Source organism: Nonomuraea sp. NPDC049624 (genome assembly GCF_040675255.1).
In the GTDB taxonomy this organism is placed as follows: Bacteria; Actinomycetota; Actinomycetes; order Streptosporangiales; family Streptosporangiaceae; genus Nonomuraea.
Map to the genome: position 1 here is coordinate 223,342 of NZ_JBFAOR010000008.1, position 53,335 is coordinate 276,676.

The 53,335-nt window shown below is 71.5% G+C and carries 63 protein-coding genes, 3 tRNA genes and 1 riboswitch (2 of these 67 running past the window's edge); of the genes, 39 read left to right on the forward strand and 27 right to left on the reverse strand.

The annotated features are described in order from the left end of the window. Both AB0J76_RS32035 and AB0J76_RS32040 read left to right on the forward strand, forming a co-directional pair. A protein-coding gene (locus tag AB0J76_RS32035; protein ID WP_352319008.1) for a histidine kinase crosses the window boundary here: on the forward strand, positions 1–396 show its end. Its footprint begins 732 nt before the window's first position; only the last 396 of its 1,128 coding nucleotides appear in the window; its start codon lies beyond the left edge, outside the window; it ends in the stop codon at positions 394–396. 40 nt (positions 397–436) lie between these two features. Continuing rightward, entirely contained in the window at positions 437–1,138 is a 702-nt protein-coding gene (locus AB0J76_RS32040; RefSeq protein WP_352319010.1) for a response regulator transcription factor, read from the forward strand. On the opposite strand, the gene AB0J76_RS32045 is transcribed toward AB0J76_RS32040, so the two are convergent. Beyond that, the gene (locus AB0J76_RS32045) at positions 1,111–1,773 is read right to left on the reverse strand and encodes a DUF2306 domain-containing protein (protein ID WP_352319012.1); all 663 of its coding nucleotides are present in this window, start codon (positions 1,771–1,773) and stop codon (positions 1,111–1,113) included. The genes AB0J76_RS32040 and AB0J76_RS32045 overlap by 28 nt on opposite strands. Before the next feature lie 192 nt (positions 1,774–1,965). Here AB0J76_RS32045 and AB0J76_RS32050 point away from each other — a divergent pair, with 192 nt between their 5' ends. After that, on the forward strand, positions 1,966–2,958 hold the full coding sequence (locus AB0J76_RS32050) for an NAD(P)-dependent alcohol dehydrogenase (protein ID WP_352319014.1): 993 nt from the start codon (positions 1,966–1,968) through the stop codon (positions 2,956–2,958). Here AB0J76_RS32050 and AB0J76_RS32055 read toward each other — a convergent pair. Beyond that, positions 2,942–3,514 carry a C40 family peptidase gene (locus AB0J76_RS32055; protein ID WP_352319016.1) on the reverse strand — a complete coding sequence of 191 codons (573 nt, stop codon included), beginning with the start codon at positions 3,512–3,514 and terminating at the stop codon, positions 2,942–2,944. The two genes, AB0J76_RS32050 and AB0J76_RS32055, sit on opposite strands and share 17 nt — an antisense overlap. 30 nt (positions 3,515–3,544) lie before the next feature. Beyond that, positions 3,545–3,705: riboswitch (cyclic di-AMP (ydaO/yuaA leader) on the reverse strand. A 99-nt stretch (positions 3,706–3,804) separates the two neighbouring features. On the opposite strand from AB0J76_RS32055, the gene AB0J76_RS32060 reads away from it, so the two are divergent. Both AB0J76_RS32060 and AB0J76_RS32065 read left to right on the forward strand, forming a co-directional pair. Then, entirely contained in the window at positions 3,805–4,851 is a 1,047-nt protein-coding gene (locus tag AB0J76_RS32060) for a 3-isopropylmalate dehydrogenase (RefSeq protein WP_352319018.1), read from the forward strand. A 199-nt stretch (positions 4,852–5,050) separates the two neighbouring features. Then, positions 5,051–6,148: a branched-chain amino acid aminotransferase gene (locus tag AB0J76_RS32065; protein WP_352319020.1), complete on the forward strand. Its 1,098-nt coding sequence runs from the start codon at positions 5,051–5,053 to the stop codon at positions 6,146–6,148. Positions 6,149–6,167: 19 nt separating this feature from the next. On the opposite strand, the gene AB0J76_RS32070 is transcribed toward AB0J76_RS32065, so the two are convergent. Beyond that, complete coding sequence (locus AB0J76_RS32070) at positions 6,168–6,719, reverse strand: Uma2 family endonuclease (RefSeq protein WP_352319022.1); 552 nt, start codon at positions 6,717–6,719, stop codon at positions 6,168–6,170. A 72-nt stretch (positions 6,720–6,791) separates the two neighbouring features. Then, complete coding sequence (locus AB0J76_RS32075) at positions 6,792–7,439, reverse strand: O-methyltransferase (protein WP_352319024.1); 648 nt, start codon at positions 7,437–7,439, stop codon at positions 6,792–6,794. 133 nt (positions 7,440–7,572) lie between these two features. Here AB0J76_RS32075 and AB0J76_RS32080 point away from each other — a divergent pair, with 133 nt between their 5' ends. Continuing rightward, positions 7,573–8,217 (forward strand): thioredoxin domain-containing protein, encoded by a 645-nt coding sequence (locus tag AB0J76_RS32080; RefSeq protein ID WP_352319026.1) that lies wholly within the window; start codon positions 7,573–7,575, stop codon positions 8,215–8,217. Between the two features lie 196 nt (positions 8,218–8,413). Continuing rightward, the gene (gene cimA, locus AB0J76_RS32085) at positions 8,414–9,991 is read left to right on the forward strand and encodes a citramalate synthase (RefSeq protein WP_352319028.1); all 1,578 of its coding nucleotides are present in this window, start codon (positions 8,414–8,416) and stop codon (positions 9,989–9,991) included. Positions 9,992–10,022: 31 nt separating this feature from the next. On the opposite strand, the gene AB0J76_RS32090 is transcribed toward cimA, so the two are convergent. From AB0J76_RS32090 to AB0J76_RS32105, 4 genes are read right to left on the reverse strand one after another with little or no spacing between them, the layout of a single operon-like run. After that, positions 10,023–10,430 carry a PIN domain-containing protein gene (locus tag AB0J76_RS32090; RefSeq protein WP_352319030.1) on the reverse strand — a complete coding sequence of 136 codons (408 nt, stop codon included), beginning with the start codon at positions 10,428–10,430 and terminating at the stop codon, positions 10,023–10,025. Next, entirely contained in the window at positions 10,415–10,675 is a 261-nt protein-coding gene (locus tag AB0J76_RS32095; RefSeq protein WP_352319032.1) for a type II toxin-antitoxin system prevent-host-death family antitoxin, read from the reverse strand. Before AB0J76_RS32095 ends, AB0J76_RS32090 begins: the two co-directional genes overlap by 16 nt. Further along, positions 10,672–11,412 carry a response regulator transcription factor gene (locus AB0J76_RS32100; protein WP_352319034.1) on the reverse strand — a complete coding sequence of 247 codons (741 nt, stop codon included), beginning with the start codon at positions 11,410–11,412 and terminating at the stop codon, positions 10,672–10,674. Before AB0J76_RS32100 ends, AB0J76_RS32095 begins: the two co-directional genes overlap by 4 nt. Next, on the reverse strand, positions 11,409–12,539 hold the full coding sequence (locus tag AB0J76_RS32105) for a sensor histidine kinase (protein WP_352319036.1): 1,131 nt from the start codon (positions 12,537–12,539) through the stop codon (positions 11,409–11,411). Before AB0J76_RS32105 ends, AB0J76_RS32100 begins: the two co-directional genes overlap by 4 nt. 237 nt (positions 12,540–12,776) lie before the next feature. Between AB0J76_RS32105 and AB0J76_RS32110 the strand changes: the two genes are divergently transcribed. Then, the gene (locus AB0J76_RS32110; protein WP_352319038.1) at positions 12,777–13,427 is read left to right on the forward strand and encodes a hypothetical protein; all 651 of its coding nucleotides are present in this window, start codon (positions 12,777–12,779) and stop codon (positions 13,425–13,427) included. On the opposite strand, the gene AB0J76_RS32115 is transcribed toward AB0J76_RS32110, so the two are convergent. Continuing rightward, entirely contained in the window at positions 13,424–14,281 is an 858-nt protein-coding gene (locus AB0J76_RS32115; RefSeq protein WP_352319040.1) for a phosphotransferase, read from the reverse strand. The two genes, AB0J76_RS32110 and AB0J76_RS32115, sit on opposite strands and share 4 nt — an antisense overlap. Positions 14,282–14,365: 84 nt before the next feature. Here AB0J76_RS32115 and AB0J76_RS32120 point away from each other — a divergent pair, with 84 nt between their 5' ends. Next, positions 14,366–15,097: a PIG-L family deacetylase gene (locus tag AB0J76_RS32120; RefSeq protein ID WP_352319042.1), complete on the forward strand. Its 732-nt coding sequence runs from the start codon at positions 14,366–14,368 to the stop codon at positions 15,095–15,097. A 5-nt stretch (positions 15,098–15,102) separates the two neighbouring features. Here AB0J76_RS32120 and AB0J76_RS32125 read toward each other — a convergent pair whose 3' ends face one another. Further along, the gene (locus tag AB0J76_RS32125; protein WP_352319044.1) at positions 15,103–16,734 is read right to left on the reverse strand and encodes a heparinase II/III family protein; all 1,632 of its coding nucleotides are present in this window, start codon (positions 16,732–16,734) and stop codon (positions 15,103–15,105) included. Between the two features lie 139 nt (positions 16,735–16,873). Between AB0J76_RS32125 and AB0J76_RS32130 the strand changes: the two genes are divergently transcribed. Further along, positions 16,874–17,470, forward strand: coding sequence for an HD domain-containing protein (locus AB0J76_RS32130; protein ID WP_352319046.1), 597 nt, complete (start codon positions 16,874–16,876; stop codon positions 17,468–17,470). Here the strand turns inward: AB0J76_RS32130 and AB0J76_RS32135 are convergent. Genes AB0J76_RS32135 through AB0J76_RS32165 form a run of 7 tightly spaced genes read right to left on the reverse strand, consistent with a single transcriptional unit; the run spans position 17,467 to position 20,436 of the window. Beyond that, positions 17,467–17,808 carry an antibiotic biosynthesis monooxygenase gene (locus AB0J76_RS32135; protein WP_352319047.1) on the reverse strand — a complete coding sequence of 114 codons (342 nt, stop codon included), beginning with the start codon at positions 17,806–17,808 and terminating at the stop codon, positions 17,467–17,469. The two genes, AB0J76_RS32130 and AB0J76_RS32135, sit on opposite strands and share 4 nt — an antisense overlap. 25 nt (positions 17,809–17,833) lie before the next feature. Next, on the reverse strand, positions 17,834–18,400 hold the full coding sequence (locus tag AB0J76_RS32140; RefSeq protein WP_352319049.1) for an alkaline shock response membrane anchor protein AmaP: 567 nt from the start codon (positions 18,398–18,400) through the stop codon (positions 17,834–17,836). After that, positions 18,397–19,044, reverse strand: a complete 648-nt coding sequence (locus AB0J76_RS32145) for a DUF6286 domain-containing protein (protein ID WP_352319050.1) — start codon at positions 19,042–19,044, stop codon at positions 18,397–18,399. Before AB0J76_RS32145 ends, AB0J76_RS32140 begins: the two co-directional genes overlap by 4 nt. After that, positions 19,041–19,409, reverse strand: coding sequence for an Asp23/Gls24 family envelope stress response protein (locus AB0J76_RS32150; RefSeq protein WP_352319052.1), 369 nt, complete (start codon positions 19,407–19,409; stop codon positions 19,041–19,043). Before AB0J76_RS32150 ends, AB0J76_RS32145 begins: the two co-directional genes overlap by 4 nt. Then, positions 19,406–19,594 (reverse strand): hypothetical protein, encoded by a 189-nt coding sequence (locus tag AB0J76_RS32155; RefSeq protein ID WP_352319054.1) that lies wholly within the window; start codon positions 19,592–19,594, stop codon positions 19,406–19,408. Before AB0J76_RS32155 ends, AB0J76_RS32150 begins: the two co-directional genes overlap by 4 nt. 30 nt (positions 19,595–19,624) lie before the next feature. After that, positions 19,625–19,948: a hypothetical protein gene (locus AB0J76_RS32160; RefSeq protein ID WP_352319055.1), complete on the reverse strand. Its 324-nt coding sequence runs from the start codon at positions 19,946–19,948 to the stop codon at positions 19,625–19,627. Next, positions 19,945–20,436, reverse strand: a complete 492-nt coding sequence (locus tag AB0J76_RS32165) for an Asp23/Gls24 family envelope stress response protein (RefSeq protein WP_352319057.1) — start codon at positions 20,434–20,436, stop codon at positions 19,945–19,947. The genes AB0J76_RS32160 and AB0J76_RS32165 overlap by 4 nt, the downstream gene beginning before the upstream one ends. A 154-nt stretch (positions 20,437–20,590) precedes the next feature. Between AB0J76_RS32165 and AB0J76_RS32170 the strand changes: the two genes are divergently transcribed. Both AB0J76_RS32170 and gltX read left to right on the forward strand, forming a co-directional pair. Further along, positions 20,591–21,367: a fumarylacetoacetate hydrolase family protein gene (locus AB0J76_RS32170; RefSeq protein WP_352319059.1), complete on the forward strand. Its 777-nt coding sequence runs from the start codon at positions 20,591–20,593 to the stop codon at positions 21,365–21,367. Further along, entirely contained in the window at positions 21,360–22,733 is a 1,374-nt protein-coding gene (gene gltX, locus AB0J76_RS32175) for a glutamate--tRNA ligase (RefSeq protein WP_352319060.1), read from the forward strand. The genes AB0J76_RS32170 and gltX overlap by 8 nt, the downstream gene beginning before the upstream one ends. Here the strand turns inward: gltX and AB0J76_RS32180 are convergent. Next, on the reverse strand, positions 22,627–23,877 hold the full coding sequence (locus AB0J76_RS32180) for an MATE family efflux transporter (RefSeq protein WP_352319061.1): 1,251 nt from the start codon (positions 23,875–23,877) through the stop codon (positions 22,627–22,629). The two genes, gltX and AB0J76_RS32180, sit on opposite strands and share 107 nt — an antisense overlap. A 54-nt stretch (positions 23,878–23,931) precedes the next feature. On the opposite strand from AB0J76_RS32180, the gene AB0J76_RS32185 reads away from it, so the two are divergent. Next, positions 23,932–24,474 carry a PadR family transcriptional regulator gene (locus tag AB0J76_RS32185; protein WP_352319063.1) on the forward strand — a complete coding sequence of 181 codons (543 nt, stop codon included), beginning with the start codon at positions 23,932–23,934 and terminating at the stop codon, positions 24,472–24,474. A gap of 52 nt (positions 24,475–24,526) precedes the next feature. Here the strand turns inward: AB0J76_RS32185 and AB0J76_RS32190 are convergent, their stop codons facing one another. After that, positions 24,527–26,497, reverse strand: coding sequence for a M3 family metallopeptidase (locus AB0J76_RS32190; protein WP_352319065.1), 1,971 nt, complete (start codon positions 26,495–26,497; stop codon positions 24,527–24,529). A 166-nt stretch (positions 26,498–26,663) separates the two neighbouring features. Here AB0J76_RS32190 and AB0J76_RS32195 point away from each other — a divergent pair. The 4 genes from AB0J76_RS32195 to AB0J76_RS32210 all read left to right on the forward strand — a co-directional run bounded on the left by AB0J76_RS32195 (position 26,664) and on the right by AB0J76_RS32210 (position 28,165). Then, positions 26,664–26,735, forward strand: a tRNA-Gln gene (locus AB0J76_RS32195). Positions 26,736–27,336: 601 nt separating this feature from the next. Beyond that, a complete protein-coding gene (locus tag AB0J76_RS32200; RefSeq protein WP_352319067.1) occupies positions 27,337–27,915 on the forward strand; it encodes a hypothetical protein in 579 nt (192 codons plus the stop codon). An 82-nt stretch (positions 27,916–27,997) separates the two neighbouring features. Further along, positions 27,998–28,073, forward strand: a tRNA-Glu gene (locus AB0J76_RS32205). Positions 28,074–28,092: 19 nt separating this feature from the next. Next, positions 28,093–28,165: transfer RNA gene (locus AB0J76_RS32210), tRNA-Glu, on the forward strand. A gap of 132 nt (positions 28,166–28,297) precedes the next feature. Here AB0J76_RS32210 and AB0J76_RS32215 read toward each other — a convergent pair. Together AB0J76_RS32215 and AB0J76_RS32220 are read right to left on the reverse strand one after the other, a co-directional pair. After that, on the reverse strand, positions 28,298–30,013 hold the full coding sequence (locus tag AB0J76_RS32215) for a hypothetical protein (RefSeq protein WP_352319069.1): 1,716 nt from the start codon (positions 30,011–30,013) through the stop codon (positions 28,298–28,300). Between the two features lie 58 nt (positions 30,014–30,071). After that, positions 30,072–30,788, reverse strand: a complete 717-nt coding sequence (locus AB0J76_RS32220; protein ID WP_352319070.1) for an IclR family transcriptional regulator — start codon at positions 30,786–30,788, stop codon at positions 30,072–30,074. Positions 30,789–30,851: 63 nt separating this feature from the next. Between AB0J76_RS32220 and leuC the strand changes: the two genes are divergently transcribed. The 4 genes from leuC (at position 30,852) to AB0J76_RS32240 (ending at position 33,445) form a co-directional block, all read left to right on the forward strand. After that, complete coding sequence (gene leuC, locus AB0J76_RS32225; RefSeq protein ID WP_352319072.1) at positions 30,852–32,237, forward strand: 3-isopropylmalate dehydratase large subunit; 1,386 nt, start codon at positions 30,852–30,854, stop codon at positions 32,235–32,237. Positions 32,238–32,252: 15 nt separating this feature from the next. Then, positions 32,253–32,840, forward strand: coding sequence for a 3-isopropylmalate dehydratase small subunit (gene leuD, locus AB0J76_RS32230; protein ID WP_352352163.1), 588 nt, complete (start codon positions 32,253–32,255; stop codon positions 32,838–32,840). Then, positions 32,819–33,046, forward strand: coding sequence for a hypothetical protein (locus tag AB0J76_RS32235; RefSeq protein ID WP_364391513.1), 228 nt, complete (start codon positions 32,819–32,821; stop codon positions 33,044–33,046). Before leuD ends, AB0J76_RS32235 begins: the two co-directional genes overlap by 22 nt. 99 nt (positions 33,047–33,145) lie before the next feature. After that, positions 33,146–33,445 carry an HU family DNA-binding protein gene (locus AB0J76_RS32240; RefSeq protein WP_125637152.1) on the forward strand — a complete coding sequence of 100 codons (300 nt, stop codon included), beginning with the start codon at positions 33,146–33,148 and terminating at the stop codon, positions 33,443–33,445. A 65-nt stretch (positions 33,446–33,510) separates the two neighbouring features. Here AB0J76_RS32240 and AB0J76_RS32245 read toward each other — a convergent pair whose 3' ends face one another. Together AB0J76_RS32245 and cofC are read right to left on the reverse strand one after the other, a co-directional pair. Then, positions 33,511–33,720 (reverse strand): hypothetical protein, encoded by a 210-nt coding sequence (locus AB0J76_RS32245; protein ID WP_352324833.1) that lies wholly within the window; start codon positions 33,718–33,720, stop codon positions 33,511–33,513. Between the two features lie 53 nt (positions 33,721–33,773). Then, positions 33,774–34,409, reverse strand: a complete 636-nt coding sequence (gene cofC, locus AB0J76_RS32250; RefSeq protein WP_352324832.1) for a 2-phospho-L-lactate guanylyltransferase — start codon at positions 34,407–34,409, stop codon at positions 33,774–33,776. 80 nt (positions 34,410–34,489) lie between these two features. On the opposite strand from cofC, the gene AB0J76_RS32255 reads away from it, so the two are divergent. The 3 genes from AB0J76_RS32255 to AB0J76_RS32265 all read left to right on the forward strand — a co-directional run bounded on the left by AB0J76_RS32255 (position 34,490) and on the right by AB0J76_RS32265 (position 37,372). Then, positions 34,490–35,200: a lysophospholipid acyltransferase family protein gene (locus tag AB0J76_RS32255; protein WP_364391518.1), complete on the forward strand. Its 711-nt coding sequence runs from the start codon at positions 34,490–34,492 to the stop codon at positions 35,198–35,200. A gap of 4 nt (positions 35,201–35,204) precedes the next feature. Beyond that, complete coding sequence (locus tag AB0J76_RS32260; protein WP_352324830.1) at positions 35,205–36,215, forward strand: NAD(P)H-dependent glycerol-3-phosphate dehydrogenase; 1,011 nt, start codon at positions 35,205–35,207, stop codon at positions 36,213–36,215. A gap of 62 nt (positions 36,216–36,277) precedes the next feature. After that, on the forward strand, positions 36,278–37,372 hold the full coding sequence (locus AB0J76_RS32265) for a D-alanine--D-alanine ligase family protein (RefSeq protein WP_352324829.1): 1,095 nt from the start codon (positions 36,278–36,280) through the stop codon (positions 37,370–37,372). Here the strand turns inward: AB0J76_RS32265 and AB0J76_RS32270 are convergent. Together AB0J76_RS32270 and AB0J76_RS32275 are read right to left on the reverse strand one after the other, a co-directional pair. Beyond that, positions 37,355–37,789, reverse strand: coding sequence for a DUF3515 domain-containing protein (locus tag AB0J76_RS32270; RefSeq protein ID WP_352324828.1), 435 nt, complete (start codon positions 37,787–37,789; stop codon positions 37,355–37,357). The two genes, AB0J76_RS32265 and AB0J76_RS32270, sit on opposite strands and share 18 nt — an antisense overlap. 21 nt (positions 37,790–37,810) lie before the next feature. Next, on the reverse strand, positions 37,811–38,044 hold the full coding sequence (locus AB0J76_RS32275; protein ID WP_125637145.1) for an Lrp/AsnC ligand binding domain-containing protein: 234 nt from the start codon (positions 38,042–38,044) through the stop codon (positions 37,811–37,813). 47 nt (positions 38,045–38,091) lie between these two features. Between AB0J76_RS32275 and AB0J76_RS32280 the strand changes: the two genes are divergently transcribed. From AB0J76_RS32280 to thiD, 3 genes are all read left to right on the forward strand, one after another. Further along, positions 38,092–39,060 carry a thiamine-phosphate kinase gene (locus AB0J76_RS32280; RefSeq protein ID WP_352324827.1) on the forward strand — a complete coding sequence of 323 codons (969 nt, stop codon included), beginning with the start codon at positions 38,092–38,094 and terminating at the stop codon, positions 39,058–39,060. A gap of 230 nt (positions 39,061–39,290) precedes the next feature. Continuing rightward, positions 39,291–40,859: a hypothetical protein gene (locus AB0J76_RS32285; protein ID WP_364391523.1), complete on the forward strand. Its 1,569-nt coding sequence runs from the start codon at positions 39,291–39,293 to the stop codon at positions 40,857–40,859. 30 nt (positions 40,860–40,889) lie between these two features. After that, positions 40,890–41,687 carry a bifunctional hydroxymethylpyrimidine kinase/phosphomethylpyrimidine kinase gene (gene thiD, locus AB0J76_RS32290; protein ID WP_352324825.1) on the forward strand — a complete coding sequence of 266 codons (798 nt, stop codon included), beginning with the start codon at positions 40,890–40,892 and terminating at the stop codon, positions 41,685–41,687. Positions 41,688–41,786: 99 nt separating this feature from the next. Here the strand turns inward: thiD and rpmB are convergent, their stop codons facing one another. Beyond that, positions 41,787–41,972, reverse strand: coding sequence for a 50S ribosomal protein L28 (gene rpmB / locus AB0J76_RS32295; protein WP_043618345.1), 186 nt, complete (start codon positions 41,970–41,972; stop codon positions 41,787–41,789). A 199-nt stretch (positions 41,973–42,171) separates the two neighbouring features. Here rpmB and AB0J76_RS32300 point away from each other — a divergent pair, with 199 nt between their 5' ends. The 8 genes from AB0J76_RS32300 (at position 42,172) to mutM (ending at position 50,184) form a co-directional block, all read left to right on the forward strand. Then, positions 42,172–43,716, forward strand: coding sequence for a DAK2 domain-containing protein (locus AB0J76_RS32300; protein WP_352324824.1), 1,545 nt, complete (start codon positions 42,172–42,174; stop codon positions 43,714–43,716). A gap of 100 nt (positions 43,717–43,816) precedes the next feature. Beyond that, positions 43,817–45,997, forward strand: coding sequence for an ATP-dependent DNA helicase RecG (recG, locus tag AB0J76_RS32305; protein ID WP_352324823.1), 2,181 nt, complete (start codon positions 43,817–43,819; stop codon positions 45,995–45,997). A 395-nt stretch (positions 45,998–46,392) separates the two neighbouring features. Continuing rightward, on the forward strand, positions 46,393–46,959 hold the full coding sequence (gene rsmD / locus AB0J76_RS32310; protein ID WP_352324822.1) for a 16S rRNA (guanine(966)-N(2))-methyltransferase RsmD: 567 nt from the start codon (positions 46,393–46,395) through the stop codon (positions 46,957–46,959). A 14-nt stretch (positions 46,960–46,973) separates the two neighbouring features. Then, a complete protein-coding gene (coaD, locus tag AB0J76_RS32315; protein WP_352324821.1) occupies positions 46,974–47,450 on the forward strand; it encodes a pantetheine-phosphate adenylyltransferase in 477 nt (158 codons plus the stop codon). A 72-nt stretch (positions 47,451–47,522) separates the two neighbouring features. Then, positions 47,523–48,074, forward strand: coding sequence for a YceD family protein (locus AB0J76_RS32320; RefSeq protein WP_352324820.1), 552 nt, complete (start codon positions 47,523–47,525; stop codon positions 48,072–48,074). Between the two features lies 1 nt (position 48,075). Next, on the forward strand, positions 48,076–48,255 hold the full coding sequence (gene rpmF / locus AB0J76_RS32325) for a 50S ribosomal protein L32 (RefSeq protein WP_033409409.1): 180 nt from the start codon (positions 48,076–48,078) through the stop codon (positions 48,253–48,255). 255 nt (positions 48,256–48,510) lie between these two features. Further along, entirely contained in the window at positions 48,511–49,230 is a 720-nt protein-coding gene (rnc, locus tag AB0J76_RS32330) for a ribonuclease III (protein ID WP_352324836.1), read from the forward strand. 108 nt (positions 49,231–49,338) lie between these two features. After that, positions 49,339–50,184: a bifunctional DNA-formamidopyrimidine glycosylase/DNA-(apurinic or apyrimidinic site) lyase gene (mutM, locus tag AB0J76_RS32335; RefSeq protein WP_352324818.1), complete on the forward strand. Its 846-nt coding sequence runs from the start codon at positions 49,339–49,341 to the stop codon at positions 50,182–50,184. Here mutM and AB0J76_RS32340 read toward each other — a convergent pair. Beyond that, on the reverse strand, positions 50,132–51,286 hold the full coding sequence (locus AB0J76_RS32340; RefSeq protein WP_352324817.1) for an MFS transporter: 1,155 nt from the start codon (positions 51,284–51,286) through the stop codon (positions 50,132–50,134). The two genes, mutM and AB0J76_RS32340, sit on opposite strands and share 53 nt — an antisense overlap. A 94-nt stretch (positions 51,287–51,380) precedes the next feature. Here AB0J76_RS32340 and AB0J76_RS32345 point away from each other — a divergent pair, with 94 nt between their 5' ends. The 4 genes from AB0J76_RS32345 to smc all read left to right on the forward strand — a co-directional run. Continuing rightward, the gene (locus AB0J76_RS32345) at positions 51,381–52,283 is read left to right on the forward strand and encodes a LysR family transcriptional regulator (protein ID WP_352324816.1); all 903 of its coding nucleotides are present in this window, start codon (positions 51,381–51,383) and stop codon (positions 52,281–52,283) included. Further along, on the forward strand, positions 52,280–52,588 hold the full coding sequence (locus AB0J76_RS32350; RefSeq protein WP_352324815.1) for an acylphosphatase: 309 nt from the start codon (positions 52,280–52,282) through the stop codon (positions 52,586–52,588). The genes AB0J76_RS32345 and AB0J76_RS32350 overlap by 4 nt, the downstream gene beginning before the upstream one ends. Before the next feature lie 190 nt (positions 52,589–52,778). After that, positions 52,779–52,973 carry a hypothetical protein gene (locus AB0J76_RS32355; RefSeq protein ID WP_026214481.1) on the forward strand — a complete coding sequence of 65 codons (195 nt, stop codon included), beginning with the start codon at positions 52,779–52,781 and terminating at the stop codon, positions 52,971–52,973. 161 nt (positions 52,974–53,134) lie between these two features. Beyond that, positions 53,135–53,335, forward strand: the beginning of a protein-coding gene (gene smc / locus AB0J76_RS32360; protein ID WP_364391532.1) for a chromosome segregation protein SMC. Its footprint extends 3,501 nt past the window's final position; the window shows 201 of its 3,702 coding nt (coding positions 1–201); it begins with the start codon at positions 53,135–53,137; its stop codon lies beyond the right edge, outside the window.

A 53,335-nucleotide genomic window follows, 5' to 3' on the forward strand; every position in this document is an offset into this window, starting at 1 on the left:
GAGCTGACCCCGGGCCGCCACCTCGACGACCTGCGGCGGCTCGCCGGACGCCCGCGCGTCGGCCCGGCCGTCGAGGTGGAGATCGCGGACGGGCTCGGCGACCTGCCGCCCTCGGCCGGCGCGGCGCTCTACCGCATCGCCCAGGAGTCGATCACCAACGCCCGGCGGCACGCTCGCCACGCCACCCACATCACCGTCCGGGTCACCGCCGACGACGCCGCCGTACGCCTGACCGTGAGCGACGACGGCGACCGCGCCGGCGGGGTCGCCGCCCCCGGCTACGGCCTGATCGGCATGATCGAACGCGCCGCCCTGCTCGGCGGCACCTGCGAGGCGGGCCCCAACCCCAACCGCGGCTGGACGGTCACCGCCGTCCTGCCGAAAGAGACCGCATGAACGCCCGGCGGGAGGCCGCGCGCGTGCGTGAGGAGGCGGCGTGAGCAAGCGGCCGGAGGCTGCGGGAAGTGGCCCGGAGGGGGCGGCGGCCATCCGGGTGCTGGTCGCCGACGACCAGGAGATCGCCCGCACCGGGCTCAGGATGATCCTCGACGCCCAGCCCGGCATCGAGGTCGTCGGCGAGGCCGGGAACGGCAGGCGGGCCGTCGAGCTGGCCCGCCGCCTGCGCCCCGACGTGTGCCTGTTCGACATCCGCATGCCCGGCCTCGACGGCATCGCGGCCACCCGCGAGCTGGCCGGGCCCGACGTCGCCGACCCCATGGCGGTCGTCGTGATCACCACGTTCGACCTCGACGAGTACGTCTACGCCGCCCTGCGCGCCGGGGCCAGGGGTTTCCTGCTCAAGGACGCCGGCCCGGCGCTGCTCGCCCAGGCGGTGACCGCGGCGGCCGGCGGCGAGGCGCTCATCGCCCCGAGCGTGACCGCGCGCCTGCTTGCCGCGTTCGCCGGAGCCGGGCGCACGGAGGCGCCCGCGCAGCCGGTCGAGGCGCTCACCGGCCGCGAGGAGGAGATCCTGCGCGCCGTGGCCCGCGGCCGGACCAACAGCGAGATCGCCCGCGAGCTGCACATCTCGCTCAGCACGGTCAAGAGCCACGTCGCGAGCCTGATGACCAAGCTCGGCGTGCGCAACCGCGTCGAGATCGCCATGTGGGCCTACGAGACCGACCGCGTACGCACCTGATCTCCGCGACCTCTGCGACCTCTGCGACCTCTGCGGGCTCTGTGGACGGCCCACTCGGCCACCGCCAGGTTGATCACCCAGCCCGCGCCGACGAGCAGGGCCCGCCCGAGCTCGCCGGGCGGCCCGAAGGCGGCAGCGCCGAACGCCAGGGTGAACGCCTGCGTGCCCGCGCCGAGCCCGATCGCGTACCCGCGGGTCATCCAGGCGCGATGCCGGGCCACGTCACGCCGCCGGATCGCGGCCAGGCCGAGCAGGAGGCAGACGGCCATGCCCGTCCCGAACAGCAGGCGGAAGGCGGCCAGCAGCGTCCCGTCGCCGGCGGGAAGGTCGGAGAAGAGCGTCAGCCACAACCCCGACAGCGCCGCGACCAGCCCGCACGCCACCAGCACCCGCCCGGCCGCGCGGTGCCACCCCGGTCGCCCGGCCCGGAACCGGGCCTGGAACTGGAACGTGCCGAGGACGCAGAACGCCAGCGAAGCCGGGATGTGCAGCAGCACCGGCACGGGCATGGCGAAGAAACGCGCGTTGTCCGCCGTGACCGGGGCGCCGGCGGCCAGTTCGGTCAGCCGGAGTGCGCCGGCGACCAGCGGGACGACGCTGAGCGCGAGCAGCCCGGCGGGTGCGATCCATCTCATGCCTGAGAGCGTGCCGCCCGCGCCCGTGCCCGGTCATCGCGCGGACGGCCCGTCCCGGTTCGCACCATCGGCGGGCGGGCGGTCGTACTTTCGGCCATCGAGCCGTCGCCTTTCGACCGTTGAGCGTCCGCGCAGGTCACGCCCACACTGGCGGCACATCAGCGGCACATCAGCGGCACGAGGGAGAAAACGATGAAGGCGTACGTCCTGCGCTCGTTCGGCTCGCCCGACCAGCTCGTCCTGACCGACGTCGAGCGGCCCGTGCCGCGCGACGACGAGGTGCTGGTCCGGGTGCGGGCCACGTCCGTGCAGCCCTACGACTGGCACTTCATGCGGGGGCAGCCGTACCTGGCCCGGATCATGGGCGGCGGGGTCGGGCTGCGCCGGCCGCGTATCGCCGTCCTCGGGGCCGACGTGGCGGGGGAGGTCGAGGCGGCCGGCAAGGACGTCACGCTGTTCCGTCCCGGCGACGAGGTGTACGCCATGTCGCTGGGGGGCGGCTTCGGCGAGTACGTCTGCCTGCGGCAGGGCGAGGTGGCGCCCAAACCGGCGGGACTGTCGTTCGAGCAGGCGGCGGCGGTGCCGATGGCGGCCAACACCGCGCTGATCGCGCTGCGCGACGAGGGACGCCTCCAGCCGGGCCAGAAGGTGCTGGTCAACGGCGCGTCCGGCGGCGTGGGCACGTTCGCCGTGCAGCTCGCCAAGGCGCTGGGGGCGCACGTCACGGGCGTGTGCAGCGGGCGGAACGCGGACCTGGTGCGCTCGCTCGGCGCGGACGACGTCATCGACCACACCAAGGAGGACTTCGCGGCCTCGGGCCGGCGCTTCGACCTGCTGCTCGACGTGGCGGGCGGTCGCCGGCTCGCGGACTGCCGCCGGGTGCTGACCAGGAAGGGCACGTACGTGCTGGTCGGCGGGCCGGCCGGCCGCTGGGTGCAGCCGGCCGGCCACATGTTCGCCGCGCTCGCGTCGGGGCCCTTCGTCCCGCAGCGGATCGTCAGGGCGGACGTCGTCCGCTGCGGGAGCAACAGGGCGAACCTGCTGACGCTGACCGGGCTGATCGAGCGGGGCGCGGTCACCCCGGTCATCGACAGGACCTTCCCCTTCGGCGAGCTCCCGGCGGCCGTCCGCTACCAGGAGGAGGGGCACGCCCCGGGGAAGGTCGTCGTCACAGGGTCGCGGTGAGCATGGCGGGGGCGGGGGCCTTCTGGAGCTGCTTGTAGTCGGCCCAGCGCTTGACGCCCTTGGGGTCGGGGCGTACCGCGCCGACGAAGGCCTGCCTGCGCCACTGCGACAGGCGTTCCTCCTTCACCACGTCGCCGGTGTGGGGGGAGTGGACCATGTAGCCGGGTTTGGAGATCATGCCGACGTGGCCGAGGCCGCTGAAGAACACCAGGTCGCCTGGTTTGAGGTCCTTCCAGGAGATCTTCCTGGAGAAGGCGCCGTACTGCTCCGCGGCGGTTCTGGGGAGCTCGATGCCGGCGTCCTCGTAGGCCCGGAGCATGAGGCCCGAGCAGTCGTAGCCCCGTTCGCTGGCGCCGCCCCACACGTACGGGGTGCCGCGCTTGTCCATGGCGTATTCGAGGGCGACCTTCCAGGCCGGTTTCGGCACGTGCCGTTCCTGGACCTGTTTCACCTGGGGGCCGGTGAGGGTGACGGAGGGGGCGGGGGCGGCCGGAGCGGCCGGAGCGGCGGGAGCCGCGGGGGCGGCAGGCGCGAGACCTGCGGCGCCCGCTGCCACCGCCAAAAAGATGGCGATGCTAGACAGGGGACTGTCCTTCCACGTGGCCGACCGGGTTAGCTGACGGGCTCGGGCCTGGAAGTAGCCCTACGGCGACGCTCTCGGGGGAGAGGCGCAGCCGATTCGCCCCGGGGGGAAAGATGGGTCCCCGGCTCCACGCAGCGGCTGCGTGGATTAGGCTCGTCGGACTCTAACGAAACGGTCAAAAGGTCGCAATCCCCCCAAAACGGATTGTCCGGTTGTTGAGATGATGTGTTCGTCAGCCGAGACGAGCCGGTAAGGTACCGCCCATGGAGTCGCGTAACATCCGCCTGGCCGTCATCCCCGGGGATGGCATCGGCGCCGAGGTCGTAGCCGAAGGGCTCAAGGTCCTGGAGGCCGTGGGCACGAAGATCGAGCCCACCCACTACGACCTGGGCGCAGCCCGCTACCACCGCACGGGCGAGACGCTGCCCGACGCGGTGCTCGAAGAGCTGCGCGGCTACGACGCGATCCTGCTCGGCGCCGTGGGCGACCCCAGCGTGCCGCCCGGCATCCTGGAGCGCGACCTGCTGCTCAAGCTCCGGTTCGAGTTCGACCACTACGTCAACCTGCGGCCGGTCAAGCTGTTCCCCGGCGTCGAGACCGCGCTGGCCGGCGCCACCGCCGAGCACATCGACATGGTCGTCGTCCGCGAGGGCACCGAGGGCCTCTACGCGGGCACCGGCGGCGTCATGCGCCGCGGCACGCCGCACGAGATCGCCACCCAGGAGTCGCTGAACACCGCCCACGGCGTCGAGCGCGTCGTGCGTTACGCCTTCCAGAAGGCTCAGTCGCGGCCTCGCAAGAAGCTCACGCTCGTCCACAAGACGAACGTGCTCACCTTCGCCGGCGACCTGTGGCAGCGCACGGTCAACCGCGTGGCCGCGGAGTTCCCCGACGTCACCACCGACTACAGCCACATCGACGCGGCCTCGATGTTCTTCGTCACCCAGCCCGAGCGCTTCGACGTGATCGTCACCGACAACCTGTTCGGCGACATCATCACCGACCTCGGCGCCGCGATCGCCGGCGGCATCGGCCTGGCGGCCAGCGGCAACATCAACCCCGAGCGCACCTCGCCGAGCATGTTCGAGCCGGTGCACGGCAGCGCGCCCGACATCGCCGGTCAGGGCAAGGCCGACCCGACCGCCACCATCCTGTCCGTGGGCATGCTCCTCGACCACCTCGGCCTGCACGCCGAGGCCGCCAAGGTCGAGCAGGCCGTGGCCGCCGACATCGCCGAGCGGGTGACCGGCCGCGCCGGCCGCACGACCAGCGAGATCGGCGACGACATCGCCGCGCGAGTAGCCGGCTAGGACCGCCTAGCCCCGCACGCGCCTGGCGGTCCGAACGCGGACTGCCAGGCGCTTTTTCGCGTTCTTCGGGATTGAACCCCCCAAGTGCCTCTTGCCATCCCAAATCGCGAGACACTAGGAAGTACGAATACTGCTCGCGGGCAGTAGCTACCAGAATCAGCTTTCGAGTCGCAGATTCGTAGAGAGAAGGACCGTCGTCATGACCATCGCTCAGAAGCTCAGCTTCGACGTGCAGCATTCCGACCACGCTCGCACCGCGGCCGAGCGGGAGCAGGTACTGGCGAACCCCGGGTTCGGGCAGGTCTTCACCGACCACATGATCTCGATCGACTACACCGACGGCGAGGGCTGGCACGACGCCAGGCTCATGCCGTACGGGCCGCTCTCGCTCGACCCCGCGACCTCGGTCTTCCACTATGCGCAGGAGCTGTTCGAGGGCCTGAAGGCGTACCGGCAGATCTCCGGTTCGATCGCGACCTTCCGCCCGTACGCGAACGCCGCCCGCTTCAACCGCTCGGCCGAGCGCATGGCCATGCCCGAACTGCCGGAGGAGGCGTTCGTCGAGTCGCTGGAGCTGCTGGTCTCGGCCGACAAGGAGTGGGTGCCGACCACCGAGGGCCACAGCCTCTACCTGCGCCCGTTCATGTTCGCCACGCAGGCCGGGCTCGGCGTCAACTATCCGTCGAAGACCTACAAGTACATGGTGATCGCCTCGCCGGCGGCCTCGTACTTCAGCGGCGGCATCAAGCCCGTCTCGGTCTGGCTGTCCACCGAGTACACGCGCGCCGCGCCCGGCGGCACCGGCTTCGCCAAGTGCGGCGGCAACTACGCCGCCGCCTTCGTCGCCCAGCGCCAGGCCGTCGACAACGGCTGCGACCAGGTCGTCTGGCTCGACGCCCACAAGCACGAGTACGTCGAGGAGATGGGCGGGATGAACCTGTTCTTCGTCTTCGGCAACAAGCTCGTCACCCCGGCGCTCACCGGCACCCTGCTGCCCGGCATCACCCGGGAGTCGATCCTGGAGATGGCCGGCGACCTCGGCCTGGAGGCCGAGGAGCGGCTGGTCTCGGTGGACGAGTGGGAGTCCGCCTGCGCCTCCGGCGAGCTGACCGAGGTGTTCGCGTGCGGCACCGCCGCCGTGGTCACGCCGGTGGGGTCGGTCAGGGGCGACGACCGCGCCTGGACCATCGCCGACGGCACCCCCGGCCCGGTGACGATGCGGGTGCGCGAGGAGCTCGTCGGCATCCAGTACGGCGCCCGCCCCGACACCCGCAACTGGATCCACAAGATCGGCTAGACGCGCGGACGGCCGGCGTTCAGGCGCCGGCCTCCGTCAGGGCCGCGGTGTCGACGTGGAGGTTCCACGGGTCGGGCAGGAACACCGGCTCGCCCAGGGAGACGACGTTCTCGCTGCGGTAGCGCCGCCCGCCCGGCCCGCCGAACAGCGTCACCAGCCGCTGGAACGGGTCGATCACCAGGTAGAGCGGCACCCCGCCGCGCGCGTAACCGCCCGTCTTGACGAAGTGCACGTCGTACGTCGTGGCCACCGAGACGACGTCCACGAGCAGGATCGTCGAGGCGCCGTGGACGGCGTGCTCCTCGTGCAGACGCGGCCGGGGCGGGACCACGGCCAGGTCGGGCACGTAGAGGTCGTGGCCGGGGCCCAGGTAGACGGTGATGTTCGGCCAGATCTCCCAGCCCCGGACCGCCGCCGCGGTGGCGAGCTGGAACAACGTCCGGGACAGGATCGTGTTGTGCTGCCAGGTGCCCGGCTCGTTCACCACGATCCTGCCCTGGACCGTCTCGATGCGGAACTCGGGGAACAGCTCGCGCACGGTGCGGTAGCGCTCTTCCAGGGGCCTGACCATGCCGCCGTCCTCATGCTTCGCCGGGGGGTTTCCGAAGGATCACTCAGAGTAACGGCGGCGGCGTCCCGCGATCTAGTGGTTCTTCCTGATCATCGTGATCCCGTCGGCGACCGGCAGCATGACCACGCTCACCCGCGGGTCCTCGATCACCAGGTCGTTAAACTCGCGGATCTGCACCGTCGTCGTCTCCGAGTGCGCCGGGTCGGCCACGTGCCCGCTGCGCAGCGTGTTGTCGGCCAGCAGCAGGCCGCCCGGCCGCAGCCGCTCGACCAGCAACTCGTAGTAACCGGGGTAGTTGCCCTTGTCGGCGTCGAGGAAGGCCAGGTCGATCGGCTCGTCGAACGCGGCCAGCGTCTCCAGGGCGGGCCCGAGCGTCAGCGAGACGCGGTCGGTCACGCCGGCCCGCTCCCAGTAGCGCCGGGCGATCGACGTCCACTCCTCGCTCACGTCGAAGCAGTGCAGCCGCCCGCCGGACAACCCCCGCGCGATGCACACCGACGAGTAGCCGGTGAACGTGCCCACCTCGACCGCCACGGCCGGGGCCGTGAGCTGGGTCAGCATGGTGAGGAACCGGCCCTGGTCGGCGGAGATCTGCATCCTGGCGGCGTCGCCCGTCGCCTCGGCGGTCTCCCGCGCCAGCTCGTCGAGCAGGGGGTCGGGCGGGGTGGAGTGGTCGAGGATGTACCGGCCCACCGCGGGGTCGAGGAGGTTCGCCTTCATGAAGGTCATTCTCCCCTCACAGCGTTCTCTCATCGTCATCAGGTACCAATGAGGGAGCCGCCCCGGCCGGCTGTCCGGAGAGGGGTTCCGGCGTTGGTAGGGTCTGCGCGATCGGTGAGCTGGAAGTGGGCGGATGATGAAGCGGTTGGTTGCGGTCGTGGTCGCGTGTGCGGCGCTGGTGGTGCTGGGTGTGCTGGCCTTCTCGGAGCCGGGTGAGACGGCCGGGTCGGTACGCCTGACCAGGCAGCTCGACGGTTCGATGGTGCTGGCCGACAGGTCCAGCCACGCACCCGTCCTCGACGTGTACGAGGACTTCGACTGCCCGATCTGCAAGGAGATGCACGCCAAGGTCGACGGCACGATCCAGAAGCTGGCCAGGGAGGGCAGGCTCAAGGTCGTCTTCCACCCCGTGACGATCTTCCAGGACGAGCCCATGCGCTCCAACTCCATCAGGGCCGCGGCCGCCGCCCGATGCGTGCCGGAGGAGAACTGGCTGGCCTTCAGGGACGAGCTCTACGCCATGCAGCCCGCCCCGCACGGCTCGGCCTCGGGCTTCACCGTGGCGGAGCTGGTGGCCGCCGCCAGGAAGGCCGGCGCCTCGGTGGACGAGTGCGTGACCTCGCAGTCGTACGCCAAGACCCACCTGGCGGAGACCTCGAAGATCCGCATCCAGGGCACGCCGACCGTCCTGCTCGACGGGCAGCAGCTCGGCAACGAGGTGTTCGACCCGGCGGCGCTCGAACGAGCCGTCACCGGGGGCGCGGGCGTGCAAGTGTAAAGCTCGTGTCCACAAGTTGAGACCGATGTGCCAGATGGTGAATCCCTGTGGCAGACTGACAGGCACCATGTTCTACGGTCTGCTCATTATCGGCAGGCGCGCTGGCTGACAAAGGGACACCGCCAGCGCGCAGACCTCTCACGTCCGTGAGGGGTCTTTTTGTTTTCCAGAACACGGATCCGAAAGAAGAGACTTCATGGCCGACGACCGCTTCCACGTCTACGACACGACCCTGCGCGACGGCGCGCAGCAGGAAGGACTCAACCTCACCGTCGTCGACAAGCTCGCCATCGCACGGCAGCTGGACAGCCTGGGCGTCGGTTTCATCGAGGGGGGCTGGCCGGGCGCCAACCCCAAGGACACAGAGTTCTTCAGGCGCGCTCGAACAGAGCTCGACCTGAAGCACGCGCAGCTCGCCGCGTTCGGCGCGACCCGCCGGGCCGGTGTGAAGGCCGCCGACGACCCATTGGTAGCCGCATTGCGCGAATCCGGCGCGCCGGTCGTGACCCTTGTCGCCAAGAGCCACGACCGGCACGTGGAGCTGGCCCTCCGCACGACTCTCCAGGAGAACCTCGCGATGATCCGCGACACGGTCTCTCACCTTCGTGCGGAGGGACAGCGAGTCTTCCTCGACGCCGAGCACTTCTTCGACGGCTACACCTCCAACCCAGCCTACGCGCTGGAGGTACTGCGGACCGCCGCCGAAGCCGGGGCCGACGTCATCGCCCTGTGCGACACGAACGGCGGCATGCTGCCCGACGAGCTGGCCGACACCGTGCACGCGGCCGTCCAGACCGGGGCCCGCGTCGGCATCCACTGCCACGACGACACCGGCTGCGCCGTCGCCAACACCCTCGCCGCGGTCAAGGCGGGCGCCACGCACGTCCAGGGCTGCGCCAACGGCTACGGCGAGCGCTCCGGCAACGCCAACCTCTTCACCGTCGTCGCCAACCTCCAGCTCAAGCGCGGCTTCGACCTCGTGCCGCGGGAGGCGCTGGCGGACATGACGCGCATCGCCCACGCGATCACCGAGGTCACCAACGTCACCCCCAACTCGCACGCCCCCTACGTCGGCATGTCCGCCTTCGCCCACAAGGCCGGCCTGCACGCCAGCGCCATCAAGGTCGACCCCAACCTCTACCAGCACATCGACCCGGCCGCCGTGGGCAACGACATGCGCATGCTCGTCTCCGACATGGCCGGCCGCGCCTCCGTCGAGCTCAAGGGCCGCGAGCTGGGCTACGAGCTGACCCCCGAGCACACCAAGACGCTCGTCGAGCGGGTCAAGGAGCTGGAGTCGCAGGGCTTCACCTTCGAGGCCGCGGACGCGTCGTTCGAGCTGCTGCTGCGCGACACCGTCCAGGGGGCGCGCCGGCGGCACTTCGAGGTGGAGTCGTGGCGGGTCATCGTCGAACGGACCAAGGGCGGCGAGCTGGTCAGCGAGGCCACCGTCAAGCTGCACGCCAAGGGCGAGCGCATCGTCGCCACCGGCGAGGGCAACGGCCCCGTGAACGCCCTGGACAAGGCCGTACGGCAGGGGCTCGAACAGCTCTACCCCGAGCTGGCCCGGCTGGAGCTGGTGGACTACAAGGTGCGCATCCTCGAAGGCACCCACGGCACGGACGCCGTCACCCGCGTCCTCATCACCTCCAGCGACGACACCGCCGAGTGGGCGACGGTGGGGGTGGCCGAGAACATCATCGACGCCTCCTGGCAGGCGCTGGAGCAGGCGGTCACGTACGGCCTGCTGCGCGCGGGCCGCGACTGCGGCTGACCCGGGCGGACCCACTGGGCGCTGCCGGGTGTCAGTGAGGAAGGACCACAGCCCGTACGCCGGGGAGATCGTCGAACGCGGCGGAGGCGTCCATGGTGACCACGACGCGCGCGGTGGCCGCCGCCGTCGCCGCGATGAGCAGGTCGTAGGCTCCTCGCTTCTTCCCCTGCCGCCGGACATGGGCCATGAGGCGCCCATGAACTCTGGCGACGTCCGTGGTGTACTCCTCGACCGGAATCAGGGCGAGGGTCTCGTCCACGAACGCCTGCCTGTGCGGGCGTCGGGTGTCGTCGGCCAGTTCGACGCCCACGAGCAGTTCGGCCACGGTGATCGCCGCGATCGCCACATCGTCGGTGTCCCCGACCACTGCGTCGATCGCGGCCCTGCCGCGTCCGGCTGCGATGAGCACTCCTGTGTCCAGGATCAGGCGTCGGGCCACGTGTCCCTCATCTCGTCGTCGAACGCCTCGCGGGCTGCGCCGACATCGGTTTCGAAGTCGGCGTCCAAGGAGGCCGCGCTTCTCGCCAGGAACGCCTTGACCATGCGGCCCGGCGCCGTGGGAGCCGGTCCGATCACGGCTATCTGCTTCCCGCCGCGCGTAACCACGATCGTCTCTCCGTGTTCGGCCTCGTCGAGGACGGCGGCGAAGCTTCTGGACGCTTCGGTGGCGGTCATCACCTTCATGAAATCAGATTATCTGATCGATGGGACGTCGTCCGGGGGTCGCCGGGGCGGACGAGGCCGGATTCGTAGGCGTGGCGGACCATCTGGGCGCGGTCGCGGAGGGCGAGTTTGGTCAGCAGGCGGTTGATGTGGGTGCTGACGGTCGCCTCCGTGATGGACAGCGTGCCGGCGATCTCGGTGTTGGACAGGCCCTGCGCCACCAGCCGCAACACCTCCTCCTCCCGGGCGGTCACCCCCGTGGCCGACGGCGCCGGGGGCGGTGCCGTACGCCGGTAGGCCGCCACGACGCGGCCGGTGACCGCCGGGTCGAGCAGGACGTCGCCCCGCGCGGCGCTGCGGATGGCGGCGAACAGGTGCTCGGGCGGCGACACCTTGAGCAGGAAGCCGCTGACCCCGGCGTGCAGCGCGAGGTCGAGGTTCTCGTCAGTGTCGTAGGTGGTCAGCATGATCACTCGCGGGGGCGCCGGGGTCGCGAGGATGCGGCGGGCGGCCTCCAGCCCGTTCAGGCGGGGCATCGCGATGTCGAGCAGTACGACGTCGGGGCGCAGGTTGCGAGCCAGCTCCACGGCCCGCTCGCCGTCGGCCGCCTCGCCCAGCACGGACAGGTCCGGCTGGGTGCCGATCATCAGGCGCAGCCCGGCCCTGATCATCGCCTGGTCGTCGGCGATCACCACGCCGATCCCCCCGCCGCCGGGCTCGTCAGGGGTGGAGGGGGTGTTCGGGGAGGAGGGGGTCACAGGGGGAGCTCCGCCCGTACCGTGAAGCCGCCTTCGGGAAGGGGCGCCGCCGTCAGCGTGCCCTCGAAGAGGGCGGCGCGCTCGCGCATGCCGATCAGGCCGTGGCCGCCGCCCCCGCCCGACGGCGGCCGGGGGCCGCGCGGTCCCTGGTCCGTGATCTCCAGCCGGAGCTCCGCCGGCAGGTACGAGACGCGCACCGCCGCCCGCGTCGGCCCGGCGTGCTTGAGGGTGTTGGTCAGCGCCTCCTGGACGATCCGGTAGGCCGACAGATCCAGCCCGGCGGACAACGGCACCCGCTCGCCCGACACCGCCAGCGTGACGTCGAGCCCGGCCGACCTGAACTGCTCCAGCAGGTCCTCCAGCCGGTCCAGGCCGGCCTGCGGGAGCAGGTCGCCGGCCTGCGTGCCGCGCAGCAGCCCGAGCATGCGCCGCAGCTCCTCCATGGCCTCCCGGCCGGCCGCCTCCACCGTGGTGAGCGCCTGCCGCTCGGGCTCCTGGTCCGCGCGCAGGAGCAGCCGTACGGTGCCGGTGTGCATGGTCATCACGCTGACGCTGTGCGCGACGATGTCGTGCAGCTCGCGGGCGATGCGGGCACGTTCCTCCTGCACCGACTCGCGGGCCAGCAGCGCGCCGCGCTCGGCCGCCTGCACGGCCAGCACGCGGTGGCGGCGCACGGCCAGGCCGGCTCCGGCGGCGATGGCGCACATCACCAGCGCCACGGCGACGTCCCCCCATCCCGACGGAGGGGAGGTCCTGGACAGCATGGCGGCCACGAACACGCCGGTCGCCGTCAGCCCGGCCACGGCCCGCGCGCTGTCGGGACGCACCTCGGCCAGCAGCGTGCACAGCAGCACGAGCTGGGTGTAGAACTGCCACGCCGCGGGGGAGCCGGGCGTCAGCGCGAACGTCGCGATGTTGGCGGCCGAGTAGACGGCCAGGATCGCGAACGGCGCGCGCGTCCTGAACAGCATCGCGACGGCCGTGACCAGCCCGGCGGCGATCCACAGGAGCAAATGGGAGCGGGGAGAGGCCATCGAGCGCACGCTGACCTCCTCCGCGACCGCGAACAGGGCCACGACCGCCGCTACGAGCCAGTCGACGGGGGAGGGGGAACGGCGGTGGAGCATGAGGCGAGAGTAGCCCGCCCGGATTGTCGCAATGCGCAGCGAAATCCAGCGAAAGGCAGCGGAGTCCACCGAAAGGCAGCGGACTCCAGCGAAAGGCGGCGGATTCTACCGAAAGCAGCGCAATCCTGCGAAAGGCGGCGGACTCCAGCGAACGCAGTGGAATCCGCCGGAAGGGGGACGCCGAGTCCAAGCCTGCCTTGACGACGGCCCCGGCGAGTGACGCCTACCGTGCCCGGCATGTTCACCGACGCACTCTCCATCCGCCGCTTCCTGGCCGGCGCGAGCCTCGTCCTGGCCCCGGTCTGCCTGATCCTCGGCATGATCACCGACCCGTCCGAGCCAGGGGTCGAGGACCCGCTGGTCTACGCGCACAACCCGGGCGCCGTGGGCGTCAGCGCGACGCTCCTGCACTACAGCTGGGTGCTGTTCGTGCCAGGGGTGATCGGCATGGTCCTGCTCGTCCGGGGCAAGGGCAGGGCGCTGGCCACCGTCGCGGGCGCGCTCGCGGTGCTCGGCCTGACCAACTTCTCGTCGCTGATGATCTCGGACTTCTTCGACATCGTGCTCTTCGACGCCCTGCCCGCCGCGCAGGCCGAGCAGCTCATGCAGGACGCGGCGCAGCCCGCCCTCATCGCCGCCTGGCAGCTGCCCGGGATGATCGGGTCCTTCCTGGGCCTGGTCCTCGTCGCGGTCGCGTACGCGCGGGCGGGGCTGGCGGGCTGGTGGTTCCCGGCGGGCGTGCTGGTGGGCATCGTGGTGTGGCTGTTCGGCGCGAGCGCGTGGAACCTGGTCCTCGGCATCGGCGGCCCGGTCGTCCTGCTGGCCGCGTTCGGCACCGTCGGCGTGTCGATCATCCGCACGCCGGCGCGGCGCGAACGGGCGGCCTAGAGCCGGTCGGGGCCGCCGTCCTCGTCCAGCCAGGCCACGACGTGGGTGGTGAAGCTGTCCACGAGCGTCAGGGGTTCGCCGGCCAGCACGAGGAGGGCGACGAGCTGGTTGACGCCGAACGCGCGCTCCCACGTGACCGCCCGCCGGTAGGTGCCGGCGTCGACGGCGTCGCGCAGGTGCTCCCAGCCGTGCCAGCCCATGAAGGCCGCGTCGATCGCCGGGTCGAACAGGTGAGCCCGGTCCCAGTCGAGGACGCCGACCAGCTTGCCGTTCGCGTCCCAGTGGACGTTGTCGCCGACGAGGTCGCCGTGGACCAGCGTGTCGGGGACCTGTTCCAGGGCCAGGGCGTCGTCGAGGCGCCGGCGTCCCTCCTCCCGCCACCTGGCCGGGAAGCGCGGGATGACCTCTTCGGCCAGGATCGTGCTCCAGCTCGCCGGCCCGGCGTACGAGCGCGGGGCGGGCAGCAGGGCGCGCAGCTCCGGGGTGACGGGCAGCTCGCGCAGCGCGCCGAGCAGCTCGCCGATCAGCGCCGGATCGCCCTGGCCAGCGCCGAGACCGGCGCCGTCCAGCCAGGACACGGCCACGGCGGCGCGCTCGCCGAACGTCGTCACCGGCGTCAGCGGCTCGGGCACCGCGAACGGCAGCCCGGCGGCCGCGATCGCGCGCAGCAGCTCGGTCCGCCGCGGCAGCGCCGCGCTCACGCTCGGCCGCCGGCCGACCCGCACGGCCGCCACCCCGGGGAGCAGCACGACGTCGTGCATCCCGCCGGGGGCGAGCCGCGCACTGCGGAGGGGAGCGCCGGGCACGAGCGCGTCGGCGATCTCCAGCAGGTCAGGGGGCACGGGCTGGCTCATCGGCTCATCTCTTCGGAGGGGAGGGTTACGCGTAGAGCCTACGCGGGTCCCGGCCGGTGCCCGGCCTCCATACGATGGTGACCCATGAGCTTCAGTGTGCTCGGCGTGCACGCCCACCCGGACGACGAGGCGATCTGGACCGGCGGCACCCTCGCCAAATACGCCGACGAGGGCGCCACGACCGCCGTCGTCACCTGCACCTGGGCCGAGGGCACCCAGCGGGCGCGGGAGCTGGAACGGGCCCTCGACATCCTCGGCGCGGGCAAGCCCCGGCTGCTCGGCCTGGCCGACGCGGGCAAGCCCGAGTCCGCCCCCGGCCGTCCGCGCTTCCTCGACGTGCCGTTCGACGAGGCGGTGGGCCTGCTGGTCGAGCACATCAGGGCCGTCCGGCCCGACGTCGTGCTCACCTTCGACGGCTTCGGCGGCTACGGCCACCCCGACCACGTGCACGTGCACCGGGTCACCCTGGCCGCGGTCGAGGCGGCCGGCTACGACCAGCTCTACCCCGGCACGGGCGACCCCTGGCGGCCGCACGCCCTCTACCTGGCGACCGTCCCGCGCTCGGTCGTGACGGCCCACTGGCGGGCGGTCTTCGGCGCCGATCCGGAGCCGGGCCAGGCGCTGCCCGGGGTCCCCGACCACCAGGTCTCGGCCGCGATCGACGTCTCGCGCTGGTCGGAGCGCAAGTGGGCGGCCATGCTCGCCCACGAGTCCGAGGTGGAGCGCGGCGCGTCGATGACCATGCTGACCGGGCTGCCGGAGCGGGCCCGCGCCCAGATGCTCGCCAACGAGTGGTACCGGCGGATCGCCTTCTAGACCGGCTAGAGCAGGCCCGCGGAGAGGGTCTCGCCCTCGACCTTGAGCTTGCCCCCCGAGCACGACACCTCGGGCGAGCCGGTGCCCGGCACGATCACCGTCAGCAGCGACTTCGCCGCCGGCGACACCACCACGTTGGTCGCGTCCTTGGCCAGGTAGGTGGGCGACACCCAGCCCAGCCTGCCGCCGCGCTCCACCTTCTGGCCGCCGACCCGCTCGCACGAGGAGAACTGCATCAGCGTCACCTTGAAGGCGCCGTCGGCCAGCACCACCTTGCCGCCGCCGTTCGAGACGACCTTGTACGAGGGCGCGAACCGCCACACGTTCCTGACCTTCTTGCCCCCGGAGGCCGTGTCGAGCACCGCCATCAGGTCCTGGCCGTGGTTCACCAGCACCGAACGCGTCCGGCTCACGCCGTAGGCCCGGTCCGTGAGGCGGAAGGCCTGCCGGTCCTTGCCGTAGGAGGTCTTGGTCAGCTTGGACGAGGTGCGCGGCCGGAACCGGGCCCCCTCGACCGTCGGCACGTTGTGCGCCTCGGGGGAGAGCGTCCAGTAGCGGTAGGCGCTCTTCTCGTAGGAGTGGAAGCCGCCGTCCATGAGGATGTCGCGGCCCTGCGCGTAGTACGTCACGCCCAGGTGGTCCTCGTGCCCGTGGAACTTCATGCCGGGCCCGAACCTGATCGAGTAGTACGACGAGTCCGGCTTGCCCCAGGCCGTCCGGCCGTAGACGTAACCGGCCTTGTAGACCTTGACCTTCTGCTTCGGGGTGCCGGTCTCCATCTTCGGCTCGGTCTCGGCGCTGCCGTCGCCGATCGGGACCATGTAGCCGTTGGGCATCGTGGAGTGGGCGATGAAGTCCTTCAGCGCCTCGGCCCGCCGGCTGATCTCGGCCGGCACCTTGCGGTCGCACGCCTTCATGTTGGCGATGGCGACCTGGAGGCGGCCGTACACGTAGACGGCGTAGCGGGGGGCCTGCTCCATGAGCGCGCCCTGGGAGTCGACGTCGAGCTTGACCGTGCCGGTGAGCCGCCTGGAGGCCAGGTTCGACCAGTCGGAGCGGCCGTACCGGCAGCCGATGCCCATGAGGGCGATGTCCTGGTCGATGCCGTGGTTGTGGCCCTTCTTGTACAGCCGCGCGTCCGACAGCAGCTTGGCGTGGTCGGCCAGGCTGTCCTTCAGCCAGCTCTCCTTGACGTGCATGCTCAGGCACAACAACGGCTGCGTGCGCAGCGAGACCGGGTGGTCCTTCCACACGTACGGCCTGGTGGCGGGGGCCCCGCGCCGGTTGTTCGCCACCCAGTCCTTGGTGATCTCGGTGGCACGATCCAGGTAACGCCGCTCGCCGGTGTTCTCGTAGGCCACGACCAGCGTGCCCATCCAGCGCAACGACTGGAAGACGAACTCCCACGACCGGTTCCGGTACGGGCTCGCCCCCCAGTCGACGTCCTTGCCCAGCTTGTACGCCGGCAGCCCGACCAGCGAGATCTCGCCCTTCATGACGTCCTCGGCCGTCGGCGTGCCCGGCAGCCAGTCGCCTTGGCACTGCGCGGTACGGGTCACCTTGTCGGCGGCCTGCGCCGGGCTCGTCAGCCCGCCGAGCGCGAGCGTGAGGGCAAGAGGTATCGCGAGCCGGCGCACGCCAGGGTTCCTTCCGGACAAGAAAGTGAGGGCGGGACATGCTTTCGGAATCACGATCAACCGGTCAAGTCGCGTACCGGATCGTTAACGGCCCGATGCCCGCCGGTGCCTGCGGCGGCGTGAATGTCATGCTGGAGCCGTGAGATTCGACGACATCGTGCTGCCCGACACGCCCGCCTGCCGCGGCGCGCTGGAGGTGGCCACCCGCTACCAGACACCCTCGCTGCTCAACCACTCGCTGCGTGCGTACCTGTGGGCCGCCGCGTACGCCCAGAGCAGGGCGATCGACTTCGACGCCGAGCTGCTCTACGTGTCGTCCATGCTGCACGACATCGGCCTGGTCGCCGAGTTCGACAGCCACACGGTGCCGTACGAGGAGGCCGGCGGCCACGTGGCCTGGGCCTTCTGCGCGGGGGCCGGCTGGTCGCCCGAGCGCCGGCTGCGCGCCGCCGAGGTGATCATCAGGCACATGTGGGAGGAGGTGCCGGTGGAGGAGGACCCGGAGGGCCACCTGCTGGAGCTCTCCACCGGCATGGACATCTCCGGCCGGCGTACCGAGGACATCCCCGACGGCGTGCGGCGTGAGGTGCTGGAGCGCTACCCGCGGCTGGAGATCGCCAAGGAGTTCGCCGCCTGCATCGCCGACCAGGGCGCGCGCAAGCCGTCGAGCTACGCGGGCCGGTTCGTGCGCGGCGGGATCGCCGACCGCATCGCCGCCAACCCCCTCGACGCCTAGCCCTTGGGCCCGGCGCTCTGCACGACGTCGAAGCTCCACACCTGGGAGTCCGTCGCCGCCGGGCCCTGCCCGTGACCGTGCCCCTGACCCTGCCCCGCGGCGGCCTGGGCGTGGCCGCGCTGGAACGCCTGGCCCTGCTGCCAGGCCTGGAAGTCCTCCTCGCTGCGCCAGCGCGTGTAGACGAGGTACTGGTCGGTGCCCTCGACCGGCCGCAGCAGCTCGAACCACTCGAACCCGTCGGCCGACTCGACCATCCCGGCCCGGCCGGAGAACCGCCGCTCCAGCTCCTCCCGCATCTCGGCGGGCACGGTCAGGACGTTGATCTTCACGATGGACAACGGAGGACCCCTCTCGGCGAAAGCCTTAGCGCACGACCCGCTGCGTCGCAGGTGAGGGCTCCAGGCTAACGCGGGCCACCGCCGGCACGTGATCCCTGTCCAGCGCGTCCCGCAGGTTCGGCAGGGTGACCCGGGACAGGTGCTCGCTCAGCTCGCTCATCGGGGCGGCCTCGTCGGCGGCCACGCGCAGCCGCACCTCCGGGTGGCCGCGCGGGCCGACCAGGTCGGCGTCGGCGTTCAGGACGGCGGGGCTGGCCGCGACGTCGGCGGCGACCGCATGGGCCATCCCGCCCGCGGCGATCTCGGTGACGCCGTCCGGGCCGGCCTCCAGGCGCAGCCGGGTGCGGGCGTCCCTGCGGCCCTGCGCGACCAGCCAGCGCAGGGCCAGCAGCGCGACCAGGACCGACGCCGCGGCCACGGCCCACCACACGGGCGGGCTGTTGCGGGCGAAGAAACCGCGCACGCCCGCGTCCACGATCGGGGTGGACGGCCCCAGCAGCCCGCGGGCCAGCGCCAGCCCGCCGAGCACGGCCAGCACCAGCCCCACCAGGGCCAGCCCCCACCGGTTGCCGCGGCCGGTCTTCCTGTTCATCGGCGCTCCTTGACGTTGACCGCCACCCGGTACGGCTCCACCGGGTCCAGCCCGGCGAGCCTGGTGAGGACGGCTTCGCGCACCGCCCGGCCGAAGCCCTCGTCGTCCCAGCCGGACGTGGCGGGGGTGACGGCGACCGTGTGGCCGCGCAGGCTGGCGTGCGCCGAGCGCACCCCGGGCACCTCCTCGGCGGCGTGCTCCAGAGCCCTGGTGAAGCTCTTGGGACGCACGCCGATGATCAGGTCGGGGTCGCCGGTCCGCACGGGGACCATCCGCGGCCGTCCCGGCACCAGGGCCGTGACCAGCAGCGCCAGGCCCACCAGCGCCACGATCGCGGCCCCGGTCAGGAACAGCGGGTCGGACCACGGCGTCGTGGTCGCCCACGCCAGCATCCGGTCGTAGGGCAGCCATCGCAACGGGCTGCCGGCCAGCGCGGAGATCGTCTCGGCGGCGACCAGCAGCCCCAGCAGCGTGAGCAGGACGGCGACCACGATGGCGGGCACCCGGCGCTGCGGCCGGAACGCGCGCACCGCGGCCCGGTCGGCGCCCTTGTCCCGCGGCGGCGCGGCCCCCGGCTCCCCCGCTCCCACCGGGACGGCCCCCCGCGCCTCCTCGGGCTCCCCGGACGGGAGAGGGCGGGTCATGCCGGGCCTCCCGCCAGATCGGTCATGATCACGTCGAGGCGGGTGACGTCGAGGCCGGTCTGCATGGCCACCCGGTTGCGCACGTGCTCCCGCAGCCGCGCGGCCACGGCGTGCAGCGGGGCCGGGTAGGCGACGGTCACGTCCAGCTTCAGGGTGGCCCGCTCGCCGCGCACCTCGGCGCTGGACGAATGCGTCCACGGCGCCCCGCCCAGCCGCACGTCGAGCACCTCGGGCACCTCCCGCGCCGCGCAGCAGGCGATCTTGGCGACCACCCGCTCGGCAACCTCCGTACGGCCCCGCCGCTCGGGCTCGGCCGCCGGCGCGAGCCGCTGCCGGGGAACCGTGACGTGGGGAGTGGTGGTCATCGCCGCCTCGCGGTCAGGCCGGACAGGTTCACCTCGCCGGTCTCGGCGACCTTGCCGACCAGGAAGCCGACCGCGCCGAGCACGAGGACGAGCAGGAATGCGCCGAGGCCGCCGAAGGCCCCCGCGAGTCCGAGGATGATGCCGACCGCCATGCCGATGACCGGCAGCCAAGGGACGTTGCTCATGATTCCTCCACGTCGTCGATCACGTGTCGATCACGTGTCGATCACGTCGTCGATGCGTACGTTGACGGGACGCCCGCCGCCCGGCTCCCACACCGCCCGGCGGACGTCCTCGGCGGTCTCGGGCAGCGGCCGTTCCAGGGTCGCCACGATGGCGATCTCCACCGTGTCCCCGTCGGCCGAGACGCCCATCACCCGGGCCCCGGGCAGGTACGTCGCCACCGTCCCGAACGGGCCGCCGGACAGCCCCGCCACCCCCGGGCAGGCCCGTACGAGCTCGGCCAGCGTCTCGGCCTCCGCCTTGGCGTCGGCGTCGGCGTCGTCCCGCGTGTAGGCGGTGGCGCCGGGCCCGGTCATTGGACCCGGGGCTCCGGCTGCTCGGCGTCCTCGCCCCTGCCGCGGTCCCTGTCGCGGTCCTGGCCGGGCAGGTGCACGTCGTCCACCCTGATGTTGACCTCGGTCACCTCCAGGCCGCACATGCGCTCGACCGCCGCGATGACGTTCCTGCGCACGGCCGCGGCCAGGTCGGGGATGGCGGTGCCGTACTCGGCGACCAGGTCCATGTCCACGGCCGCCTGGCGCTCGCCGACCTCGACCGAGACGCCCTGAGCGACGCTGCGCTCACCGCCGACCATCCCGCGCACGTTGCCGAGCGCCCTGGCGGCGCCGCCGCCCATGGCGTACACGCCGGAGACCTCGCGTGCGGCCAGTCCGGCGATCTTGGCGACGACGACGTCGTCGATGCTCGTCGTGCCCTTGTCGGTGACCAGCGAAGTCGCCGGCCCGCCCTCCTGCGTTCTGGCCCGCGGTACGGCAGAAGTCTGGTTGACCATCGTGTCCGGCACGTTCCGTCACCCCCGTAGAAGTCTCTGATAAGCAGAGATATCCGCCCAACAACCGCCGATGCGCTACAAAACGGACTCTGGGGCCATTTATGGAGAGTTCCTGACTTTTTTGGCGGTGGGCGGACCCCTCCGGCGGCGGCGATAGCCTTGTCAGGTGCGTATAGCGAGGTTCTCCACAGGCGAAGGCGTGTCGTTCGGCGTGGTCGAAGGCGGCCCTGGAGAGGAGTTCGTCTCCACGGTCTCCGGCCATCCGTTCGGCCAGGTGCAGTTCACCGGCGAGCGCTTCCCGCTGTCCCAGGTGAAGCTGCTGGCCCCGATGCTGCCGAGCAAGGTCGTCGCCATCGGCAGGAACTACGCCGAGCACGCCCGCGAGATGGGCAACGAGGTGCCCGACGAGCCGCTCATCTTCATGAAGCCGTCCACGTCGGTGATCGGCCACGGCGAGGCCATCGCCTACCCGACCTCGCTGTCCGACCGGGTCGACTACGAGGGCGAGCTGGCCGTGGTGATCGGCAGGCTCTGTCGCGACGTGCCCGTCGACCGGGTCAAGGACGTCATCTTCGGCTACACCTGCGCCAACGACGTCACCGCCCGCGACCTGCAGAAGAAGGACGTGCAGTTCACCCGGGCCAAGAGCTTCGACACGTTCTGCCCGCTCGGGCCCTGGATCCAGACCGATCTCGACGCGAGCGACCTCGCGCTGACCACCACGGTCAACGGCGAGATCCGGCAGAGCGGCCGCACCAGCCAGCTCATCAACGACATCCCCGCGCTGGTCGCCTACGTCAGCGCCGTCATGACGCTGATCCCCGGCGACGTCATCCTGACCGGCACCCCGGCGGGCATCGGCCCGCTGGAGATCGGCGACGAGGTCAGCGTCGGCATCGAAGGCATCGGCACTCTCACGAACAAGGTGGTCTCCCGTGACTGATCTACGGGTGCGTTTCGCCCCGTCCCCGACCGGCATGTTCCACGTCGGCGGCGCCCGCACGGCGCTGTTCAACTGGGCCCTCGCCGAACAGTCCGGCGGCCGCTTCGTCCTGCGCGTCGAGGACACCGACGCCACGCGCAACCGTCCGGAGTGGACCGAGGGCATCATCTCGGCGCTCGACTGGATCGGCATCAACGGCACCAACCCGGTGTTCGAGGGCCCCTACTTCCAGTCGGCCTACGAGCCGCAGCACCGCGAGGCCGTGGCCAAGCTGCTGGCCGACGGCAGGGCGTACCACTGCGACTGCACCCGCGAGACCCTGGTGGCCCGCACCGGCTCCGAGCACAAGGGCTACGACGGGTTCTGCCGCGAGCGCGGCCTGAGCGAGGGCGCGGTACGCTTCCGCACCCCCGACGAGGGCGTCACCCTCGTCGAAGACCTGATCAGGGGCAACGTCGAGTTCCCCAACGAGGCCCAGGAAGACTTCGTGATCGCCCGCACCGACGGCTCGCCGCTCTACGTGCTGGCCAACGCCGTCGACGACATCACCCAGGGCATCACGCACGTCGTGCGCGGCGAGGAGCACCTGGGCAACGCCGCCAAGCAGGTGCTGCTGTGGCCGGCGCTCGGCGCCAACCCGCCGGTCTGGGCCCACCTGCCGGTGATCGTCAACGAGCAGCGCAAGAAGTTGTCCAAGCGCCGCGACAAGGTGGCCCTGGAGGACTACCGCGACGAGGGCTACCTCGCCGAGGCCATGGTCAACTATCTGATGCTGCTCGGCTGGGGCCCCGGCGAGGACCGCGAGATCATGCCGTGGGCGGAGATGGTCCCGCTGTTCAGGCTGGAGGACGTCAACTCCGCCAGCGCCTTCTTCGACGAGAAGAAGCTGCGGGCCTTCAACGGCGAGTACATCAGGGCCCTGCCGCTGGAGACCTTCGAGGAGCGCTGCTCGCCCTACCTCGACCCCACCTGGGACCGCGAGCTGTTCAGCAAGGTCGCGGCGCTGGCCCAGACCCGCATCGGCGTGCTGTCGGAGATCCGGCAGAACGTCGACTTCCTCTTCCTCGGCGAGCCCGTCTTCGACCAGCCGTCCTGGGACAAGGCGATGAAGAACTCCCCGGTGGAGATCCTCGACGGCTATCTCGACCGCCTCCGGACGGTCGCCTGGGACCCTGAGTCGCTCAAGGAGGCCCTGGAGGAGGTCGGCGCGCCGCTCGGGCTCAAGCTGGGCAAGACCCAGGCCCCCGTGCGCGTGGCGATCACCGGCCGGACGGTGGGCCTGCCGCTGTTCGAGTCGATCGAGGTGCTCGGGCGCGAGCGCTCCATGGAGCGGATCCGAGCGGCGCTAGCGCGCCTGCGAGGCTGAGCGACGACCCGACGGCCATCGACAGCCACACCCCCGTGACACCGAGCCACGAGCTCAGCAGATAGGCGAGGGGCAGCTGCACCGCGAAGCCCGCCAGCGTGGCGGCGAGCAGGCGGCTGCCCCTTCCGCTCGCCTGGAGCACCCCGCCGACGGCGATCAGCCCGCCGAACGGCACCAGGTAGAGCGCCATCCAGCGCAGGAAGCCCACGGCCACCGCCGGGTCGTCGGTGAACAGCCCGGCCGCGGGCACGGCCACCAGGTTGAGCACGACCGCGACCGCCGCCCCCGTCACCAGCCCGAGCCGCAGCGGTGACCCGACCGGCTCCGACCGCGCGGTACGGATCATCGCCGCCTGGCGCAGCGCGTAGAAGACCATGACCCCGGCCAGCATGATCTTCTGGCCGATGCCGTACCCGGCGACCTCGGCCGTGCCGGACCCGGCCACGATCTCCACCAGCGCCATCCCCACCAGGGAGCGGGCCAGGAAGTCGCCCGACATGGGCAGGCCCGTCCGCAGCACCTCGCCGGCGAGCAGGCCGTCGCCGCCGGCGGCGCGGAGCCGTACGAGGGAGGTCGCGGCCACCCCGAGCGTGACCAGCCGCGCCGCCACGGTGGCCAGCGCGGCCCCCTGGACGCCCAGGTCGAGGCCGTAGATGAACAGCGGGTCCAGGACGACCACCAGGGCGTTGCAGATCAGCGCGTTCCGCATGGGGGTCTTCGTGTTGCCCAGCCCCTTGAGGATGCCGTCCACGACGGTCTGGGCGAAGAACACCGGCAGCCCGGCCAGGGAGATCAGGAAGAAGCCGGCCGTCAGCCCGGGATCGTCGGTGAACAGGGCCGCCAGCGGCTCGCGCAGCAACACGCCGGGGACGGCGACGGCGACCGAGAACGCGGCCCACAACACCCAGCCCGTCCTGATCACCGGTCCGATCGGCGCGTGCCCGTCCCGCCGCCCGATCAGCACGGTCACCCCCGTCGGGACGGCCAGGAACAGCCCGTAGGCCAGGTATTCGGCCGTGGTGCCCACGGTGACGGCCGCGAGGGCGCCCTCCCCGAGCCCCGAGACCCACAGCAGGTCGATCACCCCCACCGCGACCACGGCGGTGAGCAGCTCCACGTAGATGGGGAGAGCCAGCCTGAACATGCGTACCTCGTTTCGTTGTACCTCGTTTAGAGGTATAGCGTTACGATGCACGACATGGCAAGCGGCGGGGATCTGTCCCTCACCATCCTGGGATTCCTGAACGAACGTCCGATGCACGGCTACGAGCTCAAGGCCCGCCTGACCGCGCTCACCGGCCACCTCCGCCCGGTCAGCGACGGAGCCCTCTACCCCGCCATATCGAGACTGGAGAGCAAGGGCCTGGTCGAGCGGCACGAGGAGGCGGGCGCGGCGGCGGCCCGCAGGCAGGTGCTCACGCTCACCGGCAAGGGCCGCGAGGAGCTGCTGCGGCGGCTGCGCGAGCCGAGCGAGCTCGACGTCAGCGACCAGACGCGCTTCTTCGCCCTGCTGACGTTCCTGTCGGCGCTGCCCGACCCCGCCGACCGGTCACGGGTGCTGCGCCGCCGGCTGGCCTTCCTGGAGGCCCCGGCGAGCTTCTTCTACGAGGACGGCCGGCCGGTCCGGATCAAGGACGAGCCCGACCCGTACCGGCGGGGGATGCTGGAGATCGCCCGCGCGTCGAGCCGGGCGGAGAAGGAATGGCTCCGGCAGCGCATCGAGGAGCTGCCGGAGCCGTAGGGAAAGCCTCATCGGGGGAGGCGGGGGAGTCTGGGGGGCGGGGGAGCGGCGGTCAGTCGAGGCCGCGGCGGGCCAGCAGCGGCCCGATGCCCGGCTCGCGCCCGCGGAAGTTGCGGAAGGCGGTCAGCGGGTCGATGCTGCCGCCCCTGGAGAGCAGCTCGCGGCGGAAGTGGTCGCCGTTCGCCCTGGTCAGGCCGCCGTTCTCCTTGAACCACTCCACGCTCTCCGCGTCGAGCACCTCGCTCCAGATGTAGGAGTAGTAGCCGGCGCTGTAGCCGCCCGAGAAGATGTGGGCGAAGTAGTTCGTCCGGTAACGCGGGCGCACGAGCCGCACGTCGATCCCGGCCGCCTCCAGGGCCCGCTGCTCGAACGCCTGCGCGTCGGCCACCTGCTCGCCGGGCGCCAGCCGGTGCCAGGCCCAGTCGAGCAGCGTGGCCGCCAGGTACTCCACCGTCGCGAAGCCCTGGTTGAACTTCTCGGCCGCGTTGAGCTTGTCCACCAGCTCGGCGGGCATCGGCTCGCCCGTCTCGTGGTGCTTGGCGTAGTTGGCCAGGACCTCCGGCCAGGTCACCCACATCTCGTTGACCTGCGAGGGGTACTCGACGAAGTCGCGCGGCACGCTGGTGCCCGACACGCGCGGGAAGCGCACCTGCGAGAACAGCCCGTGCAGCGCGTGGCCGAACTCGTGGAAGGCGGTGTTCACCTCGTCGTACGTCAGCAGCGTCGGCCCCGAGGCCGGCTTGGTGATGTTGAGGTTGTTCATGACCACCGGCAGCTCGCCGAACAGGTGCGACTGGTCGACCAGGTTGTTCATCCACGCCCCGCCGCGCTTGTTCGCCCTGGCGTAGGGGTCGAGCAGGAACAGGCCGAGCGCGCCGCCGTCCTCGTCGAACACCTCGAAGACGGTCACGTCGGGGTGGTAGCCGCGCAGGTCGGGCCGCTCGGTGAAGGTGATGCCGTAGAGCTTGGTGGCGGCGAAGAAGACGCCGTCCCTGATGACCCGGTTCAGCTCGAAGTAGGGGCGCATGGCGTCGGCGTCGAAGTCGTAGCGGGCCAGCCGCACCTTCTCCGAGTAGTACGACCAGTCCCACGGCTCGATCTCGAACCCGGCCTGCTCGGTCAGCGCCTCGGCCTCCTTGCCGGCGTTGCGCACCGCCGGGCCGACGAGCTGGCCGAGCATCTCCTCGACCGCCTCGACGGTCTTGGCCGTCTGGTCGGCCACCGAGTAGGCGGCGTGGTCGGGGAAGCCGAGCAGCGCGGCCCGCTCGGCCCGCAGCGTGGCCATCCTGGCGGCCCGGCCGAAGTTGCCGGGGGCGCGGCCGACGCTCCGCTCGTACAGGCGGCGGCGCACGTCCCGGTCGGTGAGCTGGGCCAGGCCGGGCTGGTTGGTGAAGTTCAGCAGCGGCAGGACGTACGTGCCGTCGTCCTGGCGCAGGGACTCGATCCTCGCCTCGTCGAAGCCGTCGAGCTCCTTGGGGTCGGTGAGGACCAGGGCCTCCTCGGTGGACGCCTTGAGCAGGGTCTGCGCGAACTCGGTCGACAGCTTCGACAGCTCGCCGTTGAGCTCGCGCAGCCGGTCCTGCTCCGGCTCCGACAGGTCGGCGCCGGCCCGGACGAAGTCCTCCCGGTACTTCTCCAGCAGCCACGCCTCCTCGGCGTCGGACGTGCCGACCTGCTTGATCCGCGCCCACAGCGCCCGGTTGAGGCGGATCGCGTCGTTGTGCGCGGTCAGCTTCGGGGAGATCTCCTTCTCGATCTCCATGATCCCGTCGCTGGAGTTGGACGCGGCCATGCTGAAGAAGACCGTGGCCGTGCGGTCGAGGATCCGCCCCGAACGCTCCAGGGCCGCGATCGTGTTGTCGAAGGTGGGCGGCTCGGTGTTGTTCGCGATCGCGTCGACCTCGGCCAGGTGCTCGGCCATGCCGCGCTCGAACGCGGGCAGGTAGTGCTCCTCGCGGACGTCCGCGAACGGCGGCAGCTGGTACGGCAGGCTACTAGGGGCGAAGAACGGGTTCTCGGCCAACGCTTGGGCTCCTCCACGTGGTGTTTTGTCCTCTTCAGCTTGGCACGTCAGAGCCCGTGCCGCAGGCGGCCGGACGCCGCTTCGGCAATCGTTTTGGTCTTACCCCCCGAGCTGGGCTATTCTTTCGGACGTCGCCAAGCGCGCTCCGAGAAGGGGTTCGCAGCGGTGGGGTATGGTGTAATTGGCAGCACGACTGATTCTGGTTCAGTTAGTCTAGGTTCGAGTCCTGGTACCCCAGCAAGTCAACGAAACGGATATCTCTCTGAGAGACATCCGTTTTTTCGTGTCGGCGGTCAGTCGGATCGCCAGGCCGTCCAGGATCTCGCTGATCCTCCGGCGGTCCGCGACCGTGTTGCCCGGGGTGGCCACGGCCGCCTTCCTGATCAGATGGTCCCGTGTGCCTGATGTGCGTCCGCGCGTCCGCGTCGGACACGCCGACGTCCCCAGGACGGCCCTGACCCTGTCGTACGCGGACGAAGTCGTCATGCTGGACATCCGTGTGACGGCGGGTGCGGTTTCGTTCCGCAGGAGGCTGTTGAGGGCTTCGGGGCGGAAGGCGTGCCCGGAGGCCGGCGGGCTGGACGGAGATCGCGGGCGAGGCGGCCGACGTCATGCCCGCGCTCGACGTGGGGCCGGCCGGTTGCACGCCCGCCGGGAGGAGCCGGCACGTGCGGTGCGGGCCACGAATGAGCGGTGCGGGTCGCGTACGAGCGGTGCGGGCCGCGTACGAGGGGAGGCCGCGCCCCCGTGGCCTTCCGTCGCGGGCTGCTCGGCGGGAGGTCGCGCCGCCGTCGTGGCCTTCCGTTGCCGGGTGCTCGGCGGGTAGCCTCCCTCGCCTCATGGAGGAATTCCGCATGCGCGAGGGCGGCCTCGCTCGTTTCGTCGCGCCGTTCGCCGCGCCGCTGGCGCTCTTCTTCGCCGTCTGCCTGCTGCTCGGGGCCGTCTTCACCGGCAGCTCGGCGCTGGGCGTCCTGGTCGGCGCGCTCGCCACGGCGGCGCTGACCGGCGTGCTCGTCGTCAAGCACCGCCGTCTGGTCGCGGGCACGGTGGTGCGCTTCTCGCCGGAGGGCGTGGAGCTGGCCGACGCCCGGGGCTTCCAGGTGCGCCTGCGCTGGCCCGACATCACCCGGATCGGCGTGGTGGACACCCAGCCGGCCGACCCGCGGCTCCTTGGCCGGTCCGGCGGCGTACGCGTACGCGTCCAGGCGCTGCGGTCGGTGGGGCTGGTCGGGTGGGGCGAACGCGCGCTCCCGCCGCAGGCGCCGCGGTGGATGCGCGAGCGCCTGGCTCGGGTGCCCGCCGACCCCGTCACCGGACGGCCCGAGGTCGCGATCCCGCTCGGCGAGATCGACCCGCTGTGGGAACGGGGGCCGATGGGCGACTGGGTCCGCCGCCACAGGCCCGATCTCATGCGCTGATAAGCGGTTTGGTTGTGGTCTGCGGGGTGCGGTAGAGTTACCTGCGTCGCCGGGGAGACCCGGCACACCAGCTTGTGGACAAGGTCCCGTCGTCTAGTGGCCCAGGACGCCGCCCTCTCAAGGCGGTAGCGCCGGTTCGAATCCGGTCGGGACTACCACGATCACAAGCTGTGCGAAGGTCCCGTCGTCTAGTGGCCCAGGACGCCGCCCTCTCAAGGCGGTAGCGCCGGTTCGAATCCGGTCGGGACTACGTTCACCCAAACGCTCCGGTGCGTCAAGCATCGGGGCGTTTTTCGCGTTCTACGGGCTGCCGCGGCCGAGAATGGCCTGCGCACGGAACAGGGCCCCGCGCGGTTCGCGCGGGGCCCTGGCCGGGGTGCGATCAGGCCGAGGAGCGGGCCTTGAACAGGGCGCGGCGGGCCGCCTTGGCGATCTGCTTGTCGGGGTGGACCTGGGAGATCAGATCCAGCAGCTCCTCGACGTGCGCGTGCGGGATCTTCCAGATCACCTCGAGAAGCCCGCTGACCATGTCGGGCCCGATGTCCTGCAAACTGCTGACGAACTCCGAACGCCCCAGCCCGGCCGAGATCGTCCACATGTCGAGGATCAGCCAGTGGGTGTCGTCCTGGGTGGGCTCGGGCGCCCCCTCGACCCCGAGCTGGCTCAGGTGCGTCGCCGCGTACGGCCGCAGGGACGGCTGCTTGAGCGCCGCCTGCCAGGCTGGGACGGCGGCCTCGCCCAGCGTGCCCACCACGCTGGCCGCCTGCACCCGGATCAGGGCGTCGCTCTCGTCCTCGGCCGCCGCTTCGAGCAGCTCCTCGGCGGCCTTGGCCGGCTCCCTGAGCCGCATCCAGGCGGCGAACTCGGCGTCGGCCTCGTCCTCGGGCAGCTCGGCGCTCAGCGCGAGCAGCTCGTGGGCGCTCATCGACTCGATCGCGGGCCGGGCGTCGACCTCGATGTCGGCGTCGTCCACCAGGTGGACGACGCCCTCGGTGCCCAGCGGGGTGAGGCGCACGGTCGTGCCCTCGACCTCGACCATGCCGTAGCCGGTCAGCCAGTCGATGGCGGGGGCCAGCGGGTCGCCGGCCGCCTCCCAGGCGTCGCCGCCCAGCTCGTCGAGGTCGGCGGCGGCCTCGGCCAGGTCGCGGGCCAGGTCGTCGCGCTCGCGCGAGCCGCCGGCCAGCAGCAGCCTGACCAGCAGGCCCCGGGTGAGGCCGGCCAGCGCCATCGTCAGGTCGTCGTCGTCGAGCTCGGGGTCGCCGTAGTCGACCGAGTGCAGGCCGAGCATCCAGGCGTCGAGGACGTCCTCGTCGTCGTCGAACGGCCACTCGGAGGTGTCGTCCTGGACGGCCACGGTGTTGCCCTCGCCCGGTTCGAGGAACTCCAGGTCGACGGCGAGGTTCCAGATGTTCCAGAGTTGCGGGACCGCCTCGGCCACCGGGCCGTCGGTCTCGGGCCTGGGCAGGCCGACGGCGGCCAGCGCCTCCTCCACCTCGGCGTCGGTGAGCAGGGTGTCCTCGCCGACGCGGCGGCCGGAGCCGACCCACAGCGCCAGGTCGCGGGCCTTGGCGACCAGCGGGGCCTGGCGGGCGGCCGCGGCCAGCTCGGAGTCGGGGCGCAGCCTGATCGTGTCGAGCTCGGCCAGCTCGTCGGCGAACGCCTCGAAGTCGCCGAGGTCGCCGGTCTCGTCCTCCTCGTCGTCACCCGCGCCGTCGTCGTCGAGCAGGTCTTCCATGAGTTCGACGAACTCGTCCTCGACGTCGTCGAGCTCGGCCTGCAGGTCGGCGAGGGAGTCGGAGCCCTTGGCGAGCCTGCCGGTCTGGGAGAGGAACGTCAGGTACGCGTCGACGGCGGGCAGCATGCCGTCGGCGGCGGCGTCGGGATCCTCCACGACCTTCGGCATGCGGTCGAGCAGCAGGTTGCGCAGGTCGGCACGCTTCCACGTGCCGAGGTCCTGCGAGAAGGCGAGACGGTGCCAGAGTGCGGCAGGCCCCACGAGCTCGGGGTCGCTGTCGGGCGCGTTGGAACGCGCCCACATGATGAACTCTTCGAGCAGGGGTCGCAGCTCAGTGGCGGCTACCTCGATGCGATCTGTCACGCACTCAGGCTAGTGCGCCCGCGAGGCAGTCGGCCCCCGAAATACGAGCTTTCGCCGATCATGACGTGCGGCGCATGGCCTCGGTGATGCGTTCGGCGGCCGCCATGACGGGCACGGCGTGCAACCGGCCGGGCGCCCGGGTGAGCCGCTCGATGGGCCCGGAGACCGAGACGGACGCGATCACCTTGCCTCCGCTGCCCCTTATGGGGGCGGACACGCTGGCCACGCCCTGCTCGCGCTCGCCGACGCTGTGGGCCCACCCGCGGCGGCGCACGGAGGCGAGGGTGGCGGCGGTGAACTTGGCGCCGCGCAGGCCCCTGTGCAGCCGGTCGGGCTCCTCCCAGGCCAGCAGGATCTGGGCCGCCGAGCCCGCCGTCATGGGCAGCGCCGAGCCAACCGGGACGGTGTCGCGCAGGCCGCTGGCCCGCTCGGCCGCCGCCACGCACACCCGTTCGTCACCCTGGCGCCGGTAGAGTTGCGCGCTCTCGCCGGTCAGGTCGCGCAGCTGCATCAGCACGGGCGAGGCCACCGCGAGCAGCCGGTCCTCGCCGGCCGCCGTGGACAACTCCGCGAGCCGCGGCCCGAGCACGAATCTGCCCTGGGTGTCGCGGCTCACGATGCGGTGGTGCTCAAGTGCGACGGCCAGCCGGTGGGCCGTGGGGCGGGCCAGGCCGGTGGCCTGGACGAGCTGAGCCAGGGAAGCGGGACCCGCTTCGAGGGCATTGAGTACAAGAACGGCCTTGTCGAGTACTCCGACTCCGCTAGAGTTGTCCATACACCGATACTGCCGTCTCGACATATGAGAAAGCAAGTCGGAGGCAATCTCAAGGAGGAGATCATGGGCCGCACACTGGCCGAGAAGGTCTGGGAGCAGCACGTCGTCCGCCGTGCGGAGGGCGAACCCGACCTGCTCTACATCGACCTGCACCTCATTCACGAGGTGACCAGTCCGCAGGCGTTCGACGGGCTCCGTCTCGCCGGCCGGAAGGTGCGCAGGCCCGATCTCACCATCGCCACCGAGGACCACAACGTCCCGACCGTGCTCGGCCCGATCTCCGACCCCGTCTCCAAGGCCCAGGTCGAGACGCTGCGCAAGAACGCCGCCGAGTTCGGCATCAGGCTGCACCCGATGGGCGACGCCGGCCAGGGCGTGGTGCACATCATCGGCCCGCAGTTCGGCCTGACCCAGCCGGGCATGACGATCGTGTGCGGCGACTCCCACACCTCCACCCACGGCGCCTTCGGCGGCATCGCGTTCGGCATCGGCACCTCCGAGGTCGAGCACGTGCTGGCCACCCAGACGCTGCCCGCCTACCGGCCGAAGACGATGGCCATCGAGGTCTCGGGCGAGCTGCCCGCCGGCGTCACGGCCAAAGACCTGATCCTGGCGATCATCGCCAAGATCGGCACCGGCGGCGGCCAGGGCTACATCGTCGAGTACCGCGGCGAGGCCGTGCGCAAGCTCTCCATGGAGGGCCGCATGACCGTCTGCAACATGTCCATCGAGGCGGGCGCCCGCGCCGGCGTGATCGCCCCGGACGAGACCACGTTCGCCTACCTCAAGGGCCGCCCGCACGCCCCCGAGGGCGAGCTGTGGGACCAGGCCGTCGAGTACTGGAAGTCGCTGCGCACCGACGACGACGCCGTGTTCGACAAGGTCGTGGAGATCGACGCCTCGACGCTGACCCCGTACGTCACGTGGGGCACCAACCCCGGCCAGGGCCTGCCGCTGGGCGAGTCCGTGCCGAGCCCCGACAGCTTCGCCGACCCGGTCGAGCGCTCGGCCGCCGAGCGCGCGCTGGAGTACATGGGCCTGACCGCGGGCACGCCGCTGCGCGAGATCGAGGTCGACACCGTGTTCGTCGGCTCGTGCACCAACGGCCGCATCGAGGACCTGCGCTCGGCCGCCGAGATCCTGCGCGGCCGCCAGGTCCGCACCCGCACGCTGATCGTGCCCGGGTCGATGCTGGTCAAGCTCCAGGCCGAGCAGGAGGGCCTGCACGAGGTGTTCAAGGCCGCCGGCGCCGAGTGGCGCGAGGCCGGCTGCTCGATGTGCCTGGGCATGAACCCCGACACGCTCAAGCCCGGCGAGCGCAGCGCCTCCACCTCCAACCGCAACTTCGAGGGCCGCCAGGGCAAGGGCGGCCGCACCCACCTGGTGTCGCCGCAGGTCGCCGCCGCGACCGCGGTCACCGGCCGCCTGACCGCCCCCGCCGACCTGTAAGGGAGAACCAGACCGATGGACGCCTTCACCACCCACACCGGTACGGCGGTGCCGCTGCGCCGCAGCAACGTCGACACCGACCAGATCATCCCGGCCGTCTGGCTCAAGCAGGTCAGCCGCACCGGCTTCGAGAAGGGCCTGTTCGCCGCCTGGCGCGAGGACCCGACGTTCGTCCTGAACGACCCCTCCTACGAGGGCGGCTCGATCCTGGTCTCCGGCCCCGACTTCGGCACCGGCTCCTCCCGCGAGCACGCCGTGTGGGCCCTGCAGCAGTACGGCTTCCGCGCCGTGATCGCCGCCCGGTTCGGCGACATCTTCCGCAACAACTCCACCAAGATGGGCCTGCTGCCGGTCGTCCTGCCCGCCGAGAAGGTGGAGGCCCTGCAGGCGGCCGTCGAGGCCGACCCGAAGCTGCAGGTGACCGTCGACCTGCTGGAACGCCAGGTCCGCTGGGCCGATGAGGTCGTGCCGTTCGAGATCGACGACTACACCCGCTGGCGCCTCACCGAGGGCCTGGACGACATCGGCCTGACCCTGCGTCACGCCGACGACGTGGCCGCGTACGAGAATGGTCGGCAGCCATGGCTGCCGACGACCGTCTAGAGGACGACGAACTGGCGCGGCGGTTGCGCGAGGCGCACCGCCGCGTCCGCCTGCTCCCCGCCGCCGACAAGGAACGGGCGGCCCGCCGATACCTGTCCATCTGCGATCTCGCCAAGCGCGATCCGGAAAGGGCGGCCGCCCGGCTCGACGCCTTTCTGGGCGCTCTCGACACGCCACGCGAGGGGGAAAACACGCAGGGTGATTGAGTTCCCCCGCGATCCCGCCTACTTTCGAGCGCGTAAGGGGTTTCTACGTCGAACTCGAGAGCTGGAACCCCGAGCCGTCACTGGGGGAGCAGGACTTTCATGAACAAGCGAGAGCTCGTCGACGCCATCACCGATCGGGTGGGCGACAAAAGGACGGCCACCGAGGCCGTCAACGCGGTCATCGAGGCCATCCAGAAGGCCGTGGCGAGCGGGGACAAGGTCTCCATCACGGGCTTCGGCGCGTTCGAGATGGTGAACAAGCCCGCCCGCACTGCCAGGAACCCGTCGACCGGCGCCGAGATCAAGGTCGCCGAGAGCTGGGCGCCCAAGTTCCGTCCCGGCTCCGAATTCAAGGACCTGGTGAACGAGGGCGGCAAGCAGGTCGGCAAGAAGAAATAGTCTCAGCGGACATCACGCCCGGGCGGCCCACGCCCGGGCGTTCGCTGTTTTCCGGGACCGCGTCGTCATTCGGGCGCGGGAATGGGGAACGTCGACAGCGTGATGTAGGTGATCTGCCCGCCGTCGGTCGCCAGGTTCACCCGCTGCCCCGTGCGCAGCAGCAGCAGCGGCCCCGCGTCGAAGGCGCGCGTGCCGAACTCCAGCACCGTCCCGTCGTCGAGGAAGACCGAGCCGGAACGGGTGACCTCGTCGAAGCTGCGTACCGTCGCCTGCACGCCCTCCAGCCTAAGCCGACCGCCGCCCGGCGGGCGAGAGGCGGCCCGCGGGGTCACGCCCCCGGCCACAGGTCGGCGACCACCGCCGCCGTGTGCCGCCCCAGGCCCAGGGCGAGCGCCGCGCGCAGGTCGTCGGGGGTGTCCACGTCCCGCCGCAGCGAGTCGATGCCCGGCACGCACAGCTCCTTCGCGCCGCCGGCCAGGTGCCTGGCCCGCGACTCGCCGCCGAACCGCGGCGTGAACGGCCGCCCGGCGAGCACGCCGTAGAACGTCGTGCCGACCTCCTGGGCGTCCGGCACGAACGACTGGTCGAACTCGGCCGCCGCGGCCAGCGCCGTCGCCAGCTCCGCCGGTCGCAGGGCCGGCAGATCGGCCTGGAGGGCGCCCACCGCCTCGCCGGGCGCGACGCGTACGGCATGGGCCGCGCCCGTGCGCAACGCGGTGTTGAGCCCGCGGTCGGGATCGTGCACCACCTGCGCGCCCAGCGCCCCCAGCGGCCCCGCCGCGGCCGGATCGGCGGTCACCACGATCACCCGCGCCACCGCCGGGCAGGCCAGCGCCGCGGCCACGGTGTCGCAGGCCACGGCCACGGCCAGCCGCGTACGGTGGGGACCCGTCGCGGCCGCCAGCCGGGTCTTCGCCGCGACCAGCGTCTTCACCGGAATGACCAGAGACCAGCGGTTGCTCATAGGCTTAAGCATCTCGCCTCGACATCCCACGCGGCCAACCGGGAGACTTGGGGCGCAAACCGTACGGGTTGGAGGAGACCATGAGCCGCCCCACGCGACCTTCGCGTTTCTGGGAGTCATTCGCCGTAGCGGTGGTGAAGCCGCTGTCGTGGCTCCTGGTCAAGAAGGACTGGCGCAACGGCGAGCGCCTTCCGCGCACCGGCGGCATCATCATCGCGGCCAACCACCTGTCCTGGAGCGATCCCGTCCTGCTGTCGCACTTCCTGTTCAACAACGGGCGCTGGCCGGTCATCCTGGCCAAGGCCGCGCTGTTCAAGGTGCCCTTCCTGGGCCGGGCGCTCAACGGCCTGCTGGTCATCCCGGTCGAGCGGGGCAGCAGCGAGGCGGCCAGGTCGCTCAGCTCGTCGGCCCAGCGGCTGCGCGACGGCGCGGCCATCCTGTTCTACCCCGAGGGCACCTGCACCCGCGATCCCGAGCTGTGGCCCATGGTGGGCAAGACCGGCGCCGCCCGGCTGGCGCTGGAGAGCGGCGCGCAGGTCATCCCCATCGCCCACTGGGGCGCCCACGAGCTGCTCCCGTACGGCGCCAAGAGACCCAGGCTGTTCCCGCGCAAGACCTTCCACGTCACCGTCGGCCCGCCGGTCGACCTGTCCAAGTACGAGGGGCAGCCCCTGCGCGCGAGCGTGCTGCGCGAGGCGACCGCCGACATCATGGCCGCCATCACCGAGCAGCTGACCGAGCTGCGCGGCGAGAAGGCCCCGGAAACTCCCTACGATCCCGCCAGGCGGTGATGGCATGACAAAGGCAGCCGTTCTCGGCACGGGCTCGTGGGGCACCACGTTCGCCATGGTCCTCGCCGAGGCGGGCAACGAGGTCACGCTGTGGGGGCGCAGGCCGGAGCTGGTCGAGGCGATCGACAAGGACCACGCCAACCCCGACTACCTGCCCGGCGTGCGGCTGCCCGAGGCGCTGCGCGCCACCACCGACCCCGTGCGCGCGCTCGACGGCGCCGACTTCGTGGTGCTGGCCGTGCCCTCGCAGATGTTGCGGCCGAACCTGACCGCCTGGCGCGAGCACATCCCGCCGGACGCGGTCCTGGTCAGCCTCATGAAGGGCGTCGAGCTGGGCACGACCAAGCGCATGAGCGAGGTGATCCGCGAGGTCGCCGAGGTGCCCGAGGAGCGGGTCGCGGTGGTGTCCGGGCCCAACCTGGCCAAGGAGATCGCCCACCGCCAGCCCGCCGCCACGGTCGTCGCCTGCACCGACGAGTCGGTCGCCGAACGCCTCCAGGCCGCCTGCCACCTGCCGCCGTGGTTCCGGCCGTACACCAACACCGACGTGGTCGGGGTCGAGCTGGGCGGCGCGGTGAAGAACGTGATCGCGCTGGCCGTGGGCGTCTCGGCGGGCATGGGCATGGGCGACAACGTCAGCGCCATGCTCATCACCAGGGGCCTGGCCGAGATCTCCCGCCTGGGCGCCGCGCTCGGGGCCGACCCCCACACCTTCGCCGGGCTGGCCGGCATGGGCGACCTGGTGGCCACCTGCACCTCGCCGCTGTCGCGCAACCGCACCTTCGGCGAGAACCTGGGCCGCGGCATGACCCTCGCCGAGGTCGTCGCCGCCACCAAGCAGACCGCCGAGGGCGTGAAGTCCTGCGAGTCCGTCCTCGAGCTGGCCAGGAAGCACGACGTCGAGATGCCGATCACCGAGGTGGTCGTCGGGGTCGTGCACGACGGCATGTCGCCGTCGGAGGCGGGCATGCTGCTCATGTCCCGCTCGCCCAAACCCGAACGGTACGGCTTGTGAATCCGGACGCCACCGCGTGCTCGACTCGCTGTCAGGGGGACACCCCGGTAGATTCGGACGTCATGAGCAAGCCACGCGTCGCCGTCGTTTTCGGAGGTCGCAATTCTGAGCATGCCGTGTCCCTCATGGGCGCGGGCAGCGTGCTGGATGTGATCGACAGGAGTAAGTACGAGGTGATCCCGGTCGGGATCGCCCAGGACGGCAGGTGGGTGCTCGCCGCGTCCGACCAGCGGTTCGCCATCGAGGGCGGGGAACTGCCCGCGGTCGACACCTCGGGAGCCGCGCTCGCGCTGCCCAGCGGCGGCGCCGGGCTGGTGGCCTACGACCCGGGCAGCATCCCGGTCGAGCTCGGCACGGTCGACGTCGTCTTCCCCGTCATGCACGGCCCGTTCGCCGAGGACGGCACCATCCAGGGCCTGCTGGAGATGGCCGGCGTCCGGTACGTCGGCTCCGGCGTGCTGGCCAGCGCGGTCGGCATGGACAAGGCCCACATGAAGACCGTGATGGCCGCCGCCGGGCTGCCGATCGGCCGTTACGTCGTCGTCCGCGACCGCGACTGGCGGCTCAACCGCGAGTGCGTGCTGAAGGAGGCCGAGGAGCTCGGCTTCCCGGTGTTCGTCAAGCCCGCCAGGGCCGGCTCCTCGCAGGGCATCTCCAAGGCCCACGACCGCGCCGAGCTGGAGGCGGCCGTCGAGTCGGCCCGGCTGCACGACCCCAAGGTGCTGATCGAGGCCGCGATCGAGGGCCGCGAGATCGAGTGCGCGGTGCTGGAGTCGCTCGGCGACGAGCCCGCCGCCGCGTCGATCCCGGGCGAGGTCAAGGTCGAGGGCGGCCAGGAGTTCTTCGACTTCGAGGCCAAGTACTATCCCGACCAGATGTCGCTCACCGTGCCCGCCGACATCCCGGCCGAGACCGCGGAGGAGCTGCGGGCGATGGCCGTGCGGGCCTTCGAGGCGCTCGACTGCGAGGGCCTGTCCAGGGTCGACTTCTTCTACACGCCCGACGGCCGGCTGGTCTTCAACGAGATCAACACGATGCCCGGGTTCACCTCGTTGTCGGTCGCGCCGCAGCTCTGGGCGGCCTCGGGACTGTCCTACCCGCAGCTTGTCGACCGGCTGATCCAGCTCGCGCTGTCGCGCTCACCCGGACTGCGTTGACACGGCCCGCCCGATCGGCCCCGACAGCTCGGCCAGCACGTCGGACGCCGTGTGGTCGCCGCCGACCGTGACCTCCACGTACGTGGGCGCGGCCACCGCGGTGAACAGGATGGGCTTGTCCGGATCGGCGAACCAGCCCACCCCGTCGATCTCCTGGAGCTGGTCGGTCGGCGCCATCCGGGCAGGCCGCGGCACGCCGCAGCGCAACGCGATGGACGCCTCCCCCCAGACCGCCACGTACGGCGAGGCCGGCTCCGAGGTGCCGCGCTCGGCGCCGTCGAGCGTCTTGGGCAGCAGGGACGCGAGCCGGTCACAGGCCGCCGCCGCCTCCCCCGCAGGCTTGGGCGGATCGACCTGCACCACGCCGCCGCAGCCGGCGAGTGCGAGAAGAAGGAGCAGGACGGCGGCGGCGCGCATGGAACCCGGACCTCGAATGTGTCAGATATGAACGATCGGACACGTAAGAGTACGCGTGATCCCCTCCACCGCCTGAATCTGCGCCACGACGAGCTTGCCGAGCTCGTCGACGTTGCGCGCCTCAGCGCGGACGATCACGTCGTAGGGCCCCGTCACGTCTTCCGCCTGGGTGACCCCCGGAATTCCGGAGATCTCCTCGGCAACGGCGGCGGCCTTGCCGACCTCGGTCTGAATAAGGATGTAGGCCTGCACCATCACGTCCTCCCGGGCGATTGGATCACGCCGAAGGGCCACCGTACCCTGTGAGCGTCAGGAGGTGCGTCATCACAGTCGGAGATCTCGGCGAATTCGGTGTCGTCAATCGTATTGCCGGACGTCTGCCCCAGGGAGAGGGGGTCATGCTCGGCCCGGGTGACGACGCCGCCATGGTCGCCGCGCCCGACGGGCGGGTGGTCGTCTCGACCGATCTGCTGGTCGAGCGCAGGCACTTCCGGCTCGACTGGTCCGGCGGGCGCGACGTGGGCCGCAAGGCCGCCGCCCAGAACCTGGCCGACATCGCCGCCATGGGGGCCGTCCCGACGTCCATCGTGGTCGGGCTCGGCATCCCCGCCGAGCTGCCGGTGGCCTGGCTCGACGCCCTGACCGACGGGTTCCGCGAGGAGTGCGCGGTGGTCGGCGCGAGCGTGGTCGGCGGCGACATCACCCGGTCCGACCTGGTGGTCATCGGGGTGACCGCGCTGGGCGACCTGCGCGGGCGGGCGCCGGTGACGCGGTCCGGGGCGCGGCCGGGGCACGTGGTGGCCGTGGCCGGGCGGCTGGGGTACGCCGCCGCGGGGCTGGCGCTGCTGGCCGCCGGGGTCGCCGCGGGTTCCGGCGTGCTGGCGGAGGCGGTGACCGCCCACCGGCGGCCGTGCCCGCCGTACGCGGAGGGGCCGCGGGCGGCCGCGCTGGGCGCGAGCGCGATGCTCGACGTCAGCGACGGCCTGGTGCAGGACCTCGGGCACGTGGCCGCGGCCAGTGGCGTACGCGTCGAGCTCGATCCCGGGTCGTTCGCCGTGGGGGAGCCGGTGGCGGCGGCGGCCGGGGAGCTGGGGCAGGATCCGCTCGAATGGGTGCTCACGGGTGGCGAGGATCACGCGCTCGCCGCGGTCTTCCCTCCTGACGTACGGCTGCCGCCGTCGTGGCAGGTCGTCGGCCGGGTGGTCGAGGGCGAGGGTGTCCTGGTGCACGGCCGCCAGGTGGGACAGGGCGGTTGGGATCACTTTCGGTGATGACTTGTCCCGATTTACGTGAAATTTTGCCGGTTTAGGGTAGGACTAGCGGGATTGTTGTGACAAGGACGTAGTAAAGGTGTTATGAAGATTGGCGGCCACTGTAACCGCGAGAAAGGGCAGCCATGGGCCGCCACGGCACCGGTGGATCCGACGATGGGGATGAACGGGGGAACGGCAGCGCTTTCTGGGGTCCCGACGAGCCGGCCGAGGCGCCGGGCTGGCCGGCGTTGCCGGACCAGGTCGAGGTGACGGGGCAGTGGGCCCCGATGCCGCGCCGCGAGGACGGCCCGCCGCAGCGCGGCAGGCAGCCCGAGCCGTTCGAGACCACGGGGGCCTTCGCCGTGCCCGCCGACGCCGCCCCGAAGGTCCCGTCGTCCGACGCCCCCTCCGGCCCCTTTCCGCCGCCGAACGGCCCCCAGTTCTCCGGGTCCCCCTACCCTGAGCCCAACGGGGCCGGGCCGTTCGAGGTGACGGGCGCGTTCGCCCGTCCGGCCGACTGGGACGCCGTCGGCCCCTCTGCCCAGCCCGACGCCACGTCCGCCTTCGGACCGCCGCCGAGCTTCGACGCCTCCGGCCGCACCACGGGCCCCTTCGACGCCCCCCGGCGCAACACCGGCCCGTTCGACGCGCAGGAACCGGGCGGCACGGCCAGGTTCGACGTGCCGGGTCCTGGTGGCACCGCCAGGTTCGACGTGCCGGAGTCCGGGAGCACCGCCAGGTTCGACGTGCCCGCCGGGTCCGACACCGCCTTCCACGGCAGGCCGCCGGAGCCCGGTGACGTGAAGGTGGCCGGGGAGCCGACCGCCGCGCACACGCCCGCCTGGGCGGAGGCCGAGACCGGCTTCCTGCGTTCGGGCTGGTCCTCCGACCAGGACCTCGACGACCTGGACGAGTCCGACGAGTCCCGTGGCCGTCGCCGCGGCGGCCGGCGCAAGTCGTCCGGTGGCGGTGGCGACGACGACGGCCTGAACGCGCCCGCCGGCGGCGGCAGCGGCAAGGGCAGGGCCCGCATGGCGCTGCTGTCGGTCGCCGCCGTGGCCGTCGTGCTCGGCGGCACGGTCGCCGGGGTGAAGCTCATGAGCTCCTCCGGCGACTCCGGCAAGTGCGCGGGCGCGAGCTGCGCCGCCGTCCACACCAGCACCAGCCCCTCGACCGCCGCGGTCTCCGACCCCGGCACGGAGGAGGAAGAGCCCTCCGAGGAGCCGACGGAGGACGAGGAGTCGAGCACGCCCTCCGGCGCCCCGACCACCACCGCCCCCACGGTCGGCAACCGCGCCCCGCGCCGCAGCACGGCCCCCACCCCCACGCCCACCAGGACGCGGACGAAGGCCTCGGCCAAGCCGACGCGGCAGCCGGAGCCGCCGCCCCAGGAGACGATCTCCGAGGCCCCGACCGACGACGGCACGCCGCTGGGCAACTCCGACACCGGCGTCGTCCCCACGGTGGGCAGCAGCCCCGCCCCCGCGGCCACCTCCACCTCCGGGAACGGCGCCAGCGGCGGCTCGGTCAACGTGCGGCAGACGGTCAAGCAGCGGCTCGCCTCCTACTCGGCCACGCTGCGCGTCACCAACCAGTCGCCGGCCCCGCTGGCGAACGCCACCTTCTCCGTCCCGGTCGAGGGCCGCGTCACGGACGTGAACGGCGGCTCCTGGACCCAGGACGGCGACCTGCTGATCATCGACCTGTCGGGCTCGCTGGCCGCCGGGGACTCGGTGGACGTGACGTACTCGGCGACGGGCAAGGCGCAGGAGCCCGGCGCGTGCGGGCTGGTCGGCGGGGAGTGCGCGATCGGCTGAGTGCCTGGCGAGTGCCGGTCGAGTGGTTGGATGGGGTTCATGACGACCCCTCCACGTGTGCTGACCGTCGCGGGCTCCGATTCCGGAGGCGGCGCGGGCATCCAGGCCGACCTGAAGACCATGATGGCGATGGGCGTGCACGGCATGAGCGTGATCGCCGCCGTCACGGCCCAGAACTCGCTGGGCGTCCAGGGCTACTGGGAGCTGCCGCCCGAGGCCGTGCGGGCGCAGCTCGACTCCGTGCTGGGCGACATCGGGGCGCAGGCCGTCAAGACCGGCATGCTGGCCTCGCCGGTGCTGGTGGAGACGGTGGCCGAGGTGCTGGCGGCCTATGACGCGCCGGTGGTGGTCGATCCCGTCGGGGTGTCCAAGCACGGCGACTCGCTGCTCGCCCCCGAGGCCGTCGACACGCTGCGCACGCGCCTGCTGCCCGTGGCCACGGTCGTGACGCCGAACCTGTGGGAGGTGGAGCAGCTCACCTCCGTCAAGGTCGAGGACGAGGACGATCTGCGCCGGGCCGCCGACGCCGTGCTCGCGCTGGGCCCGTCCTGGGCCCTCATCAAGGGCGGCCATCTGCCCGGCGCCCCCGTCGACCTCCTGACCGACGGCACGACCGAGCACCGCTTCGCCGCCGAACGCCTCGACAACCGGCACACCCACGGCACGGGCTGCACCCTCGCCTCGGCCCTGGCCTCCCGGCTCGCGCTCGGCGACGACGTCCCGACGGCCGTGGGGAGGGCCAAGGAGTACGTGACGGGCGCGATCGCCCGCGGCTTCCCCCTGGGCTCCGGCATCGGCCCGGTGGACCACGCCTGGCGCTGGCGCTGACCGCGCCTATCTGAGCCCGCCCCCCGAGCGGGGCTGCGGGCACGACGAAAGCCCGTCGCTCCCATGATCAGGAGCGACGGGCTTCGCGAAAGACGAGAACTAGCGGGTGACCTTGCCCGCCTTGATGCACGACGTGCACACGTTCAGCTTCTTCGGCGTGCCGCCGACGACCGCGCGGACCGTCTGGATGTTGGGGTTCCAACGACGACGGGTACGGCGGTGCGAGTGGGACACGTTGTTGCCGAAGGTCGGCCCCTTGCGGCAGACATCGCAGACGGAAGCCACGGTATCGCTCCTTAAAACAGTCGATGTAGCCCTGTCCGCTGATGCTTTCCGGGCGGAGGGCATGCCGGGACAACCGGCCAGCCAGACGAGAATATCTGATCCACACCATTGGGCGCGAACCAGAGCACTGGACGGTGGCCGGTGCGGGGATATTCTCCTCCAACAAGGTAGCGCATGCGGGGAGGTCGAAGGAGCGCAGATGAAGGCCCTCGACCCGCCCGCGGTGCGCCGCTGGGCCCGCCTGGCCGCCGACGCCCTCGGCCGGGCGAGACCGGAGATCGACGCACTCAACGTGTTCCCCGTGGCCGACGGCGACACCGGCACGAACCTGCACCTCACCATGCTGTCGGCGGCCGAGGCCGTCGAGTCCCTGCCCGACGACGTCGACGCGGCCGTGGTGTGGCAGACGCTCGCCTACGGGGCGCTGGTCGGGGCGCACGGCAACTCGGGGGTCATCGTCAGCCAGGCGCTGCGCGGGCTGGCCGAGGTGCTCAAGGACGGTTCCGACCTGCGGGCCGGCCTGCTCAGGGCGGCCACGCTGGCCAGGCAGGCCGTGGCCAGGCCGGTCGAGGGCACCGTGCTGACCGTGCTGGAGTCGGCCGCCCGGGCCGCCCAGGACGCCGACGGCGACGCGTGCGAGGTGGCGCGGCAGGCGGCGCGGGAGGCACGGGCGGCGGTGCGCCGCACGCCGGGGCAGCTCGACGTGCTGGCCCGCAGCGGGGTCGTGGACGCGGGCGGCGCGGGGGCGGCGATCGTGCTGGAGACCCTGGCCGCCGTGCTCACCGACTCCTACAGCGACCATTACGACGTGCCGGCGCCGACCGGACGGGTCACGCCGATGACCGAGGTGGGCGCCGGCTACGAGGTGATGTACCTGCTGGACGCCGACGAGCGCGCGGTGGCCGGGCTGCGCGACGAGCTCGACGCCATGGGCGAGTCGCTGGTCGTGGTGGGCGGCGAGGGCCTGTGGAACGTGCACGTGCACGTGGCCGACGCGGGGGCGGCCGTGGAGGCGGGGCTGCGGGCGGGGCGTCCGCACCGGGTCAGGATCACCTACCTGGCCGAGCGCACGCACCGGGGCAGGGCGGGCAGGGGCGTGGTGGCGGTGGCGGCCGGCGACGGGATCGCGGCCCTGTTCGAGGAGAGCGGCGCGGTCGTGGTGCGCCGCGATCCCGGCACCCGGCCCGCGCTGCCGGAGCTGCTGGCCGCGATCAGGCAGGCGGGCGCCGAGGTGGCCGTGCTGCCGAACGACGAGGGCGTGCTCGCGGTCGCCGTCGCGGCGGCGGAGATCGCCCGCGAGGACGGCGTGGTCGTCAGCGTCCTGCCGACCAGGGCGACCGTGCAGGGGTTGTCGGCGCTGGCCGTGCACGACCCGCTGCGCCGGTTCGACGACGACGTGGTCGCCATGACGGACGCCGCCGGCCACACCAGGTACGGACATCTGGCGGTGGCGGACAGGGAGGCGTTCACCAGCGCGGGCGTGTGCCGGCCGGGCGACGTGCTGGGCCTGATCGACGGGGACGTGGCGGTGATCGGCGGCGACCTGGAGCGCGTGGCCAGGCTGATCATCGACAGGATGGTGGCCGGCGGCGGCGAGCTGGTGACCCTGGTCACCGGCTCCGGCCTGCCCGAACGGCTGGCCGTCCGGCTGGAGGACCACCTGCGGCGCACGCGGCCGGACGTCGACCTGGTCGTCTACGACGGCGAGCAGGGCGGCTACCCGCTGCTGATCGGCGTCGAGTAGCGGCGCGGCCCCTTCCGCGGGCGGCTCGGGGCCCGGCACGGGCCCGCTCCGGGGCCCGGTGCGGGATTCCTGTCGGCCGCAGGCGGTAGAACTGGATCCCGTGAGCCGTTTCGACGAGCCCCTGACCAAAGCGCTCGACCCGAAGACCGCCAAGCTGCTGCACAGCGTGCTCGGCCTGGAGACGGTCGGCGACCTGCTGCGCCACTACCCGCGCCGCTACGCCGAGCGCGGCGAGCTGACCTCGCTCGACGCCCTGGAGGTCGACGAGCACGTCACCGTGGTCGGCGAGGTGACCAGGCTGATGCGCAAGCCCATGCGCAACCGCGGCGGCACGTGGCTGGAGGCCGAGGTCGTCGACGGCAACGGCAACCGCATCTACCTGGCGTTCTTCGGCAAGGGCTCCCATGTGGCCGAGTCGCGGCTCAAGCCGGGGCGGCGCGGCATGTTCGCCGGCAAGGTGGGCCTGTTCGGGGCGCGCTCCAAGCCGCGCTGGCAGCTCTCGCACCCCGAGTTCGAGCTGTTCGAGGAGGAGGCCGAGGCGAGCGCCGAGGAGTTCGCGTCCGCGCCGGTGCCGATCTACCCGGCGGGCAAGGACGTGACGCCGTGGGCGATCCGCCGGGCGGTCGGCGTGGTGCTCGACACGCTGGGCCCGCTCGACGACCCGCTGCCCGCCGACCTGCGGGCCAGGCACGGCCTCCAGCCGCTCGCCGACGCGCTGATGGCCATCCACCGGCCCAAAGACCTCGCCGAGGTGGGCCGGGCGCGCAAGCGGCTGAAGTTCGACGAGGCGTTCGTGCTGCAGGCGGTGCTGCTCCAGCGCCGCCAGGCGGCCACGGCCTGGCCGGCCAAGCCGCGTCCGAGGCGTTCCGACGGCATGCTGGCCGACTTCGACGGGCGGCTGCCGTTCTCGCTCACCGAGGGGCAGGCGCAGGTGGGGGAGGAGATCGCGGCCGACCTGGCGCTGGAGCACCCGATGCACCGGCTGCTGCAGGGCGAGGTGGGCGCGGGCAAGACCGTCGTGGCGCTGCGCGCGATGCTCCAGGTGGTCGACGCGGGCGGCCAGGCCGCGCTGCTGGCCCCGACGGAGGTGCTGGCCCAGCAGCACCACCGCTCGATCACCAACATGCTGGGCGAGCTGGCCCAGGGCGGCATGTTCGGCGGCACGGCCGTCACGCTGCTGACGGGCTCGATGGGCGCGGCGGCGCGGCGCGCGGCGCTGCTCGACGCGGCCTCGGGCACGGCGGGCATCGTGGTCGGCACGCACGCCCTGCTCCAGGAGCACGTGCAGTTCGCCGACCTGGGGCTGGTCGTGGTCGACGAGCAGCACCGCTTCGGCGTGGAGCAGCGTGACGCGTTGCGCGAGAAGGCGGGCGGGGGCCGTCCGCACGTGCTGGTGATGACCGCGACCCCGATCCCGCGCACGGTCGCCATGACGGTCTTCGGCGACCTTGAGGTCTCGACGCTGTCGCAGCTCCCGTCGGGGCGCGCGCCCATCACCACGCACGTCGTGCCGGCCGCCGAGAAGCCCCACTATCTGGAACGCACCTGGCAGCGGGTGCGCGAGGAGGTGGAGCTGGGCAGGCAGGCGTACATCGTGTGCCCGCGGATCGGCGACCTGGAGGGCGACGAGGGCGACCTGGCGGCGGCCGGGGGCGACGACGACCGCCGTCCGCCGCTGGCCGTGCTGGAGGTCGCCGAGCTGCTCACCCAGGGCCCGTTCCAGGACCTGCGGGTCGGCACCCTGCACGGCAAGCTCCCGCCGGAGGAGAAGGACGCGATCATGCGGTCCTTCACCAGGGGCGAGCTCGACGTGCTGATCGCCACCACCGTCATCGAGGTGGGCGTCGACGTGCCCAACTCCTCGGTGATGATCATCATGGACGCCGACCGGTTCGGCGTCTCCCAGCTCCACCAGTTGCGCGGGCGGGTGGGCCGGGGCGGCCTGCCCGGCCTGTGCCTGCTGGTCTCCGACTTCCCCGAGGGCACCCCGGCCCGCGCCCGCCTCGACGCGGTGGCCGCCACGCTCGACGGCTTCGAGCTGTCCCGCGTCGACCTGGAGCAGCGCCGCGAGGGCGACGTCCTGGGGGCGGCCCAGTCGGGCAAGCGCAGCTCGCTGAAGCTCCTGCAGCTCCTGAGAGACGAAGACGTCATCACAACAGCGCGGGACGAAGCCGCAAAGCTCCTGTCGGACGACCCCGAACTGGCCCACCATGAGGGCTTGCGCGCCGAGATAGCCCGCCTCCTGGAGGACGAGAAGGCGGAATACTTGGAGAAGACGTGAAGGCCCGGCAGAACCACGGAGCCGGTCAACGAAGGCTCGCGTGACGGCGGCGAGCCGGTGAAGGGTCAGAGGCCGTTACATGGAGGGCCATCAGCCGGAGTAAGGCGGGTGGGAAGACCACGCGAAGCCGTAAAAAAGAAGAAGTCAAAGGCCCAGCCGCGGGGACGGCCTCCCCCCGAATGCCGTCCCCGGCTGGGCCCACCCTCGGGTCAGGTGCCGAGGGAACCGGCGTGCGGAAGGGCTCACGATCACGCCGGTCGGCCTTCATGTGGGTCACCTTGAAGGCCGCAGACTCATCATGCGGGCCGATCCGGCCGATGTGAATCACCCTTGCGCAGTCGAGGCCGACACTTGTCCACTCTTGACCTGGGCGAACATGCGGAACAATGGGCCTTATGACTCGGATCATCGCGGGGAGCGCGGGTGGGCGGCGGTTGGCCGTGCCGCCGGGGCGGGGCACGAGGCCGACCAGCGACAGGGCCAGGGAAGGCATCTTCTTGACCCTCGACTCCCTGTACGGCCTGCGCGAGGCCCGCGTGCTCGACCTGTACGCCGGTTCCGGCGCCGTGGGCCTGGAGTCGCTGTCCAGGGGCGCGGCCCACGCGCTGCTCGTCGAGTCCGACGCCAAGGCGATCCGGACGATCAGGGCCAACATCCAGTCGCTCGGCCTGGAAGGCGCCGAGCTGGTGGCCGACAAGGTCGAGCGGGTCCTGGCCAGGCCGCCGGAGGAGCCGTACGACATCGTCTTCGCCGATCCGCCGTACGCGCTGGGTGACGGCGAGGTCACGCGGGTCCTGGAGCTGCTGCGCGACAACGGGTGGCTGGTGGGGGAGGGGCTTGTGGCATTCGAGCGGGAAACGAGGGGAAAGTCCTTGATGTGGCCGGAAGGTTATGTTGAGGAGAGGGTCCGTAGATACGGCGAAGCATCCGTTTGGTACGGTCGCGCCGCCGGGAACCCGTAGACCTGGGAGGCGTCTTGCGCCGCGTTGTCTGCCCGGGGTCGTTCGACCCCATCACCAATGGCCATCTCGACATCATCGGCCGGTCGGCCCGCCTGTACGACGAGGTGGTCGTGGCGGTCCTCATCAACATCGAGAAGAGCAGCCTGTTCACGGTCGACGAACGGATCGAGATCCTTCAGACCGTGACGAAGGAGTACCCCAACGTCAAGGTGCAGAAGTTCCACGGCCTGCTGGTGGACTTCTGCAAGCACAACGACATCCCCGCCATCGTCAAGGGCATCAGGGTCGTCAGCGACTTCGACTACGAGCTGCAGATGGCCCAGCTCAACTACCGTCTCTCGGGCGTCGAGACGCTCTTCATGCCCACCAATCCCGAGTACTCCTTCCTGTCCTCCAGCCGGGTCAAGGAGATCGCGCGGTATGGTGGCGACGTGTCCGGCCTGGTCCCTGACCTGGTGCACAAGCTGCTCATCGAGCGTCTCAGGGGCTGACCGCGACCTGGTATCCTTTCATTTCGGCCTTGTACGACGGCGAGCGTCTTCGCCATGCCTAGCGAGAGCAGGATGACTCAGCACCTCGACCCCCGCTCCCCTTGGGTGCTCTCCACTCATGACCTGGGGAAGCGACCGGGCACGATGCGGCAGATGACCCTGTCCCTTCCGGCACCGGCTAACCTCGGCGTCGACATGATCGGTGTCCCCAAGGACGCCGAAGTCGAGCTGGACCTCCGGCTCGAAGCAGTGATGGAAGGCGTGCTCGTCTCGGGCACGGCGCACGCCCCGCTCGCCGGGGAGTGCGCGCGGTGCCTTGACCCGATCACCTCGGACATCGAGGTCGATCTGCAGGAGCTGTTCTTCTACTCCGACGAGGACGCCTCGGAGGACGACTCACTGCTCGACGGGGAGCTGCTCGACCTCGAGCCGACGTTCCGTGACGCGGTGGTGCTCGCACTGCCGCTGAGCCCCGTGTGCCGCGAGGACTGCGAGGGGCTCTGCACGGAGTGCGGGATCAAGCTGGCCGAGGCCGGCGCCGATCACCGGCACGAGAAGATCGATGCCCGCTGGGCGTCGTTGCAAGGTCTGATTTCCGAGAACGATAACGATCAGGAGAAGTGACGTGGCCGTCCCGAAGCGAAAGATGTCGCGGAGCAACACCCGCGCCCGTCGCTCCCAGTGGAAGACGACTGCTGTCGCCCTGGTGAGCTGCCCGCAGTGCCGTTCGCCCAAGCAGCCGCACATCGCGTGCCCCACCTGCGGCACCTACAACCGTCGTCAGGTCATCGAGCCGTCCGCCTGATCACACTGACAGCAGGCCCGCCCGTCATGCCGGCGGCGGGTTTCACCGTCAGCAGTTGACGTGATGCCGACCGGGTGCCATTGTGCCTCGGTCGGCGTTAACGTCTGTAGATGCGTACGGCGGCGGTTCGCCCGCGGCCGTGGTGGACGCCGGGGCTACCCGTTACCCCGACGCCCACCACGTTTTCGGGCATCTTCCGCGGCCGCCTTGTGAAGATGTCCGAGGAGGAAACACGTGGGAGCAGGTCCTAAGCCGGTGGCCGTGGAGGTCGCCAGGGAAGAGCTGCAGCGGGTCCTGGTCGTCGGCCTCGACCCCGACATCCTCGAGCGGGCCCTGACGCACCGCTCCTACGCCTACGAGAACGGCGGCCTGCCCACCAACGAGCGCCTGGAGTTCCTCGGCGACTCGGTGCTGGGTCTCGTGGTCACCGACACCCTCTACCGCAACCACCCCGACCTGCCCGAGGGGCAGCTCGCCAAGCTGCGCGCCGCCGTGGTCAACATGCGCGCGCTGGCCGACGTCGCCCGCAACCTGGGGCTCGGCCGGTTCCTGCGGCTCGGCAGGGGCGAGGAGGGCACCGGCGGGCGCGACAAGTCCTCGATCCTGGCCGACACGCTGGAGGCGCTGATCGGCGCGATCTACGTGGACAAGGGCCTCGACGAGGCGTTCCGGGTCGTCCACCTGCTGTTCGACCCGCTGATCGTGCGCTCGGCCTCGCTGGGCGCGGGGCTCGACTGGAAGACGTCCCTGCAGGAGCTCACCGCCTCCGAGGCGCTCGGCGTGCCCGAGTACCACGTCGAGGAGAGCGGCCCCGACCACGCCAAGTCGTTCACGGCCATGGTGCGGGTGGGCGGCGAGTCCTACGGCTCGGGCAGCGGGCGCAGCAAGAAGGAGGCCGAGCAGCAGGCGGCCGAGGCGGCCTGGACGCGCATCCGGGCCCGCCGCGAGCAGCGCGAGAGCCAGCCCGCGAGCTGACCCCGGCCTACGGGAAGCCCCGGCCCGCGTCCGGCGTTGTGACTGCGGATCCGTCCCCGCCGCGGCATGCCCCGCGGCCGGGGAAGTCGAGAGGACGGTTGGTGCACGGTGCCTGAGCTGCCAGAGGTCGAGGTCGTCAGGCGCGGCCTGGCGCAATGGGTCGTCGGCCGCGAGATCGCCGCCGCGGAGGTGCTCCACCCGCGCGCGATCAGGCGGCACGTCCCCGGGGCCGACGAGTTCACCGCCCGCCTGAAGGGCCGTACGGTGTTGTCGGCCGAGCGCCGCGGCAAATACCTGTGGCTGCCCCTGTCGGGCGGCGAGGAGGCCCTGCTGGCCCATCTGGGCATGAGCGGCCAGCTGCTCGTCGTCGATCCGCAGACGCCCCCCGAGAAACATTTGCGCGTCCGCCTCCGCTTCGAGGACGGCGGCCCCGACCTGCGCTTCGTCGACCAGCGCACGTTCGGCCACGTCATGCTGACCCCGCTCGTCGGCGGTGTGCCCGCGCCGATCGCGCACATCGCGCCCGACCCGTTCGAGGCGTCGTTCGACGAGGCGGAGTTCACCCGCCGGCTCAGGGCCAGACGCACCGAGATCAAACGGGCGCTGCTGGACCAGTCGCTGATCAGCGGCGTCGGCAACATCTACGCCGACGAGGCGTTGTGGATCGCCCGGCTCCACTGGGCCCGTCCCACCGGGACGCTCACCCGTCCGAAGATCGCCGAGCTGCTGGCCGGCGTGCGCACGGTGATGGGCGCCGCCCTCCAGCAGGGCGGCACCTCCTTCGACAGCCTCTACGTCAACGTCAACGGCGAGAGCGGCTACTTCGACCGGTCGCTGGAGGTCTACGGCCGCCGCGACCTGCCGTGCTCGCGCTGCGGCACGCCCATCAGGCGGGAGGCGTTCATGAACCGGTCGTCGTACTCCTGCCCCAAATGCCAGCGAAAGCCGCGGTGAGCAGGGCCAGCGCGGCGCCCAGCCACATCACCGACGAGATCGACACGCCGTCCACCACCCGGCCGCCGACGAACGAGCCGAGCGCGATGGAGACGTTGAACGCCCCCACGAACAGCGCGGTGCCCAGCTCGCCGCCGCCCGAACGCATGATCCACAGCTGCAGCGCCACGCCGACGCCGCCGTAGCCGAGACCCCACACGACGAGCATGACCAGCGGCAGCCCGACCAGCGCCAGCGCCGCCGTGGAAGCCGCGATGAGCAGAGCCAGGACGATCAGCACCGGCTTGGGGTCCCGGGCCGCCCTGGCGCCCGCGACGAAGTTGCCGACGACGCCGGCCGCGCCGTACACCAGCAGGGCGACGCTGACCAGGCCGGGGCCGGCGTCCGCGACCTGCTCCAGGAACGGCCGGACGTAGGTGTAGGCCGCGAAGTGCCCGGTGATGATCAGCACGGTCGCCGCCAGCACGACCCGCAGCGCCCCCGGCAGCGGCGCGCGGGAGCCGCCGGAGGCGTCCTCGCCCGGCATCGGCGGCAGCACGACGGCCAGCAGCCCGAGCAGCACCAGCGCCAGCCCGCCCATGACCGCGAACGACGTGCGCCACCCCGCCGCCGAGGCGATGAGCGTGCCCGCCGGCACGCCGAGCACCGAGGCCACCGACACGCCGCCGAGGATCACCGACGTGGCCCTGCCCACCGAGCGCTCGGGCACCAGCCGCAGGCCCAGCCCGGCCGCGAAGGCCCAGAACCCGCCGATGCTGATGCCGGTCAGCACCCGCGCGCCCAGCATGACGGGGAAGCTCGTCGCGAACGCCGCCGCCAGGTTGGCCACCGCGAGCAACGCCATCAGGCCGAGCAGGGGGACGCGCCGGTCCAGCCGCCGGGTGGCCAGGGCCAGCACGGGGGCCGAGACGGCCGCGACCAGCCCCGGCAGCGACACCATCAGCCCGGCCGTGCCGTCGGACACCCCCAGACTGGCGGCGATCGAGGTCAACAGGCCGACGGGCAGCATCTCGCTGGTCACGATGGTGAAGGTGCCCACCGCGACCGCGAGGACGGCGAGCCAGCGGGCCCGCGCGACGGTGGAGGTCTCAAGAGTCGTCATGCCGTTCAGCCTCCTCATCGGCCGGGAGGGGAACAATGACGAAGCTCGAAGCCTTGCTTTAGGCAGGCTAAGTGATCGCGTCCGGGGGAGTGGCATGGAGTTCAGGGAACTGGAGTGCTTCGTCGTGCTGAGCGAGGAGCTGCACTTCGCGCGTACGGCCGAGCGCCTCTATCTGTCGCCCGGCCGGGTGAGCCAGCTCATCGGGTCGCTGGAGACCCGGATCGGCGGCCGCCTGTTCGACCGCACCAGCAGGCGGGTGGGCCTGACGCCGCTCGGCCGGCGCTTCCTGGCCGACCTGCGGCCCGCCTACGACGGCATGGCGGCGGCCGTGTCGCGGGCCACGGCCTCGGCGCGGGAGGTCGCGGGCCTGCTGCGGGTGGGGTTCCTGGCCACGCCGACCGAGATCGTCACCGGCAGCGTGGCGGCGTTCGAGCGGCGGTATCCCGGCTGCATGGTGGAGCTGGTCGAGGTGCCGCTCTCCGACCCGTTCAGCAAGCTGCGCGAGGGGCGGGTGGATCTGACGTTCACGCTGCTCCCGCTTGAGGAGCCCGACCTGGAGGGCGGCGCCGAGCTGAACCACTGCCCGGTCGAGCTGGGGCTGTCGGTACGCCATCCGCTGGCCGGCCGCGCCGTCCTCGACGCCGAGGAGCTGGCCTCGGTGGCCCTGTTCGGCCTCGACGACCCCGCGCCGCGCCGCTGGCAGGAGCACATCGCCCCCACCCTCACCCCGTCCGGACGGCCGATCGCGCGGGCCGGCTCGGTGGCCACCACCCAGGAGGGCCTGACGCAGGTCGCGCTGAACCGCGGCGGCATGCTCTTCTGCAAGCCGAGCGCCGACCACCATCGCCGTCCCGACATCGCGTTCGTGCCGGTCGACGGCCTGCCTCCGTCGATCCTGGGCCTGGCCTGGCTGCGCGCCGGACGTACGGCCTCGATCCTGGCCTTCAACGAGTTGGCCATGGAAGTCGTACGGCGGCATGAGACGGTGGCGGCATGACGGATACGAAGAGTAATGGCGACAAAGGTTCGGAAAACGTCCGAGTAACCGCCTGGGTGCGGGGGAGGGTCCAGGGGGTGGGCTTCCGGTGGTGGACGCGCGCGAGGGCGTTGGAGCTCGGCCTGACCGGCTGGGCGCGGAACACCGACGACGGCCGGGTCGAGGTCGTCGCGGAGGGCCCGCGGGAGGCGTGCGTCAAGCTGTTGGAGCTGCTCAAAGGTTGCGACACGCCGGGAAGGGTCGATGGAGTAGTGGAACGATGGAGTGAACCCCGAGGTAGTTTGGGCGGTTTTGTAGAGCGGTAGTCGCTTTTGCTAAACGGCCCAAATAGGGTATAGTTGTATGTCGGGAGTGCCTATCAGTAGGGCGTTGCGGTTGGATCGACTTGACCGCCCACACTGCCGGTGCGACTCTTGTTAAGTACCACGCGCACCCCTCCCGCGGAATAGAAGTGCGCGAACCAGTCTGGTCACTCAGCGTGGAGGACCCTTTACCATGGCGAAGGCTCTACTCGGCCACGTCGGCGGTCCTGACCCTCGGATGGTCTCGGAGATGCGCCGCTTGCAGCAGCGTATCCGGGATCTGGAGGCAGAACTCATCCGACTTCAGGCCACGAATGACGCTCTTGCGGCGCAAACCCGCGACGAAGCGCTCAGTCGCTTGCAGGAGCGCGAGCCGGCACTCACCTGAGAGTGATCGGAGCGCAAGACCCAGGGACGTCTCGAAGAGGCGTCCCTTGTTATTTTCCCTGGTGAAAAAGCGCTGGTCATCGACATGCCCACGAGCGGCGGCCGGGACCAGTAGGCTTTTCCGAAGCCCGTTCAGCCGAGGCCGGGGAGGAGGGTCGGCGTTTGTACCTGAAGAGCCTCACCCTGCGCGGCTTCAAGTCCTTCGCCTCCGCGACCGCCCTGCGCCTCGAACCCGGCATCACGTGCGTCGTCGGCCCCAACGGCTCGGGCAAGTCCAACGTCGTCGACGCCCTGGCCTGGGTCATGGGCGAGCACAGCGCCAAGTCGCTGCGCGGCGGCAAGATGGAGGACGTCATCTTCGCC

Coding starts and splice junctions, on each gene's coding strand:
- AB0J76_RS32140 (WP_352319049.1), bottom strand. CDS start 18,400: ATGAACAGGAAGACCGGCCGCGGCAACCGGTGGGGGCTGGCCCTGGTG.
- AB0J76_RS32115 (WP_352319040.1), bottom strand. CDS start 14,281: ATGAGCCAGCCCGTGCCCCCTGACCTGCTGGAGATCGCCGACGCGCTC.
- AB0J76_RS32220 (WP_352319070.1), bottom strand. CDS start 30,788: ATGGACAACTCTAGCGGAGTCGGAGTACTCGACAAGGCCGTTCTTGTA.
- AB0J76_RS32355 (WP_026214481.1), top strand. CDS start 52,779: ATGGCGAAGGCTCTACTCGGCCACGTCGGCGGTCCTGACCCTCGGATG.
- AB0J76_RS32240 (WP_125637152.1), top strand. CDS start 33,146: ATGAACAAGCGAGAGCTCGTCGACGCCATCACCGATCGGGTGGGCGAC.
- leuD (WP_352352163.1), top strand. CDS start 32,253: ATGGACGCCTTCACCACCCACACCGGTACGGCGGTGCCGCTGCGCCGC.
- AB0J76_RS32150 (WP_352319052.1), bottom strand. CDS start 19,409: ATGACCACCACTCCCCACGTCACGGTTCCCCGGCAGCGGCTCGCGCCG.
- AB0J76_RS32300 (WP_352324824.1), top strand. CDS start 42,172: ATGAAGGCCCTCGACCCGCCCGCGGTGCGCCGCTGGGCCCGCCTGGCC.
- cimA (WP_352319028.1), top strand. CDS start 8,414: ATGGCCGACGACCGCTTCCACGTCTACGACACGACCCTGCGCGACGGC.
- AB0J76_RS32345 (WP_352324816.1), top strand. CDS start 51,381: ATGGAGTTCAGGGAACTGGAGTGCTTCGTCGTGCTGAGCGAGGAGCTG.
- AB0J76_RS32120 (WP_352319042.1), top strand. CDS start 14,366: ATGAGCTTCAGTGTGCTCGGCGTGCACGCCCACCCGGACGACGAGGCG.
- AB0J76_RS32180 (WP_352319061.1), bottom strand. CDS start 23,877: ATGTTCAGGCTGGCTCTCCCCATCTACGTGGAGCTGCTCACCGCCGTG.
- AB0J76_RS32160 (WP_352319055.1), bottom strand. CDS start 19,948: ATGACCGGGCCCGGCGCCACCGCCTACACGCGGGACGACGCCGACGCC.
- AB0J76_RS32080 (WP_352319026.1), top strand. CDS start 7,573: ATGATGAAGCGGTTGGTTGCGGTCGTGGTCGCGTGTGCGGCGCTGGTG.
- AB0J76_RS32070 (WP_352319022.1), bottom strand. CDS start 6,719: ATGGTCAGGCCCCTGGAAGAGCGCTACCGCACCGTGCGCGAGCTGTTC.
- AB0J76_RS32065 (WP_352319020.1), top strand. CDS start 5,051: ATGACCATCGCTCAGAAGCTCAGCTTCGACGTGCAGCATTCCGACCAC.
- AB0J76_RS32075 (WP_352319024.1), bottom strand. CDS start 7,439: ATGAAGGCGAACCTCCTCGACCCCGCGGTGGGCCGGTACATCCTCGAC.
- AB0J76_RS32350 (WP_352324815.1), top strand. CDS start 52,280: ATGACGGATACGAAGAGTAATGGCGACAAAGGTTCGGAAAACGTCCGA.
- AB0J76_RS32095 (WP_352319032.1), bottom strand. CDS start 10,675: ATGAAGGTGATGACCGCCACCGAAGCGTCCAGAAGCTTCGCCGCCGTC.
- AB0J76_RS32185 (WP_352319063.1), top strand. CDS start 23,932: ATGGCAAGCGGCGGGGATCTGTCCCTCACCATCCTGGGATTCCTGAAC.
- AB0J76_RS32045 (WP_352319012.1), bottom strand. CDS start 1,773: ATGAGATGGATCGCACCCGCCGGGCTGCTCGCGCTCAGCGTCGTCCCG.
- AB0J76_RS32235 (WP_364391513.1), top strand. CDS start 32,819: ATGGCTGCCGACGACCGTCTAGAGGACGACGAACTGGCGCGGCGGTTG.
- AB0J76_RS32200 (WP_352319067.1), top strand. CDS start 27,337: ATGGAGGAATTCCGCATGCGCGAGGGCGGCCTCGCTCGTTTCGTCGCG.
- rsmD (WP_352324822.1), top strand. CDS start 46,393: ATGACTCGGATCATCGCGGGGAGCGCGGGTGGGCGGCGGTTGGCCGTG.
- AB0J76_RS32265 (WP_352324829.1), top strand. CDS start 36,278: ATGAGCAAGCCACGCGTCGCCGTCGTTTTCGGAGGTCGCAATTCTGAG.
- AB0J76_RS32260 (WP_352324830.1), top strand. CDS start 35,205: ATGACAAAGGCAGCCGTTCTCGGCACGGGCTCGTGGGGCACCACGTTC.
- cofC (WP_352324832.1), bottom strand. CDS start 34,409: ATGAGCAACCGCTGGTCTCTGGTCATTCCGGTGAAGACGCTGGTCGCG.
- thiD (WP_352324825.1), top strand. CDS start 40,890: ATGGGGTTCATGACGACCCCTCCACGTGTGCTGACCGTCGCGGGCTCC.
- AB0J76_RS32155 (WP_352319054.1), bottom strand. CDS start 19,594: ATGAGCAACGTCCCTTGGCTGCCGGTCATCGGCATGGCGGTCGGCATC.
- AB0J76_RS32320 (WP_352324820.1), top strand. CDS start 47,523: ATGACTCAGCACCTCGACCCCCGCTCCCCTTGGGTGCTCTCCACTCAT.
- AB0J76_RS32270 (WP_352324828.1), bottom strand. CDS start 37,789: ATGCGCGCCGCCGCCGTCCTGCTCCTTCTTCTCGCACTCGCCGGCTGC.
- AB0J76_RS32145 (WP_352319050.1), bottom strand. CDS start 19,044: ATGACCCGCCCTCTCCCGTCCGGGGAGCCCGAGGAGGCGCGGGGGGCC.
- AB0J76_RS32255 (WP_364391518.1), top strand. CDS start 34,490: ATGAGCCGCCCCACGCGACCTTCGCGTTTCTGGGAGTCATTCGCCGTA.
- AB0J76_RS32110 (WP_352319038.1), top strand. CDS start 12,777: ATGTTCACCGACGCACTCTCCATCCGCCGCTTCCTGGCCGGCGCGAGC.
- AB0J76_RS32050 (WP_352319014.1), top strand. CDS start 1,966: ATGAAGGCGTACGTCCTGCGCTCGTTCGGCTCGCCCGACCAGCTCGTC.
- leuC (WP_352319072.1), top strand. CDS start 30,852: ATGGGCCGCACACTGGCCGAGAAGGTCTGGGAGCAGCACGTCGTCCGC.
- AB0J76_RS32105 (WP_352319036.1), bottom strand. CDS start 12,539: ATGCTCCACCGCCGTTCCCCCTCCCCCGTCGACTGGCTCGTAGCGGCG.
- AB0J76_RS32060 (WP_352319018.1), top strand. CDS start 3,805: ATGGAGTCGCGTAACATCCGCCTGGCCGTCATCCCCGGGGATGGCATC.
- AB0J76_RS32340 (WP_352324817.1), bottom strand. CDS start 51,286: ATGACGACTCTTGAGACCTCCACCGTCGCGCGGGCCCGCTGGCTCGCC.
- AB0J76_RS32275 (WP_125637145.1), bottom strand. CDS start 38,044: ATGGTGCAGGCCTACATCCTTATTCAGACCGAGGTCGGCAAGGCCGCC.